The organism is Elusimicrobiota bacterium, from assembly GCA_041660185.1.
Classification (GTDB): Bacteria; Elusimicrobiota; Elusimicrobia; order 2-01-FULL-59-12; family 2-01-FULL-59-12; genus JBAZWU01.
In genome coordinates this window covers 114,426-172,096 of record JBAZWU010000003.1, presented here as the reverse complement: position 1 = coordinate 172,096, position 57,671 = coordinate 114,426, and the positions used below count along the sequence as shown (strand labels likewise).

At 57.8% G+C, this 57,671-nt stretch carries 49 protein-coding genes and 1 tRNA gene (2 of these 50 cut by a window edge); 35 read left to right on the top strand and 15 right to left on the bottom strand.

The window, feature by feature from the left end:
- From WC859_04395 to WC859_04355, 9 genes are all read left to right on the top strand, one after another.
- Window positions 1–2,058, top strand: the 3' portion of a protein-coding gene (locus WC859_04395) for a hypothetical protein (GenBank protein MFA5975387.1). 471 nt of this gene lie to the left of the window's left edge; only the last 2,058 of its 2,529 coding nucleotides appear in the window; the start codon falls outside the window, past its left edge; the stop codon is at window positions 2,056–2,058.
- A 53-nt stretch (window positions 2,059–2,111) separates the two neighbouring features.
- Window positions 2,112–2,552: a hypothetical protein gene (locus WC859_04390; protein MFA5975386.1), complete on the top strand. Its 441-nt coding sequence runs from the start codon at window positions 2,112–2,114 to the stop codon at window positions 2,550–2,552.
- On the top strand, window positions 2,549–3,451 hold the full coding sequence (locus WC859_04385) for a diacylglycerol kinase family protein (protein ID MFA5975385.1): 903 nt from the start codon (window positions 2,549–2,551) through the stop codon (window positions 3,449–3,451). Before WC859_04390 ends, WC859_04385 begins: the two co-directional genes overlap by 4 nt.
- 9 nt (window positions 3,452–3,460) lie before the next feature.
- Window positions 3,461–3,961, top strand: a complete 501-nt coding sequence (locus tag WC859_04380) for a ribonuclease H-like domain-containing protein (GenBank protein MFA5975384.1) — start codon at window positions 3,461–3,463, stop codon at window positions 3,959–3,961.
- Window positions 3,958–4,857: a methylenetetrahydrofolate reductase [NAD(P)H] gene (metF, locus tag WC859_04375; GenBank protein MFA5975383.1), complete on the top strand. Its 900-nt coding sequence runs from the start codon at window positions 3,958–3,960 to the stop codon at window positions 4,855–4,857. The genes WC859_04380 and metF overlap by 4 nt, the downstream gene beginning before the upstream one ends.
- 1 nt (window position 4,858) lies before the next feature.
- Window positions 4,859–5,743, top strand: coding sequence for a bifunctional methylenetetrahydrofolate dehydrogenase/methenyltetrahydrofolate cyclohydrolase FolD (folD, locus tag WC859_04370; GenBank protein ID MFA5975382.1), 885 nt, complete (start codon window positions 4,859–4,861; stop codon window positions 5,741–5,743).
- Window positions 5,743–9,204, top strand: a complete 3,462-nt coding sequence (locus WC859_04365; GenBank protein MFA5975381.1) for a tetratricopeptide repeat protein — start codon at window positions 5,743–5,745, stop codon at window positions 9,202–9,204. The genes folD and WC859_04365 overlap by 1 nt, the downstream gene beginning before the upstream one ends.
- Window positions 9,182–9,922 (top strand): hypothetical protein, encoded by a 741-nt coding sequence (locus tag WC859_04360; GenBank protein MFA5975380.1) that lies wholly within the window; start codon window positions 9,182–9,184, stop codon window positions 9,920–9,922. Before WC859_04365 ends, WC859_04360 begins: the two co-directional genes overlap by 23 nt.
- A gap of 136 nt (window positions 9,923–10,058) precedes the next feature.
- Window positions 10,059–12,188: a transketolase C-terminal domain-containing protein gene (locus WC859_04355; protein ID MFA5975379.1), complete on the top strand. Its 2,130-nt coding sequence runs from the start codon at window positions 10,059–10,061 to the stop codon at window positions 12,186–12,188.
- A gap of 135 nt (window positions 12,189–12,323) precedes the next feature.
- Here WC859_04355 and WC859_04350 read toward each other — a convergent pair whose 3' ends face one another.
- A complete protein-coding gene (locus WC859_04350) occupies window positions 12,324–12,842 on the bottom strand; it encodes a nucleoside-diphosphate kinase (GenBank protein MFA5975378.1) in 519 nt (172 codons plus the stop codon).
- A gap of 49 nt (window positions 12,843–12,891) precedes the next feature.
- Here WC859_04350 and WC859_04345 point away from each other — a divergent pair, with 49 nt between their 5' ends.
- From WC859_04345 to WC859_04295, 11 genes are all read left to right on the top strand, one after another.
- Complete coding sequence (locus WC859_04345) at window positions 12,892–14,187, top strand: HD domain-containing phosphohydrolase (GenBank protein ID MFA5975377.1); 1,296 nt, start codon at window positions 12,892–12,894, stop codon at window positions 14,185–14,187.
- Window positions 14,180–14,911 carry a 16S rRNA (cytidine(1402)-2'-O)-methyltransferase gene (rsmI, locus tag WC859_04340; GenBank protein ID MFA5975376.1) on the top strand — a complete coding sequence of 244 codons (732 nt, stop codon included), beginning with the start codon at window positions 14,180–14,182 and terminating at the stop codon, window positions 14,909–14,911. The genes WC859_04345 and rsmI overlap by 8 nt, the downstream gene beginning before the upstream one ends.
- 148 nt (window positions 14,912–15,059) lie before the next feature.
- Window positions 15,060–16,100 (top strand): N-acetyl-gamma-glutamyl-phosphate reductase, encoded by a 1,041-nt coding sequence (argC, locus tag WC859_04335; protein ID MFA5975375.1) that lies wholly within the window; start codon window positions 15,060–15,062, stop codon window positions 16,098–16,100.
- Window positions 16,097–17,335, top strand: coding sequence for a bifunctional glutamate N-acetyltransferase/amino-acid acetyltransferase ArgJ (argJ, locus tag WC859_04330; GenBank protein MFA5975374.1), 1,239 nt, complete (start codon window positions 16,097–16,099; stop codon window positions 17,333–17,335). The genes argC and argJ overlap by 4 nt, the downstream gene beginning before the upstream one ends.
- Window positions 17,304–18,002 carry an L-threonylcarbamoyladenylate synthase gene (locus WC859_04325; GenBank protein ID MFA5975373.1) on the top strand — a complete coding sequence of 233 codons (699 nt, stop codon included), beginning with the start codon at window positions 17,304–17,306 and terminating at the stop codon, window positions 18,000–18,002. Before argJ ends, WC859_04325 begins: the two co-directional genes overlap by 32 nt.
- 17 nt (window positions 18,003–18,019) lie before the next feature.
- On the top strand, window positions 18,020–19,273 hold the full coding sequence (gene glyA, locus WC859_04320; protein ID MFA5975372.1) for a serine hydroxymethyltransferase: 1,254 nt from the start codon (window positions 18,020–18,022) through the stop codon (window positions 19,271–19,273).
- A gap of 40 nt (window positions 19,274–19,313) precedes the next feature.
- Window positions 19,314–20,360 (top strand): MraY family glycosyltransferase, encoded by a 1,047-nt coding sequence (locus WC859_04315; GenBank protein MFA5975371.1) that lies wholly within the window; start codon window positions 19,314–19,316, stop codon window positions 20,358–20,360.
- A gap of 13 nt (window positions 20,361–20,373) precedes the next feature.
- Window positions 20,374–21,573 (top strand): UDP-N-acetylglucosamine 2-epimerase (non-hydrolyzing), encoded by a 1,200-nt coding sequence (wecB, locus tag WC859_04310; GenBank protein ID MFA5975370.1) that lies wholly within the window; start codon window positions 20,374–20,376, stop codon window positions 21,571–21,573.
- 27 nt (window positions 21,574–21,600) lie between these two features.
- Window positions 21,601–22,098, top strand: a complete 498-nt coding sequence (locus WC859_04305; GenBank protein ID MFA5975369.1) for a YajQ family cyclic di-GMP-binding protein — start codon at window positions 21,601–21,603, stop codon at window positions 22,096–22,098.
- A complete protein-coding gene (locus WC859_04300) occupies window positions 22,095–22,565 on the top strand; it encodes a ribonuclease HI family protein (GenBank protein ID MFA5975368.1) in 471 nt (156 codons plus the stop codon). Before WC859_04305 ends, WC859_04300 begins: the two co-directional genes overlap by 4 nt.
- Window positions 22,565–22,945, top strand: a complete 381-nt coding sequence (locus WC859_04295; GenBank protein ID MFA5975367.1) for a phage holin family protein — start codon at window positions 22,565–22,567, stop codon at window positions 22,943–22,945. Before WC859_04300 ends, WC859_04295 begins: the two co-directional genes overlap by 1 nt.
- Here the strand turns inward: WC859_04295 and WC859_04290 are convergent.
- Window positions 22,914–23,972 carry a radical SAM protein gene (locus tag WC859_04290; GenBank protein ID MFA5975366.1) on the bottom strand — a complete coding sequence of 353 codons (1,059 nt, stop codon included), beginning with the start codon at window positions 23,970–23,972 and terminating at the stop codon, window positions 22,914–22,916. The genes WC859_04295 and WC859_04290 overlap by 32 nt on opposite strands.
- Before the next feature lie 5 nt (window positions 23,973–23,977).
- Entirely contained in the window at window positions 23,978–24,433 is a 456-nt protein-coding gene (locus WC859_04285) for a hypothetical protein (GenBank protein MFA5975365.1), read from the bottom strand.
- Between the two features lie 94 nt (window positions 24,434–24,527).
- On the opposite strand from WC859_04285, the gene WC859_04280 reads away from it, so the two are divergent.
- A complete protein-coding gene (locus WC859_04280) occupies window positions 24,528–26,237 on the top strand; it encodes an NAD-dependent malic enzyme (GenBank protein MFA5975364.1) in 1,710 nt (569 codons plus the stop codon).
- Window positions 26,238–26,246: 9 nt separating this feature from the next.
- On the opposite strand, the gene cydB is transcribed toward WC859_04280, so the two are convergent.
- Together cydB and WC859_04270 are read right to left on the bottom strand one after the other, a co-directional pair.
- A complete protein-coding gene (gene cydB, locus WC859_04275; GenBank protein MFA5975363.1) occupies window positions 26,247–27,260 on the bottom strand; it encodes a cytochrome d ubiquinol oxidase subunit II in 1,014 nt (337 codons plus the stop codon).
- Window positions 27,260–28,588, bottom strand: coding sequence for a cytochrome ubiquinol oxidase subunit I (locus WC859_04270; GenBank protein MFA5975362.1), 1,329 nt, complete (start codon window positions 28,586–28,588; stop codon window positions 27,260–27,262). The genes cydB and WC859_04270 overlap by 1 nt, the downstream gene beginning before the upstream one ends.
- 108 nt (window positions 28,589–28,696) lie before the next feature.
- Between WC859_04270 and WC859_04265 the strand changes: the two genes are divergently transcribed.
- Complete coding sequence (locus WC859_04265; GenBank protein MFA5975361.1) at window positions 28,697–30,478, top strand: phosphoenolpyruvate carboxykinase (GTP); 1,782 nt, start codon at window positions 28,697–28,699, stop codon at window positions 30,476–30,478.
- Window positions 30,456–31,448, top strand: coding sequence for a hypothetical protein (locus WC859_04260; GenBank protein ID MFA5975360.1), 993 nt, complete (start codon window positions 30,456–30,458; stop codon window positions 31,446–31,448). The genes WC859_04265 and WC859_04260 overlap by 23 nt, the downstream gene beginning before the upstream one ends.
- Here the strand turns inward: WC859_04260 and WC859_04255 are convergent.
- From WC859_04255 to WC859_04215, 9 genes are all read right to left on the bottom strand, one after another.
- Window positions 31,445–32,206, bottom strand: coding sequence for a 4Fe-4S dicluster domain-containing protein (locus WC859_04255; GenBank protein ID MFA5975359.1), 762 nt, complete (start codon window positions 32,204–32,206; stop codon window positions 31,445–31,447). The two genes, WC859_04260 and WC859_04255, sit on opposite strands and share 4 nt — an antisense overlap.
- Window positions 32,207–32,221: 15 nt before the next feature.
- Entirely contained in the window at window positions 32,222–33,706 is a 1,485-nt protein-coding gene (locus tag WC859_04250; protein MFA5975358.1) for a hydrogenase, read from the bottom strand.
- The gene (locus WC859_04245) at window positions 33,706–35,178 is read right to left on the bottom strand and encodes a proton-conducting transporter membrane subunit (GenBank protein ID MFA5975357.1); all 1,473 of its coding nucleotides are present in this window, start codon (window positions 35,176–35,178) and stop codon (window positions 33,706–33,708) included. Before WC859_04245 ends, WC859_04250 begins: the two co-directional genes overlap by 1 nt.
- Window positions 35,175–35,819 carry an NADH-quinone oxidoreductase subunit K gene (locus WC859_04240; GenBank protein ID MFA5975356.1) on the bottom strand — a complete coding sequence of 215 codons (645 nt, stop codon included), beginning with the start codon at window positions 35,817–35,819 and terminating at the stop codon, window positions 35,175–35,177. Before WC859_04240 ends, WC859_04245 begins: the two co-directional genes overlap by 4 nt.
- The gene (locus WC859_04235) at window positions 35,816–36,709 is read right to left on the bottom strand and encodes an NADH-quinone oxidoreductase subunit H (protein ID MFA5975355.1); all 894 of its coding nucleotides are present in this window, start codon (window positions 36,707–36,709) and stop codon (window positions 35,816–35,818) included. The genes WC859_04240 and WC859_04235 overlap by 4 nt, the downstream gene beginning before the upstream one ends.
- 136 nt (window positions 36,710–36,845) lie before the next feature.
- Window positions 36,846–38,816, bottom strand: a complete 1,971-nt coding sequence (locus WC859_04230) for a proton-conducting transporter membrane subunit (protein MFA5975354.1) — start codon at window positions 38,814–38,816, stop codon at window positions 36,846–36,848.
- On the bottom strand, window positions 38,813–39,514 hold the full coding sequence (locus WC859_04225; GenBank protein MFA5975353.1) for a PTS sugar transporter subunit IIA: 702 nt from the start codon (window positions 39,512–39,514) through the stop codon (window positions 38,813–38,815). The genes WC859_04230 and WC859_04225 overlap by 4 nt, the downstream gene beginning before the upstream one ends.
- A complete protein-coding gene (locus tag WC859_04220; protein MFA5975352.1) occupies window positions 39,511–39,849 on the bottom strand; it encodes a metalloregulator ArsR/SmtB family transcription factor in 339 nt (112 codons plus the stop codon). Before WC859_04220 ends, WC859_04225 begins: the two co-directional genes overlap by 4 nt.
- A gap of 75 nt (window positions 39,850–39,924) precedes the next feature.
- Window positions 39,925–41,589 (bottom strand): putative transporter, encoded by a 1,665-nt coding sequence (locus tag WC859_04215; protein MFA5975351.1) that lies wholly within the window; start codon window positions 41,587–41,589, stop codon window positions 39,925–39,927.
- A 132-nt stretch (window positions 41,590–41,721) separates the two neighbouring features.
- On the opposite strand from WC859_04215, the gene WC859_04210 reads away from it, so the two are divergent.
- The 11 genes from WC859_04210 to WC859_04160 all read left to right on the top strand — a co-directional run bounded on the left by WC859_04210 (window position 41,722) and on the right by WC859_04160 (window position 55,775).
- Window positions 41,722–44,475 (top strand): bifunctional acetate--CoA ligase family protein/GNAT family N-acetyltransferase, encoded by a 2,754-nt coding sequence (locus WC859_04210; GenBank protein ID MFA5975350.1) that lies wholly within the window; start codon window positions 41,722–41,724, stop codon window positions 44,473–44,475.
- Window positions 44,476–44,649: 174 nt separating this feature from the next.
- Window positions 44,650–45,516 carry a LysM peptidoglycan-binding domain-containing protein gene (locus WC859_04205; GenBank protein ID MFA5975349.1) on the top strand — a complete coding sequence of 289 codons (867 nt, stop codon included), beginning with the start codon at window positions 44,650–44,652 and terminating at the stop codon, window positions 45,514–45,516.
- Window positions 45,416–46,807 carry a glucose-6-phosphate isomerase gene (locus WC859_04200; protein ID MFA5975348.1) on the top strand — a complete coding sequence of 464 codons (1,392 nt, stop codon included), beginning with the start codon at window positions 45,416–45,418 and terminating at the stop codon, window positions 46,805–46,807. The genes WC859_04205 and WC859_04200 overlap by 101 nt, the downstream gene beginning before the upstream one ends.
- A gap of 91 nt (window positions 46,808–46,898) precedes the next feature.
- The gene (locus tag WC859_04195) at window positions 46,899–48,683 is read left to right on the top strand and encodes an N-acetylmuramoyl-L-alanine amidase (GenBank protein MFA5975347.1); all 1,785 of its coding nucleotides are present in this window, start codon (window positions 46,899–46,901) and stop codon (window positions 48,681–48,683) included.
- A gap of 48 nt (window positions 48,684–48,731) precedes the next feature.
- Window positions 48,732–49,802, top strand: a complete 1,071-nt coding sequence (locus WC859_04190; protein MFA5975346.1) for a glycosyltransferase — start codon at window positions 48,732–48,734, stop codon at window positions 49,800–49,802.
- Complete coding sequence (locus WC859_04185) at window positions 49,799–50,530, top strand: polysaccharide deacetylase family protein (GenBank protein MFA5975345.1); 732 nt, start codon at window positions 49,799–49,801, stop codon at window positions 50,528–50,530. The genes WC859_04190 and WC859_04185 overlap by 4 nt, the downstream gene beginning before the upstream one ends.
- Entirely contained in the window at window positions 50,527–50,913 is a 387-nt protein-coding gene (locus tag WC859_04180; GenBank protein ID MFA5975344.1) for a VanZ family protein, read from the top strand. The genes WC859_04185 and WC859_04180 overlap by 4 nt, the downstream gene beginning before the upstream one ends.
- Before the next feature lie 2 nt (window positions 50,914–50,915).
- Window positions 50,916–52,595, top strand: coding sequence for a glycosyltransferase family 39 protein (locus WC859_04175; protein ID MFA5975343.1), 1,680 nt, complete (start codon window positions 50,916–50,918; stop codon window positions 52,593–52,595).
- A 12-nt stretch (window positions 52,596–52,607) separates the two neighbouring features.
- The gene (locus tag WC859_04170) at window positions 52,608–53,702 is read left to right on the top strand and encodes a DNA recombination protein RmuC (protein MFA5975342.1); all 1,095 of its coding nucleotides are present in this window, start codon (window positions 52,608–52,610) and stop codon (window positions 53,700–53,702) included.
- Window positions 53,699–55,642, top strand: a complete 1,944-nt coding sequence (locus WC859_04165; protein ID MFA5975341.1) for a hypothetical protein — start codon at window positions 53,699–53,701, stop codon at window positions 55,640–55,642. Before WC859_04170 ends, WC859_04165 begins: the two co-directional genes overlap by 4 nt.
- 59 nt (window positions 55,643–55,701) lie before the next feature.
- Window positions 55,702–55,775, top strand: a tRNA-Glu gene (locus tag WC859_04160).
- A gap of 166 nt (window positions 55,776–55,941) precedes the next feature.
- Here WC859_04160 and WC859_04155 read toward each other — a convergent pair.
- Entirely contained in the window at window positions 55,942–56,292 is a 351-nt protein-coding gene (locus tag WC859_04155) for a gliding motility-associated C-terminal domain-containing protein (protein MFA5975340.1), read from the bottom strand.
- Window positions 56,293–56,643: 351 nt separating this feature from the next.
- Between WC859_04155 and WC859_04150 the strand changes: the two genes are divergently transcribed.
- On the top strand, window positions 56,644–57,671 hold the 5' portion of the coding sequence (locus WC859_04150; GenBank protein MFA5975339.1) for a PorV/PorQ family protein. 103 nt of this gene lie beyond the right edge of the window; 1,028 of the gene's 1,131 nt are visible here — the first part of the coding sequence; its start codon is at window positions 56,644–56,646; the stop codon falls past the right edge of the window.

Here is a 57,671-nt window from a genome sequence, read left to right as displayed (position 1 = left end):
CAGGAACTCCACGAGTCCCGGAGCAAGGCGGAATCGCAGCTGAAAGAACTGGAGCGGCGGATTGCGGAAGAGCGCGAAACCTGGATGGGCGCGCTCAAAAATCAGCTCAAAGAGCGCGAAACGGTGGAACACGAGGTGGAACAAACCCTGACCCGGCGTCTCCATGATTTTGAGCAGCGCTACCAGGATGAGAAAAATCACTGGGCCCAGGCCCTCCGCCAGAAGGACGAGGAAATGGCGCAGCTCCGGCGGCAGCTGCAGCTGGAGTTGGAAACCATGAAGGGCCATCTAGAGGAGAAAGACGAAGCGATTGAAGAAATAAAAGAATCCTCGCAGGAAGAGCGCCGAGCCCTGGAACAGAAGACCCAAGGCGAAGTCAGGCTCCTGCAGTCGCAGATTGAAAGCCAGATGCGTGAAGCCTCCAGCTGGAAAGCCCAGATTGCTTTGCTTCAAAATCAGCTGCACCAGATGGAAGCGCAGTACCAGGAAGACCGCAACCGGTGGCAGGGCCAGATGGCGGCGCAGAGTGACGAGCTGAAGCGCGAATTTGCCCGGCGGGATCAGGAGCGCGCCCAACACTGGGAGAACGCGATTGCCCAGATCCGGACGGAAAAAGACGGCCTGCGCAACACGCTCCTTCACCGGGAGGAAGAGATCGCCCGGCAGCAGATGGAAATTTCCCAGGCCCGGCGCGACCTGGAAGTGGAACGATCCCACTGGCAGGCGGAAACGGAACGCATCCGGCGCGAAGCCAAGGAAAGCGCCGAACGCGAAATGCCTCTTCTCTACAAAGATCAGATGGAAAGCGAGCTCCGGAAGTGGGAAGACGACTCTCAGCGAACCGTGCGGGATCTCAAAACACAGATCACCCAAGCCCAGGAAGCCAAACAAGCGGCGGAATCCCAACGGGGTTTCGAACAACAGCGCTTGACCCAGGAACTCGCACAGCTGCAGGGGCAGCTCCAACGCGCAGCCGAAGACCGGGGGGCCGCTGAGCGGGACATCACCGGCCTGCAAGCGCAACTTCAGCAGACGGAAGAGGCGCAGAATTCCCTGATCGTCCGGATGGAGGCGAAGGAACGGGAGCTTCAGGAGACCCGGAACACGCTGGACCGGCAGAAAGCGATGTGGGTTGAAGAAATGAAACGGGCGCAGGAGGATCAGCAGCGCACGGAAGAAAGTTCTTCCGACCTGCAGACACAGCTGCAGCAGATGACCGAACAGCATGAGGCGCAGATCGGCAAAATAGCACAGCTGGAACACGATCTGCAGGAAACGCGAAAAACGCTCGACCGGCAGAAGGCGTTCTCGGCTGAAGAAACCAAACGGTCGCAGGGGGAGCGCGAAAGCCAAACCAAGGAATTCCTCCATCGGTTGGCCGAAGCGCAGCTCCGCGAAGCCACGCTCCGGGAGGGCTATGAAAAAGCCACCCAGGCACTCGAAGACAAAACCAACGAAGCCCGCCAAGCGCTGCAGACGCTCACTCCCGTCCAGGAAACGCTCCAGCATCAATCCGCCAGTTTGCTGAAAGCAGGCCGGATGTTGAAAGAATTATTCACCTTTCAGGCGCAAGCCAAGGCAGAGATGGAAGACCTTCGCCGCAACAATGGCCAGCTCCTCGAATTGCAAGTGGAAGTCAAAGCCCGGGAACAGGAGCTCGAGCAGCGGCTGACGATGCTTCAACAGAAGGAAACTGAATGGTCCGAAAAAGAGGACGACTTCAATCAGCAGAGCGCGCAATGGTCCGAGAAAGAAACCGAATGGGCCGCTAAAGAATCCGAGTGGGACCAGATGAAGACGGAATGGGCCGATAAAGGCGGCGCCCTGCTGGAGGAACTGAAATCAAAATTGGCGGAAAAGGAATCCGAGATGGCCGCTTTGTCGAACGAACTTCAACAAGCGAAAACCGTCTCTTCCGATGTGACGATGACGACGGGCGGCCCCCTGTCTCCGCAAACCGTGCAGGCGATAACGGCTATTCGTCAGCAGATGCACGAAATGCAAACCCTGCTTCTTTGGCTGCGTCCGGCCAAGAAGCCGCTGGGGAAAGCCGCCTAAAAACCGATTTCCCTCATAGACTTTGACCGCCGCTCCGATCTACAATAAGAGCCATGAGAATCGTCGCCATGGATGGGGCCCCCCTTCCTTCTTCTACGGTCACTCCCATCGCAGAGGATTTGAACCATCTTCGTGAAACGCTGCAGGATCTTGAATCCCGCGCCGTCAAATGGAACCAGTTTTCCCCGAGTCTGATGACGGACATTAAGCAGTCTCTGGGACCGTCGCTGGAACAACTTGAACAGACCTGGCAGTCCCTGGCACGCGATTGGAACACCCACATCCAGGATTACAACGCCACGCTCCACATGCTCCAGAAAACCCTTCAGGAACGTCAAAAGAAACCCGGCCCGCAGAGCCGATTACGCGCGGGCCGATATCTCCAGTATCCCGTCTCGTCTCATCCGTCGTTCTGGTCCCGCCTCTGGGATTACTTGAATGAACCGGCCATCCAAGCGCCACCGAAATTCAAACGCCCCGAATCGTTTAATTGAAGATTTTCTTTTTATTGAATCCATCCGACCCCCGTCGGCTGGCCAGTCACCAGAAACTGGCCACCCAAATCGCCCGGCGTCATGGATGGGATCACCGGTTTGGGGCCGTCGACCGCCAACACCCCGATACCACGGAACACCTCATCCGCCAGATGATCGAAGACGGATGCTCCCGCTTGGTCGTGCTCGGCGGCGATGGGACCTTGCACCGTGTCCTGAACGAGCTTCAGCGGCTCAATCGTCTCTCTTCCATGGAGATCGCCGTCGTGCCGGGGGGGACCTGCAATGATTTTGCCCGCACGTTAAGACTTCGCCGGAAACGCCCTGCCGCGGCCTTCGAACTGGCCTGCACCGGAAAAACCCGCGCGATGGATCTGGCGTGGGCCAACCACCAGCTGTTTTTCAATAATGCCGGATTTGGCCGGCAACTGGACCTCCCCCCGGCGTCCGCCGGAAATGAGCCTAAAAAAAGGCCCCGCGCCTTGAAAACACTGCGAAGCTTTTGTCCGATTTCACTCCGGGCCCGATGGGACCAGGGGACCGTTATGGGAACTTTTTTCATGGCGCTGGTTTGCAACAATCCCTTTTTCTCGGGCGGCCTATATTTTTCAAAGGCGATTCGCGCCAATGATGGGCTGCTGGATGTCTTTCTGCTCCCCGCGATGCCCAAATGGAAGCTGGTTTCCCTTCTCCTGAAGGGACGGTTGGGGCGGCCCGTTTCCACCCGACAGATGGTCTCCCTGCGCGTCCGCGAGATCGAGTTCGAAGCCCAGAACGATCTGTGGCCGCAAGAAGACGGGGAACCCTGCCGCGGATCCGTCCGTCGGATCCGCTACGCGATCGCATCCGAAAAAGCTATGATCGTTGTTCCGGCCAAATCAAAATCGATCTGTTTTTGAAACTCAAATATGTCTTTTGCCTATCTCGATATCGAAACCGCCTGGGACCGCACCATCACCGTGATTGGTATTTATCGCCGGGAGACAGGAACCACCCAGCTGGTGGCTCCGAGAATTACACGGAAGGCGCTGCAGGAAGCGCTGATCGGGGTCAGTTGCCTGTTCACTTACAATGGGAGCCGCTTTGATCTGCCGGTGATCGAACGGTTTCTGGGACTTGATCTCCGGAAGGTCTGCCGGCATCGGGATCTCATGCACGACTGCCTTCGCGCCAAACTGAAGGGCGGGCTGAAATCCGTCGAACGGCAACTCGGGATACATCGGGATACGGAGGGCGTGGACGGGCTTCAAGCAATGACCCTCTGGGCAACCCATGTACGTCATGAACCGCCCGTTTCGGAGCCGTCCAAAGCGTCCTGCTGTGATGCGCTGGATCTCCTCTTGCGGTACAATCGAGAGGATGTCGAGAACCTTGAAATCGTAACGGAAAAACTGGGGATTCACGCATGAAAATTTCACAGCTTCTGACGGCCGGGCGGCCGCTGTTCTCTTTCGAATTTTTCCCGCCGAAAGATGACCCCTCGGCGGCGGACCTCATGGCCGTGATCCGGGACCTGAAGCAGCTGCAGCCTGATTTCGTCTCCGTCACCTATGGTGCCGGGGGGAGCACGCGCCGCAAAACCCTGGAACTCGTCACCCGGATCAAACGGGACATCGGCATTGAACCGGTCGCGCACCTCACGTGTGTGGGACACTCCAAAACCGAGATCCGGGATATTCTCCAGGAATTTACCGATAACGGGATTGAAAACATCCTGGCCCTGCGCGGGGATCCGCCGCGGGGACAAACGGCTTTTGTGTCCCATCCGGATGGATTCCGGCACGCGAATGAATTGGCTGAAACGGTGGCACGGAAAGGCTTCTGCTTTGGAGTGGCCGGTTACCCGGAAAAACATCCGGAAGCCCCGACCATGGAGGAGGATCTCCGGCACCTGAAAAGAAAAGTCGATACAGGGGCTTCCTTTATTACCACTCAGCTTTTCTTTCACAACACCCGTTATTTCGATTTTGTGTCGAGGGCCCGGGCCATCGGCATTCAGATCCCGATCCTCGCGGGCATTATGCCCATCACCAACTACTCGCAAATCCAGCGCTTCACCCAGCTCTGCGGCGCAACAATGCCAGTCTCACTGACCGAAGAGTTGCAGCCCGTGCAGGAGGATCTGAACGCGGTGAGTCGAATCGGAATTCGCTATGCGGCGCAACAATGCCGGGAGCTTCTTCAAAAGGGCGCCCCGGGCATTCATTTTTACACGTTGAACAAATCCCGCTCGACCCGGGAGATTCTGGGCCATCTGAGAGGGCTGCGCGACCAGGGAACCTCCTCTCTTTTGAGGGATATCTAACATGACGACTCTCCTTCTGGACGGAAAACAAATGGCGGCGACGATCCGGGCCGAGATTAAGGAAGGCGTGGCTCTTTACGTTCGAAGCCACCGCTGCCCGCCAGGGCTGGCGACCATTCTCGTCGGGGATAACCCGGGCTCCCAGACCTACGTGGCCAACAAAATCAAAGCGTGCCAGGACGTCGGCATGACGTCGATCCATGCCCAATTACCGGCCACGGCGACGCCGGAAGAACTCCGGAAGAAAATTCGAGAACTCAATGCGGATTCACGTGTGCACGGGATTCTGCTGCAACTCCCGTTACCGGGGAATGTGGATTCGACCCCTCTTCTGGAAATGATAGACCCCGGGAAAGACGCGGATGGGCTGCATCCCTATAACCTCGGGCAGTTGTTCGAATACAAGAGTTGGACGGACATGGCCTCTGGAAAATCGCCTCTTTCCTGTACACCGCACGGCGTCATCCAGATGCTGTTGCGTTCCAATATCCCGGTGGCCGGACAGCAGGCGGTGGTTTTAGGGCGTTCTAAGCTGGTGGGGAAACCTGTCGCGATGATGTTGCAGGCCCTGGATGCGACCGTAACGATGTGCCACTCCCGTACGCTCAACCTGGAAGCCGTTTGCCGGCAGGCGGATATTCTCGTGGCCGCTATCGGACAACCTCATTTCGTGAAAGCCTCTATGGTCAAAGAAGGCGCGGTGGTCATTGATGTGGGGATCAACCGGGGCCGCTCCGGCAAGCTCTGCGGGGATGTGGACTTTGAAGCGGTTCAGGCCAAAACGTCCGCCATCACCCCCGTGCCGGGAGGGGTGGGCCCCATGACGATCGCGATGCTGCTTCTCAACACGTTGCAATTGGCAAACAAGGTTGGTAAAAAGACATGATGAAATCACGAACATATCTTCTGACCCTTTTTCTTTTCATCCCTTCCCTGACCCGTGGTTTTGACAGCGTTCAACTCAAACAATCCATAACCGCCCCGGCCGGTTTGAAAGCTTTTTCGCCGAAGGCCATCGCCGTCGACAACGTCGGCCGGTTTTGGGTCTGCGACAGCGCCAATCACCAGATTCACGGGTACTCGGCCGCCGGGGAATGGGTGCGGACGCTGGGACGGCAGGGGGTTCTCCCCGGGGAATTTCAGAATCCCCGCGGGGTGGCGGTGGACGCGGAAGGCTTCCTTTATGTGGCGGACGCCGGCAACGCGCGGATCCAGATCTTTACCCCGGAAGGCAAACTGCAAAGCGTCTTCGGACAACGCGGTTCCGACGTTGGCCAGTTCCGATCCCCCTGGCACATCGCGGTCAGCCGCGATGAGGTCATCCTGGTGGCGGACAAAGACGCTTCCCGCGTACAGCTTTTCTCCAAAGACGGCATCTTCTATCACGCTTTTGATGTGGGTGCCCCGATCGACGGCCTGACGGTCGACGTGGCCGGACATCTTTATGTGTCCCATGTCAAAACCAAGGAAGTCGAGCAGTGGTCGAGCGCCGGGCAGCTGCTTCATACCTTTAACAGCCTAGAACCCGGGGTGAAACCTTTTAATAAACCGATGGCTCTGACCACGAACGTCTCCGGCTTGCTGTATGTGGCCGATACCGGCGCTAACCGCGTTCGGGAATTGGATCCAAAAGGCCGCACGATCGGGATGTTTGGCCGGCCGGGATCCGGAGAGGGTCAGTTCCGCGCCATCGAAGGATTGGCCACGGCCAATGATCTTCTTTTTGTCTGCGACAGCAAGAATCGCCGCGTGCTTCTGTTGGCGTTGTCCCGGCAAACATCCCTCCCGGCTTTAACCCCGGTGGCAGCCGCCCGCTTACAGGTCTCCCGGAAACCCAGTTTGCCCATCGACACCGACCGGCTGGCCTGGAACCCGGATGGCGCGCTGCATACGCTCTCTTTTTCCCGCAATGAAATTGTCACCTACGACTTAACTCGCAACACCACCGCTTCCATCAATCTCAAAACGGAGCTGGCGGTAAAAACCCCTTCGGGGTTAACCACGGCTCCGGCCTCCGGGGCGCTCTTTATCAGCGATCGGGGCAACGACCGGGTGATCAAAATCGACCGTCAGGGAAAACTCCTGAAAGAGTTCGGAAAGGAAGAGCTCTCCAATCCGCAGGGACTGGCCTGTTCAACCCAGGGCGTTCTCTTTGTCGCCAATACCGGTAATTCCCGCTTCGATGCCTTTAACCATCAAGGTCTTTTTCAATTCTCAGGGGGGGAAAAAGGATCCGAGCGCAGCCAGATGAAAACCCCGGTCAGCATCGCCTGGGATAAGGACCGTTTGTATGTGGCGGACCCCGGCAATCGCAAGATTGTCGCGTTCAATGCGTCAGGACGGTACCTGTTTGAACTGGGCCTGGCCGGACCGGAAGTGCTGGAGGACCCCCGCCAGGTCGCGGTGGATCGGGAAGGCAACCTTTTTGTGCTCGATGCGGAGCGCGGTCGCCTTCTGGCTTACGACCCCCAGGGGGTTTATCTCGGCGGCTTTGGGAGTCTTGGCAAGGCGGAGGGCTTTTTAAACCATCCCCGCTCCTTCGCCCTGAACGACATCGGCGAACTGTATATCGCCGAAGAGGGCCGTGTTCAGGCTTTTCACATGAGGTTATTACCTCCGGCGCCGGCCGGGTTATCGGCTACGGCCGGTGAAGGCTACGTGTCGCTGAAGTGGGACCCCGTGAAAACCCGTTTTCCGGCCCGCTATATCGTTTATCGCAGCACCCCGCTGGGGGAACCCCAGAAAATCAAAGAAACTGTGGACACGAGCGTGACGGATGATGCCTTGTCCGCTAACACAACCTACACCTATACGATTGCGGCGCAGTCGGTTCAAGGGGCTACGAGCGTCCCGTCCGCTTCCATTGCCGTATCGGCGCGCGCGCTGTCCAGCGGCCCGCGTCTGGAGATTCTCTCGACTCAGATCGAGGATGTTTTCTCCGCTCACTACAAGTACTACAGCCGCGTCCCTCTCGGGACCGTGGTGATCCGCAACAACGGCGAGTCTCCCATGCGAAAAATCAAAGTGAGTTTCGCGATCCAGGGGTATATGGATTATCCTTCGGAAACCGCTATCGCCGAGTTGCGTTCCTTGGAAGAAAAACAGATCCCGCTCCCGGCCACATTCAACAACCGGATCCTGGAGGTCACCGAAACGACCCCCATCCAGGCCCAGGTCAAGGTCACCTACTACAACGGCGATCAGGAGCTTTCAGTCACGCGAAACCTGCCCTTTAAGTTGTATTCACGCAACACGATCCGCTGGGACAAGAAAGACCGTTTCGCGGCTTTTGTCACCCCCAACGATCCCCCGGTGATTGATTTTGCCCGCGCCATCGCCACCTCTTTTGCGGAGGCCCATCGCGGCGCGCCGGTGCCTTCGGCGATCATGACGGCCTGGTCTGTCTTTGAAGGGCTGGGGACTTATGGGATTTCTTATCTGCCTCGGCCCCATAACCCGTACGATCGGGTTTCGCTCGATTCCTCAACCGTCGACTCGATGCAGTTCGCCCGGGAAACGCTGGCCCGCAAGAGTGGCGACTGCTCAGATGTGGTCGCTCTTCTGGCTTCCGCCCTGGAAAGTCTGACGGTCACGACGTGCGCGCTGGATGCCCCCGGGCATTTGTTCCTGATGTTCGATACAGGAGAAAATCAGAAAGAGGCGCTGGGCTTCCCGGAAGGATGGGTAGTCCCCTATGGAGGAACGTACTGGGTGCCGGTTGAGGCGACCATGATCGGTTCGCCGTTCCTCGACGCCTGGAAACAGGGGGCGGAACAGTATCGCCGGTGGTCCCAGCAGGGGAAAGTGACCCCACTGGACATTCATCTGGCCTGGCGCCAGTTCGAGCCGGCCACTCTCCCGGAGATCGCCTCCGGAGTGAAGGCGCCCACGCGGCAAGCGATCGAGGAAAAATTCCTGGCGGACTGGAAATCCTTGATTGATCTTCGCTGGCAGACCAGCCTTTCGGCCGCTAAACAAGCCACAACCGGAACGCCAAACTCCGGCGAACCCTGGCTGCGCCTTGGGTTTCTGGCCACCGAGTTTCGCCACTACCAGGAAGCCAGACAATACTTTCTTAAAGCGCGGGACGATGCCGCGACGGCCGCTTCGTCCTACAACAACCTGGGAAATCTAGCCATGATCCAGGGAGATCTGGTCGCGTCTGAAAATTATTACAAACAGGCGCTGGAAAAAGACGCCGGCGATGCCCAGGTTTCCATCAACTTAGCCCGTCTCTATCTGAAAACCGGTCATCCCAAAAAAGCGAGCACCGCTTTTGAAAAAGCGATGTCTTTGGACCCCGGCCTGCGCGAACAATATCCCGATGTCTCCGTCCTGGCGCCTTAAACTCCTTTTCTTTCTGTTTTTTGGCGCGGCCAGCGTCGTCGCGAAGCCGCCGCCTATGGTGAACGACCTCCCGGCTCCTTTCAATGTTCAAGCGGTCGTCATTAACAAAACGATCACCCTTTCCTGGCAATGGCAATCACCGGAAAGCCTTCCGCAGCTCCGCGATTTTGGTTATGAAGTGCTGAAAAACGATGGAACTTCCTTTCCCGTACCCGCAACGACTTTTTCCGATTTTGATCTGTCCTTCGGGACCTACTCGTACCGGGTCCGTGCCCGTGCCTCCGCCAAGCGGAACGGCAAGAAAACGCTATTGGTCAGTGATTGGTCGGAACCCGCCAACGCCGTCATCCAGGTGGCTTGTCGGCAACCTCCCCGGGTCACCCTGCAGGTGGTCCCCACACAGAAGAGTTACTCGGAAATCCCCGCGTTGCGCATGCATTTAAGCGGGGCCGTTCAGATCCCAGAGGGGTGTTCGCTGACCCACTTGACGTATCACCTTGAAACCGGCGCAGGGATCAACCACAGCGGCCCTTTGACCGCCGACAAGCGCGGACGCTTTGATGAATTTATCGACGCCGTGAGACCGGACGATGAACTGCCCACCGGGGGTGCGGATTTCACGGTGACCGTCACCGCCGAAGATGAAACCGGACCGGCCACCAGCAACGCTTTCACTGTCCACATGGAACTTCAAAACCCTTACGCCCCGAGAAACTGATTGCCTCCCCCCAGCCCCTCTCCCTCAGGAAGAGGGTGGCCGGAGGCCGGGTGAGGCAATTTTCGCCGTTTCGTTGTCACGTCGACTCACCGTTTGATAAAATCAATTGTCTCTAACCTGACTTTCCGGGATTCCCATGACACTTTCGGCCGCTTCGAAAAAACAGACGGTAGATGTGATTGAGATGCTTCGCGTCGAAGCGGAACGTCTCCGCCTGTTGAATTTGAAAGCCCTGAACCGGGCGGGCTCGGGCCATCCGGGAGGAACGCTTTCTCTGGCGGAGGTCATGGCGACTCTCTTTTTTGGAGGGGTTTTGCGCTACGACCCTCAGGACCCGGCCTGGACACACCGCGATCGCCTGGTATTGAGCGAAGGGCACTCGGTTCCCATTCTGTATTCTGCCCTGGTTGAAGCCAACGTCAAAGGCTGGTCGCTGGAAGCCTTAATGGATCTGAGGAAAAACCCGGACGCCATCGCACAGGGGCATGCCACCCGCGGGACTCCTGGCATTGATGTTTCCACCGGCGCCCTGGGCATGGGAGGATCCAAATCCCTGGGTCTGGCGTTGGCGGCCCGGTACAAAGGCCAGGACTATCACACCTTTGCCATTATCGGCGACGGGGAAATGGAAGAAGGCGAAATTTACGAAGCGGCTTCCAACGCCGCGCTGGTCGGGGCCGACAATCTGACTTGGATTCTGAACCGGAACAAGGCCCAGCAAACCGCCGGCATCTGCGACGTCAGCCACATTGATCACGCCCGCTGGTTCGAGTCCATGGGATGGAAGGTTGTTCTTCTCAACGGCGAATCTTCGGAGCCGGCTCAAAATAGAGATTTTATCTCCCAACTGCGCGCGGCCCTCTTACAGGCTAAGAAAGACGCACACCTCGCCGGGCGACCCACCCTTATTCTGATCGACACGATCAAAGGGAAGGGCGTTGATTTCATGGAGTTCCGGGATCATAAACCCGGCGAATACAAATTTCACGGCGTTTCTCCAACGAATGAGCAGCTGGCACGGGCCATTCCCATTATTGAAGCGCGGCTGGGTTCTCCCGACACGCAGGAACTGCCCGCCTTCCTCAAGCAGGGTGCGGTTTCAGCGGAAATCCGGCGGGACGTCGACGAGCGCAATCAGCGCGCCATGGCTGAGCAGCGGCTGAAACACGAGGAGCTTCGTCGAAAAGCCCACGTTGTTTTTCCTTCCTATAAGACAACGGACAAGCCGACGGGGACTCGCGTGGGGTTTGGGGCGGCGTTGGCCTCCCTGGCGGTCCAACACCCCGAGGTGGTCGCGACCTCTCCTGATTTGCAGGACTCGGTCCAGATGTTTGATCTGGAGAAAATGGTTGGACGCCATACCCCGGACAACCCCTTGGGCGCTTACTTCCCGGAAGGGATCTCTGAATCCAATGCCTGCGGCAAATGCGCGGGACTGGGGTACGAAGGGCTGATCCCGTTTATCGGGACCTTTGACAATTTTCTTCTCGAAGGAGCCGATGAATTGCAACATGCCTCGGCCTTCGGCTCCTTCTATGTCGCGGTGGGAACGCACTCCGGCTGCGGCGTAGGTCCGGATGGGAAAAGCCAGATGGGGCTTGGTACTCCGGGGATGATCGATCACTTCTCCGGCGTCGATGGAGAGCTTTTTGAAATGTTTGAACCCTGCGACGCGCAGGAAGCCGCTGAAATCACGCGATTAATCGTTGACCGCTATTTCAAGGAAGGCAACCCGGGCCACCCGATCTATTTACGATGCACCCGGCACAACGTTCCGCACCTGGACCGCAGCGGGTTAACGGATTACCCCCGGAAACTTCTGGAAGGCAGTTATGTAATTCCCTCTTCCGCCGCCGGCAAAAGCGACATTCTCCTGGTCGCGTCCGGAGCCACGGTATCGGAAGCGGTGAAAGCACAAGCTCAGCTGGCCCAGCAGGGAATTAAGGCCACCGTGATCAACGTCGTGAGCCTCAATAAAATTCACCGCCCCAACTCCACTTTTGTGAAAGACTATCTGGAAAACGATGTTCCTCTCTTGACCGTTCACGACGCGGAGCCCAATGCGCTCGGGCATCGCGTGAAAGACGCGGTCAATACCGCCCGTCTCCTCGGCCGCCGGCCGGGGATCGTGATGCGCTGCCTGGGAGCGGATCCCTCGCCGCGTGCCGCCCATATCGGCTCCGGCACCACCGAAGAAAACTACCGCCGCAACCACCTGGACGCGGCCGGCATTGTTGAAACCGTTAAACAAATCCTCAAGAAATAATTGGGCCAAGAGCCTGGGTCCTGACGATCCACATCGTCATTCCCCGCGGTCTTTGGCGGGGAATCCATCATTGTCGTGTGTATTCATAGATCCCCGGCCAGTAACCGCCGGGGATGACGAGTTATGACGCAGTCTTTAGGCCCAGGTTCGTTCCTGGACGTTTTGGCGGGTAATGATCTGGGAAGGGTAAATCTCGACGACCAGCTCATCCGGCTGGAACCACAGTTTGATTTCGCGTTCGGCATCGGCGTCATTCGCGGAAGCGTGGATCACGTTTTCAAAAACACCTTTGGTTGTGATGCGGCCATAGGCCCCTCGAATACTGGTGGAGTCGGCTTCTTCTGGGTTGGTGGCGCCCGCGATGTCGCGAACTTTTTTGATGGCGTCTTCCCCGCGATACACCATGGCCAACACCCGCTGGTAATCCTCCCCGTAGATTTCGCCGCTGATATAGCGCAGCAATTCCGGGAAGAAGGGCTTATCTTTTAAGTGAACGTAATGCGCTTCGGCCAATTCTTTACTGACCCGGGTCACGCGTGCGGCGACGATGGTCAAACGGGTTTCCGCCAGTTTGGTCAGGATGTTTCCAGTGAGCGACTTCTTGAGGCCATCGGGTTTGATCAGGACGAGTGTGTTTTGGATATTTCCGCTCATGGGAATGCACTATACACGAAATTTTCGCGGATTGTCAATTTAAGCTAAAATGACATTCTCCTCAATGTTCTGGCCATGGATTTTATCGACGACATTTCTGGCGGCGTGGCTCTTAAGCCTCTGGCTTCTGCGCCAGGAGCGAAAAAACGTTCAAGACGAACAACACCAGGGACAGGCCAAAAGGGAACGCGTTGAGCGCGAATTGGCTCATCAGCAAGGACTCCTGGATCGATGGGTCGGTTTTTTAAAGCGCCTGCATGAGCATAGCCTTTCGCCTTCCGGACAACTGACGAAGCAGGAACTGGCGGAAAGCGTCCTGGATGCCGTGCGTCTCTTGACCGGCGCCCGGCTCAGTGTTCTTCTGGAAACAACCGCGGACACACAGAACGTTGTTCCCCTGGCTTCCCGGGGCCTGTCTCCACAACAGGTCGCCGCACTTCGGATCCGCTTCGGGGACAACGTGCTGGGCCAGGTGGCAGCCAAGGGGATCCCCGTGATTCGGAACGACGTCTCATTAAACGAGGAGCCGGTCGAAGGATTTTTAAAACCGCCCTATGTCGTGCTCCCGATCCTGATCCCGCTTCGTTTAACGGGAGTGTTGGTCCTGGCGCAGCCGCAACAAACGCTGTTCGATCCGGAGGCGCTGCGACTCGTTGACGCAATGACGCAAGAGGCGGGATTACTTTTTGGATACTTAGGTCTTTTACAAGACGTGTACAACGCCAATGAGGGGATGACATCCGCCTTGGCGCAAGCCTTGTCCGTTCGAGAGGATTACGCGCCGCGTCATTTGAATCGCACGCAGACGCTGATCCGCTCCATGGCGAGGGAACTCCATCTGCCGGAGTTTTGGATTCAGCAAATTGAGCATGGGGCCCTGCTTCACGATGTGGGAAAAATAGGCATTCCGGATGCGATCTTGAAGAAGCCTGGCAAGTTGACACCGGAAGAGTACGATATAATGAAGCACCATTCCAGCATCGGTTACCGGATTCTCGCTCCGATTCCCTTTTTGCGGCCAGCGGCGTCGATCGTCCGCCATCATCAGGAATGGCACAATGGAAAAGGGTACCCCGACGGATTGGCTGGCGAAGAAATCCCCCTCGGCGCCCGTATGGTTTCCATTCTGGACGCCTGGGACGCGATGACGTCGGACCGAGTGCCCCGGAAAGCCCTGATCAAAACGTCTGCCATCACCGAACTGCGGCGACAAGCCGGGACTCAGTTTGATCCGAAACTGGTCGACATTTTTCTGAGGGTCATCGAAGACCTTGAACGAAAAGGCGTGGCCACCACCGAAAACGCAGACGGAGCGGTCCCGGCCGCCCCTGGACCGCATGCCTAGCCACGTGTTGCTTCCGGGTCTCTGTATTGTTCCGACGCCCATCGGGAATCTAGGGGATATCACGCGGCGGGCCATTGAAACCCTGCAGCAGGCGGATCTCATCGCCTGCGAAGACACGCGCCGGACACTCGGCCTTTTGAATTTTCTGGGAATCTCCAAACCGCTCTGGAGCTACCATGCGCACAGCCCGCGCCATAGACCGCGACAGCTTATAGACGCTTTGCAGGCCGGAAAACGCGTGGCGCTGGTCTGTGATGCAGGCACTCCGGGCCTATCCGATCCCGGCACCCATTTGGTGAAAACAGCCATCGAGGCTGGTATCCCGGTTGTTTCATTGCCCGGGCCTTGTGCCGCGATCACAGCCCTGGTGGGGTCCGGATTACCGACTGACCGCTTCTTTTTTATAGGATTTCTCCCGAGGCGCACAGCCCGCGCCAAGCGGGTTTTGGAAAAGGCGTTAGCCAGCGAAGCGACGGTGGTGGTGTATGAATCGCCTTACCGGACCGCAGAAACCGTGCGGCTCATCGCCGAACTGGCGGGGCCGGGAACACCGCTCGTCATCGCGCGGGAACTGAGCAAAGTTCACGAGGAATTTATCCGGGGCCGCGCTCAAGATATTGTCGCGGCGTTGGAAGCTCAACCGCCGATCGGAGAAGTCGTCATTCTCGTGAACGCAGGGGATGTAGGGGCGGACCGCTGTCCCGTCCCCGATGTAACTCAATAGTCGGGACGGCCCCGACAATTGAGAACGTCAACAGGAGGGCGGGGTTGTCCGCCCGATGAAAATATTAACGAATGAGAGGAACCTGAGGGTCCTGTTCATGCAGGGACGGGCGCACAGCTGTGCGCCCCTACAAGACCCAATACCATTTATGATCCGCGTATCTATTGTTGGTGCAACTGGTTATACGGGCGCAGAACTATTGCGCTATCTCATACGTCATCCTCGCGTCAGATTAGCGCATCTCACATCGGAGAGCTTCTCCGGAAAACCGGTTCAGGAGATCCACAAATTTCTGAAAGACCGGTGCTCGCTCGTCCTGAAAAAATTGAACACGGGCACTGTGGCGAAGGCCTCCGATGTGGTTTTTTTGGGACTCCCTCATGGAGCCGCGGCCAAAACCGCGGCGGCGCTGCTGGAAAACGGCGCGCGGGTCATTGATCTTTCGGCAGACTTCCGGCTGGAAGAATCCGCTCTTTACTCCCGGTGGTACGGAACCCACCCGGTTCCCAAACTCTTGAAAGAAGCGGTTTACGGGCTTCCGGAACGCTACCGGGATAAGATCCGGCGGGCGCGGCTTGTCGCCAATCCGGGTTGTTATGCCACAACGTCCATTTTGGCCGGGCTACCGCTGGCCGCCAATGGATTGTTGGGGAAAGGCCCCGTGATTGTTGACGCCAAAAGCGGCATTTCCGGCGCCGGCAAAAAAGTGGACCCCTTGTTTCAATATTGCGAAGCCAACGAGTCTATGCAGGCGTACGGCCTGAAAGGGCATCGCCACCATCCGGAGATTTACCAGGAATGGGGGAAAGCCGCGGCCGAAGCCAAAAAAGGACGAGCGCTCAAGAATGATTTCATTTTTGTGCCGCATCTGGCGCCGATGAACCGCGGCATCCTGGCCACTCTTTACGCGCCTCTGGCGAAAAAGACGACCGCTGAAGCGCTGCGGGATGTTTACGCGGCGTACTACCAGAACGAACCGTTCATCTCCATTCTGGACGCTTTTGTGTCCCCGGAAACCAAATCCGTGGCGTACACCAACTCCTGCCACCTAGGGGTTTCCGTTGATCCGTCCGGGAAACATGCCATCGTTGTGGCCGCGCTCGATAATCTCGTAAAAGGGGCCAGCGGTCAGGCGATTCAAAACATGAATCTCATGTTCGGGCTCGACGAAACCACGGGACTCCTATGAACACGTTGCCTAAAGGTTATCGTGCCGCCGGGTTACCGCGGCATGACCGCCCCAGGCCCAGCCGGCACGGACTGGCGATTTTCTATTCGGAACATCCCGCGGCCGCGGCCGCGTGTTTCACGACCAACATCGTAAAATCCGCTCATATCACGGTGGACCAGAAAAACTTGCGGCGCGGCCGGGCGCAGGCAATTCTAGTGAACTCGGGATGCGCGAACTGCTGCACGGGCCCGCGCGGCATCCGGGACGCGGAGAAAACCATCGGCTGGGCAGCGGACGCACTCGGGATCACGTCCCGCGACGTGCTGACCGCTTCAACCGGTGTCATCGGCGACTTCATGCCCATGGACCTGCTCTCCGAAGAAATCCCCATGATTGCCAAGAAGCTTCTCGGGGCGGACGGCCTGCAGGCCCAATCCTTTCACAAGGCCGCACAAGCCATCATGACAACCGATACGAAAATTAAAATGGCTCACGCGGCCTTTACCGCCGGCGGCCGGGAAGTGCGGCTTTGGGGTTGCGCCAAAGGAGCCGGGATGATCCATCCCGCCATGACGCGCACCGGCTTGCCCAAATCGCTGAAAGGCAAACACGCGACCATGCTGGCTTTTCTCTTAACGGATCTGGAAACCAAACCAGCGGATTTAACAGCCCTGCTGGAACCCGCGGTCGAGAAAAGTTTCAATCGCGTGACGGTGGATGGCGATACCTCGACAAATGACAGTGCGTTTCTTCTCGCCAATGGATGCTCCAAGGTTTCGCTGGCATCGCCTGGCGTGAAAACCCAATTTCAGGCGGCTCTCAACCAGCTGTGCATGGATCTGGCCAAACAAATGGCCAAAGACGGAGAAGGCGCGAGTAAATTTCTTGAAATCCGGGTGGAAGGGGCCCGCACCGAAGCCGAAGCCCAGCAGATGGCCATGACCGTCGCGACCTCCCCGCTGGTGAAAACCGCTGCCTACGGAGAAGATTCGAACTGGGGGCGCATCCTGGCCGCGATGGGGCGTTCCGGGGTCCGCTTTGATCCCGCTCAAGCGGAAATCGGCTTTGGGCCGCTGTGTGTGTTTCGACAGGGTGCGCCGACCGCGGTATCCGCAGAAGCCGCCCGCGAGCCCCTGCGCGCCAAGGAAGTCACGATCTTCATCCGTCTCCATCAGGGCAAAGCCCAGGGAGTGTACTGGACCTGTGACTTCACGGGTCAGTATGTCGACATTAACGCGCGCTATCGTTCATAAGCCCCGGCGGCTCCGTCTTCTCACGGGACGATGGCCGGCCCACACCTTGTCGGAACTCGTAGCGGATCTGCGCGCCGGAGCCCTGGCCATTTTCCCAACGGAAACGGTTTACGGAATCGGCACGAGCATCTTCGCCCCTCAGGGGATCCGGCGGATTTATCAGCTGAAGGGGCGTCACGAGCGCAAACCGTTGGCGATATTGACCCACTCGCTGGAAGCCGCGCGTCCGATGGTGGATTACATCCCGCCGGAGGCTCTGCGGCTGGCGAAGCGGTTCTGCCCCGGGCCTTTGACGATGATCTTTAAAGCTTCTCCTCTGGGACGATTGGCCATGGGAGGATTGCCCACGATTGGCGTGCGAATCCCGGATCATCCGCTCGTTTTGGCGCTCCTGAAGCGGATGGAAGTCCCATTGGCCACGACCAGCGTCAACCGTTCCGGAAAAGCACCGGCCACCTCCGGATCATCTGCCGCCAGGATTTTGGGCCGGCACGTCGACTGGCTGATTGATGGGGGCCGGTGCCGCGTCCGGCGTGCGTCTTCGGTGATCGACCTCTCCGGCTATCCCTTCACCGTGATCCGCGAAGGGGCGATTCCGAAGAAAACCCTGGAAAAGGTCCTCCTCCGTTCGGTGGGTCGCGAAGTGATTACGAGCAATGTAGAATAGAAAGGAAAGGATGCATCGTGAAAAGCATTTTAAAGAAAAAGGACCCGGCCGTTTATAAAGCCATTCTGGGCGAGACCCAGCGCCAAGCCTGGACGCTCGAGCTGATCGCCTCTGAAAACATGGTGTCCGAAGCCGTGCTGGAGGCCCAGGGAAGCGTGCTGACCAATAAATACGCCGAGGGCTATCCGGGAAAGCGTTATTACGGAGGCTGCGAGATGGTGGATATCGCGGAGCGCCTGGCCATTGAACGCGCGCAAAAGCTTTTCGGCGCTGAACATGTCAACGTGCAGCCGCACTCCGGCAGTTCGGCGAATCTCGCTGTTTACCTGTCTGTTCTCCAGATCGGCGACACGATTATGGGGCTGAATCTGGCCCACGGCGGGCACCTCACGCACGGCCACCCCCTCAATTTTTCCGGCAAATACTATAAAGTGATCGGCTTTAACGTCCGGCAGGACACCGAACAGATCGATTACGATGAAGCGGAACGGCTGGCCGTCGAGAATAAACCCAAGCTGATCTGCATCGGCGCTTCGGCTTACGCCCGCGTCTTCGACTGGAAACGCTTCCGGCAGATCTGCGACAAGGTGGGCGCCATCATGATGTGTGATATCGCACACTATGCTGGGCTGATCGTGGCCGGGCTTTATCCTTCACCGGTCCCTGTCTCTGATTTTGTGACCACGACCACCCATAAAACCTTGCGTGGGCCGCGCGGCGGGATGATCCTGTGCAAAAACACCTACGCCCCGGCGCTCGACAAGTTGATCTTCCCCGGTGCTCAGGGCGGGCCGTTGATGCATGTTATCGCCGCCAAAGCGGTGTCCTTCGGAGAAGCCCTGAAACCAGGCTTCAAGACGTATCAACGGCAAATTCTTTTCAATGCCCGGGAACTGGCCAAACAGTTAACCGCGCGCGGCTTCCGGATTGTTTCCGGAGGCACAGACTGCCACATGTTCCTGCTGGACCTGCGCCCCAAAGGGGTCACCGGCAAAGAGGCCGAAGAAACGCTCGACAAAGCCGGCATTACCGTCAACAAGAATGCGATTCCTTTCGACCCCGAAAAACCGTTCATCGCCAGCGGCATCCGCATCGGGACCCCGGCGGTGACGACCCGCGGCCTGAAAGAAAAAGACATGGCCAGCATCGCGAAATGGATTGACCGGGCGATCGCCAACCGCCAGAATCCGAAGGAATTGGAGACGATCCGGAAGGAAGTCAAAACACTCTGTCTGAAGCATCCGATGTACGCGGAACGGTTGCGTTCATGATCCCTGACCGGGCGCACAGCGGTGCGCCCCTACAAATCTAATGGGAACAATTTACCTGACCGTTTTTATCGTCGCTTGCGCCACGAGCGCCATGGCCACGCCGCTGTCCATCTGGCTGGCGAAGCGCTACGGGGTGATGGACCAGCCGGATCCGCGCAAAGTCCATAGCTCTCCCATCCCCCGGTGGGGCGGCTTGGCGATTTATCTGGGGATTCTAGTTGGCCTGTTCAGTACCTATCTGGGCTTCCCCCGTTTCCGCGCGCTGCTCGCTTTCCGGCATTCGCTTTACGACCAAGGGCGGCTGATCGAAATCGTCTGCCTGAACAAACAGTTCGCGGGGATCCTCGTCGGACTGACGATTGTTGTTGCTCTCGGCATGATGGATGACCGCAAGCCGGTCCTGCCGGTCTACAAGCTGCTTTCACAGATCATCGCTTCCCTGGTCGTGTTGAACTATGGCGTTCAGATCTCCGGCTTGCGCTTGCCGTTTTTGGACTATTTTCAATTCCCGATTTTTCTCTCCCAGGTCATCACGGTCTTCTGGATCATCGGCTTTATGAATGCGGTTAATCTGGCGGATGGCCTCGATGGATTGGCGGCGGGGCTGGCGGCCATCGCCTCGGCCACCTTCCTGGCGGTGGCCATCATCCAGGGGAATACGGATACCGTCTTCATCGCCAAACAGCTCAAACTCGCGGCGGTGCTGTCGGCGGCGCTCGCGGGAAGCTGCCTGGGTTTTCTGCCGCATAATTTCAGCCCGGCCAAGGTGTTCATGGGGGACGGCGGGGCGCTGGGAATCGGCTTTCTGCTGGGGGCCATCACCGTGATCGGCACGCTGAAAACCACCGCGGTTTTGTCCGTCATGATTCCCATCATCGTGGTGGCGCTGCCGGTGCTGGATGTCGGCCTGGCCATGATCCGGCGTTATAAGAAGAAATCCCGGATCATGGAGCCCGACCGGGAGCACCTTCACCACAAGCTGATGGCCAAAGGCTGGACCGCCCGGGAAGTGGTGCTGTTGGTGTATGTGGTCACCATGATTTTGTCCGTCGCGGCGATTTTTATCGCCATCGTTCCGATCCGTTAGCCAGGGAGCCTGTATGTCCGCACCTTTAAAAGTGATCTGCGTCTTCGGGACCCGGCCGGAAGCCATCAAGATGGCTCCGGTCGTGCAGGCCTTGCGCAAATGTCCCGATGATTTCAAAACCATCGTGGCCGTTACCGCGCAGCACCGGAGCATGCTGGACCAGGTGCTGGATCTTTTCCATATCGCCTCTGACTACGATCTCAACGTCATGCAGCAGAACCAGAGCCTGGATTACATCGTGACGGAAGTCATCGCCCAGCTGGGCCCCATCCTGGACAAGGAAAAGCCGGATCTGATCCTCGTCCACGGCGATACTGTGACCACCTTCGCGGCGGCGTTGACGGCCTTTTACCATAAAATCCCCACGGGACACGTGGAAGCGGGCCTGCGTTCTTATGACATGGAAAATCCTTTTCCTGAAGAATCGAGCCGGGTCCTGGCGGACCACCTCTGCGCGCTGCACTTTGCGCCCACGCACCGGGCCAAAGAAAACCTGCTCCGGGAAAACATCTGTCCTGAGGGACTTTTTGTGACGGGGAACACCGTGACGGATGCGCTTTCCATCGCCATCCAAGAGCCGCACCAATGGACGGACCCCACGCTGAAGAATCTTTTTGCTACGGGGAAAAAAGCTGCCGATTCATCAACCTCCCGCTTGATTCTCGTAACCGCGCACCGGCGCGAGAATCACGGCCAGCCCCTGGAAAATGTTTTCCGCGCCCTGCGCCGTGTGGTAGACCATCACCCGGACGTTTCGATCATTTATCCCGTTCATCTCAACCCCAATGTTCAAAAACCGGCTCGCGAAATTCTGGGGGGCCACAACCGGATTCATCTGATTCCACCAGTCGATTACCTGGATCTTGTGAACCTCATGAAGGCGTCTACTCTGGTGGTGACGGACTCCGGCGGTATTCAGGAAGAAGCTCCCGCGCTGGGGAAACCGGTTCTGGTTCTGCGCAAAGTGACGGAACGGCCGGAGGCCGCCGAAGCAGGGACCGCCAAAGTGATCGGGGTGGACGAATCGGATGTTTTCCGCGATGTGTCCGGCCTCTTGTCGGACCCGCGCGCCTATGCGCGCATGGCCAACGCGGTGAATCCCTACGGAGACGGCCAGGCGTCTCCCCGCATACTGGAAGCGATCCGGTTTTATTTCAAAAAAGGGGCCGAGCGACCGGCCGAATTTCTCGGCGACCGGAAACCGCGCGGATGAGCGCGTTAAGAACAGGGGGGTAGACTTATGCCGCAGGATTTTTCATTCGATGTCGTCTCCAAGCTGGATCTGCAGGAAGTTGAAAATGCCGTCCACCAGGCCAACAAGGAAATCCAGACCCGTTTTGATTTCAAGGGAAGCGTTTCCCGGATTGATTGGGATAAAAAAGAGGGAAAACTGACGCTTTGTTCCGACGATGAACACAAGTTGAAAAGCGTTGTGGATGTCCTTCAGAGCAAACTAGCCAAGCGCGGCGTGTCGCTGAAGGCGCTTGAGTTCCAGCCGACCGAGCCGGCGGAAGGCGGCACGGTGCGGCAGGGGGTCAAACTCACGCAAGGGATTGCCTCGGAAAAGGCCAAAGAGATTGTTCGCGTCATCAAGGACAGCAAGATCAAGGCACAGGCCAGTATCCAGGGCGATCAGCTGCGCGTCACCAGCAAGTCAAAAGACGACCTTCAATCGGTGATCACACTTTTGCGCGGCCAGGACTTTGGCCTTCCGCTCCAGTTCACGAATTACCGGTGACTACTCTTCTGCATACGTACTCGGATGGAGGGGCCCGGGGCAACCCGGGGCCGGCCGCCATCGGAGTGGTTCTCTGTGACGATCAGGACCGGGTCTTGGAAGAGACCGCCCGCTGCATCGGTGAAGCCACAAACAACCAGGCGGAGTATCGCGCGATGCTGGCCGCGCTTGAAACCGCCAAGAAACACAGGGCAAAACGGGTGATCTGTTATGGGGACAGCGAACTGATCATTTTTCAGCTGCAGGGGGTTTATCGCATCAAGGATTTAACGCTGAAAAGCCTGGCAGAAAAAGTAAAATCCGTGGCAGCAGGGTTCGAGTCTGTCACGTTCCGGCAGGTGCCGCGCGAACATCCTCTCATTTCGCGGGCCGACCGGCTACTGAACCAGGCACTCGACCGCGCGCGTGTTCAGGCGTCGATTCGTCAACCCAAAGCTCCTGAACCAGGCCAACAGGAACTCTTGTAATGAAAGTTTTCTTACTTCGCTGGCTCAGCAGCACGGTGGCGTTTATCGTGACCGTCAAGTTGCTGCCGGGGATTTGGGTAACCAACTGGCATGCCTACTGGCTGGGGGCGCTCGTGCTGGGGTTGTTGAACGCGTTCGTCCGTCCGGTTCTCCTGTTTCTCACCCTTCCTTTGAACATCCTCACGCTCGGCCTTTTTACGATCCTGTTGAATGCGGCAATCTTCTTCAGCCTGGGTTATATCATCCCGCCAATCATGATCAAGAATTACACCTGGGCGATCCTGGGCTCGCTCCTTTTTTCAGCCTTCAGCACACTTCTCAGCTGGCTTTTTCAGGAACGCCCTGAAATCAAAGCCCGTTTCCACCTCTGGCGTTACTAGAACTGGGTTCGTAAACACAGTACGGCTCTTCCGACTGAAAATCGCCGGTGGCAAAGAACCCCCGGGCGCGGCAGCCGCCGCAAATGACCTTGAACTCGCACGCCCCGCAGCGTCCGGTCAGGCGGTCCGGATCCCGCAACGCCGACAGCACGGCGGAATCGGTCCAAATCTCAGGGAAGGAGCTCTTCTTCACATTCCCGGCTTCCACCGGCAAATAGCCGCAGGGAAACACCTCCCCTTTATGGGAGACAAAACACATGTGAAGACCGGCCAGACAGCCTTTTCGCTCGTTGGCCGTCTCCGGCGGAAACGAATCGTTTGAAAGCTGGCGCTCGACGCGGTAATAATGCGGCGCGCAGATCGCCCTCAAAGGAAGAGCCCCCTGGTGATTCGTTTCATTCACCCAGCGCAGCCACGCTTCCACTTCCTGTGCATTCAGCATCTGTGCGTCTGCGATCTGGGCACCACATCCGACCGGAACCAGCAAAAACAGATAAAGAGCGGTGGCTCCCTGGCGCTTGGCTAACGTGACCACCGAGGGAAGCTCGCTCACATTTTTGCGCGTAACCGTGAAATTAATCTGAACTTTAATCCCGGCCTTCTGTAAAAAAACCATCCCGGTGAGAGCTTTTTCAAACGCTCCTGTCCCCCGGAAATAGTCGTGCATCCCGGGGGTTGCTCCATCCAAAGAAATAGAGGCGTAATAAATTCCGGTTTGGTGAAGGCGTTCGGCCAGCGGAGCGGTGACCAACGTGCCGTTGGTGGCCAGGGCGATGGGTAAACCTTGTTCGTTCGCATAGGCCGCGAGTTCAAAGAAATCGTTCCGGACGAGCGGCTCCCCGCCGGAAAAGATGAACACCGGGCGGCCGACCTGTCGGATGTTATGAATGAGATTTTTCGCTTCCCGGGTGGAAAGCTCTTCAGGAGAAGGATGGTCCAACGCGTCCAGGCGCCGACAATGGATGCAGCGCAGGTTACAGCTGGCGGTTGTCTCCCAGTAAACGCGTTTCAGGGGAGACCGGAACACTCGCGCTAACGCAGGCTGAACGCGCGGACGATCCCGAGCCAAATCAAAACGGTCGCTGCCTGCAACACGAACCAGACCGCAAAACCAGCGACCAGACGCCCCTGAGTTGTTCGCTTTTTCGCGAGAACGGATTCCGATTCACTGACCCAATTCAGGTACAGCCCGACGAGCGCAAAGGGGAGCGCCACAACCAGCGATCCCGGCATAAAAATAACCGGGATGTGCGAGCCGGAATAACACAGGGCCCCCAAAACGAACGCGATCATGATCGCATAGGCAATCAACGTGACGCGCGCCAGGAACTTTGGTGTTGCATAGATGCCCCAGCCCTCCGGTTGAGGCTCGTCGTCTTCATCATGGACCAACGATTCCTCCAGGTGTTTCAGATCGTCATCGTCGATGGGCATCGTCCCCTCCCGTTCGCTATTCCTCTTCGACGGGACCTGCGGCGATGAACTCATCCGCCGCGGGTCCTTGCTTTCATTGCTACTATTTGGATAATAGCTTTATTTGAAGGTTCAAGAAAGCTCCGCAGGGCCTCAGGGAGGAACCGATATGACGAGTCATTTCTCCAAAACGAACGGAACTCCGATTTCAACGTCTCTCTATGGCCGTTCCCTGTTGGCCGACTCCTTTTTCAACAAAGGGACCGCTTTCACCGAAGACGAGCGAAAAGAATTTGAGCTGACCGGCTTGCTTCCGGCCCATGTTTCCACCCTGGAAGAACAACTGCAGCAGACGTACGAGAATTTCAAAAAGAAAGAAACGCCCCTCGAGAAGTACCTTTACCTGGCCGCTTTGCAGGACTGCAACGAGACGCTTTTTTATCGCCTGGTGCAAACGCATATTGCCGAGATGGTCCCGATTATTTACACGCCGACCGTTGGCGAAGCCTGCCAGAAGTTCAGCCACATTTTCAGCCGGGCGCTGGGCCTTTATCTTTCCTATCCCAATCCGCGCCCGATCCTTGACCTCTTAAAAGCGAATGCGCCGGAGGATATGGAGGTCATTGTCGTGACCGATGGCGAGCGCATCCTGGGTCTGGGAGATTTAGGGGTCGGCGGAATGGGGATCCCGATCGGCAAGCTCGCGCTTTATTCGCTTTGCGCCGGACTTCATCCGCGTAAAACGTTGCCGATTCTCTTAGATGTCGGCACCAATAACACCGATCTCCTGAACGATCCCCTGTACCTGGGTTGGCGGCATCAACGGCTTCAAGGGGAAGACTACGACCGCTACATCGATTCGTTTGTCCAAGCCGTGAAAACCCGATGGCCGCATGTCATTCTGCAGTGGGAGGATTTCTCCAAAAACAACGCCTGGCGGCTCCTGCAGCACTACCGCTCCCAATTGGCCACATTTAACGACGATATCCAAGGAACCGCCGCGGTGACGTTGGCCGGTCTTTTACGCGCTGTCCAAAAAACCGGCCGGGACCTGGCGGAAGAACGAATTGTGATTGCCGGTGCCGGATCGGCGGCGACCGGAATAGCCGATTTGATCTGTGCCGCCTTGCAGGAACGAGGGAAGCGGCGAGATCAAACGCTGCGCCAACTCTGGCTGGTGGACTCCCGGGGGCTGGTGCACATCGCGCGATCCGATCTCAGCGTAGAAAAACGCGGCTTTGCCCAAACGCTGGACCATTTGAAACAGGTGGGATTGGATGCCGCACGCCCGCTTTCTTTAGAAACAGTCGTCCGCCAAGTCAAACCCACGGCGCTGATCGGCGTCTCCGGACAGCCGGGGATGTTTACGGAACCGCTCATTCGTTTGATGACCGCGGCGGTTCCCCAGCCTATCATCTTTCCCTTGTCGAACCCCACGTCAAAGGCCGAGGCGACTCCTCAACAGCTGACGGAATGGACAAACGGTCAAGCCCTGGTCGCCACCGGCAGTCCGTTTCCTCCGATGACGTGGCAAGACCGCCAGACCCCGGTGGGCCAATGCAACAACGCCTTTATTTTCCCGGGCATCGGCCTGGGACTCGTCGCCTCGCAAGCGGCTTCCGTTCCGGAGGAGGTGTTCCTGGCTTCCGCCAAAACCCTCGCCGCTTTTAACGAACGGCTTCCCGGTTATGCAGACTCGCTTTTCCCCAACCTGGAGCATGTCAAAACCGTTTCCTGCCAGATTGCGCTGGCGGTCGGGCAAGAGATTATTCGAAAAGGATTGTCCTACGGTCACCTGAAGGAAGAACAGCTTCCGGAACGGCTGCAGCAATGCTTCTGGGAACCGGGATACCGGCCGCTCCGCCGGCTTCCCCGTTAACACATCTTTCTAATAACTGGCGGGTCCGAGACGGACTTTGCCGCGGAAAACCCAGTGGACAATGGCGGTATAGGCCAGAACCATCGGCAGGCCAATCCCCGCGATGACCAGCATAAAACTCAACGTTCTCTGGGAAGAAGCCGCATTGACGATCGTCAGGCTGTTCTCCGATTGAGGGTTGGAGATCACGAGATTTGGAAAAACACTGCTCCCAAAGAGCATCAACAAAGACGCAACCGCTATCGAGGATGACGCAAACGCCCGGCCGGCCTGACGGAGACGCAACTCTCTCACGATATTGACAATCGCAATCAGCGGGAGGAGAACGACCCCCAGAAGAACGGGATTTTCTCTCATGGGGAACATCATCCGGGGGTTGACGGCCAGCGTGGCCCCGGTGGCCACCACATAGCAAGCCACAAAGAAAAGAACGCTCCACATGATCCATCCCCAAAGCCGATCATGGACGTCCCCCTCGGTTTTTACAAGCAAATAAATACCCCCGTGCATCGAAAAGAGCGCCAGCGTGGTCAACCCAATCAGCAGGGCATAGGGATTCAGAAGCCCCCAAAAGGCTCCCGCGAATTCATGGTCCGGCCCCAGCGGAATTCCCCGCGTCAGATTTCCCAACGCCACCCCGAGCAGAACAGCCGCTATCACGCTGCTGAGACTAAACCCCACATCCCACAGCTGTCGCCACCAGCGTCCAGGCTGCCGGCTGCGGAATTCGATCGACACCGCCCGGAAAATCAGCGCCGCCAGCAGCACCATGAAGGCCGGGTAAAACCCGGAGAACACGGTGGCATACGCCTCCGGGAAAGCGGCGAACAGGGCCCCTCCTCCGGCGATCAGCCAGACTTCATTCCCGTCCCAAACCGGTCCGATGGCATTAAGAAGCAGCCGTCGTTCCTCGTCCTTCTTCACAAAAAGATGCCAGGCCCCGGTACCCAGGTCAAACCCGTCAAGAATGGCATATCCAATGAAAAGAATACCGATCAGGCAAAACCAAATAACATTTAGCATCAGACGCTCCCTTCTTCCGCTGGACCTAGTTTTATTTTCTGGTAGAACAGGACTAAAAAAACAGCCAGCAACAACAGATAAATCAGAGTGAACATCACGATGGAGACTCGGATCATATTCGCCGGCACAACCTTGGACAACCCCTCCGAGGTTCGCAACAAATGATACACAATCCAGGGCTGCCGTCCCATCTCGGCCGCAAACCAGCCTGTTTGGTTAGCGATCTGCGGCCCCAGCACCGCTATTACAAAGAGATTCAAAAGCCACCGTTGATCCCAAAGCGACCCGCGCATCCCATAGAAGACACCGAGTGCCGCCAGGGCGATCAGAGCAAAACCGATCCCGACCATGACATGGTAGGTTTGAAACGTGGCGTTGACCGGTGGCCAATTTTCACGAGGAAAGGCCCGGAGGCCGGGGACCGCCTTGGCGGGATTCCCGTGAACCATCCAGCTTAAAAGTCCCGGAATCTTCAGGCCACTGACACGCTCGTCTTTTTCATGAACCCAGCCGAACACATAGGCGCTTGCCGGGGCATTGGCTTCGTACACGCCTTCAAAAGCCGCCAACTTTTCCGGCTGCGTACGGCTCACGATGATCGCGCTGTGATGCCCGGACACCAGTTGCCCCAGCGAAGCAACGATCGCCACCCCCAGCCCGATTTTCACGAAGGCTTTCGCGAATTCCAGATGACGCTTCTTGAGAAGGTAATACGCCCCAACGCTGATGACCAGCCAGGCTCCAGCCTGCCAGGCCCCGAGGAAGACATGCGCGACGCGATCCAGCGCGCTCGGGTTCAACACCATCTCCCAAAAACGGGTAATTTCAGCGCGAGCGCCCGGCCCCTCCCCGACGATGTGATACCCCGCAGGGGTCTGCATCCAGGAATTGGCGACGACGATCCAGACGGCGCTCAAGTGGGCTCCGACCGCCACCAAAACAGTGGAAAGAAAATGAATCCGTGGAGAAACTTTATCCCACCCGAACAACAATAAGCCCAAAAACACGGATTCCAGGAAAAAAGCGAAAATGCCTTCGGCCGCCAGAGGACTGCCGAAAACATCACCGACATAGCGCGAATAAGAAGCCCAATTGGTCCCAAATTCGAACTCCATCACCACCCCGGTGGCCACGCCGAGGGCGAACACCAGCCCGAAAACCCGAGCCCAAAAGCGAGTCATCTGCCGGTAAAGCGGCAGGCGGGTCTTCAACCAGAGCCCCTCCATCACCACCAGAATAACGCTGAGCCCGATACTCAAAGGCGGGAAGAGATAATGAAAAGCAATGGTGAGAGCGAATTGGAAGCGCGCAAGGGCGAGTGTCGACATGGCTTGAGTGAAATAATATAATAAATGTCGATAAGGCGGTTTTCGAAACCTCACGCCCCAATCAACTGTCCAATAATTATCCTGTGAAAGAGCGGCTGTGACTTTTTTATGAAAGCAAACTCTACCCTAACTGCACCTTCTTCCCACAAAGAGGCGCTCGCCTGGGTTGATGAAATGGCCCGGCTCTGTCAACCCGATACGGTTTACTGGTGCGACGGTTCGCTCGAAGAAAAAGACCGGTTGTTCCGGGAGTGTCTAACCGACGGCGAATTTGAGCAGCTCAATCAGGAGAAATGGCCGGGGGGTTACCTGCACCGCTCCAACGTCAACGACGTCGCCCGCACCGAAGAACTCACCTTTATCTGCACACGGAAACAAGAGGATGCCGGCATTACGAACAACTGGATGGCGCCGCCGGAAGCCTACCGGAAACTGGGGGAGCTCTTCCAGGGTTCGATGAAGGGCCGGACGATGTACGTCATCCCCTTTATCATGGGGCCGGCCAACTCCCCCTTCGGCAAAATCGGGATCGAAATCACGGACAGCCGCTACGTCGTTTTGAGCATGCGCATCATGACGCGCATGGGGACGGCGGCTTTGCTCGAACTGGGAAGCAGCGGGTCCTTCACCAAGTGCCTCCACGGAAAAGCGGATCTGGATCCCAAGCGGCGATTCATCTGCCACTTCCCGGAGGACAACACGATCTGGAGCGTGGGTTCCGCTTACGGCGGGAACGCGCTGCTCGGGAAAAAATGCCTGGCGCTCCGCATCGGCAGTTACCTAGGCCAGCAACAGGGCTGGATGGCCGAACACATGCTGATTCTGGGGATTGAATATCCCCAGGGTGAAACGCGCTACATCGCCGCGGCTTTCCCGAGTCAATGCGGCAAGACGAACCTGGCCATGCTGATTCCGCCCAAGAGCCTGCCGGGGTACAAGGTCTGGACCGTGGGCGATGATATCGCCTGGCTGCACATCGGCCCGGATGGACGGCTGTGGGCGTCGAATCCGGAAGCCGGGTTTTTTGGCGTCGCGCCGGGAACCAACGCGCAAACCAATCCAAACGCCGTCGAGACGATCAAGCAAAATACCCTCTTTACCAACGTCCTGAAGACGGATGATAACGGCGTCTGGTGGGAAGACATGGGACCGCCGCCGGCTCACGGGATCAACTGGATGGGACATGAGTGGACGCCTGCTTCCGCGGAGAAGGGCGCCCATCCTAATTCCCGCTTTACCACCCCGGCCGCGCAATGCCCTTCCATTTCTCCGCACTGGGAAGATCCGCAAGGGGTGCCGCTCAGCGCCATTTTCTTTGGTGCACGGCGGGCGCGAGTGGCACCGCTCATCTGTGAAAGCCGCAACTGGCAGCACGGCGTTTATCTGGGAGCCACCATGGCCTCGGAAACAACCGCGGCAGCGACCGGCAAAACCGGCGTGGTCCGGCGCGACCCCATGGCGATGCTGCCGTTCCTTGGCTACAACGTAGGCGATTACTTTGCGCACTGGTTGGCGATCGGACAGCGCCTGGGCGCCAAAGCCCCGAAGATTTTCCATGTGAACTGGTTCCGGCGGGATCCGGAGACCAATAAGTTCCTCTGGCCTGGATTTGGAGAAAATCTGCGGGCGCTCTTGTGGGCGCTGGACCGGGCCGATGGAAAAGGCCGGGTCGTTGAAACAGCGATGGGGTATGTCCCCACCCCGGACTCTCTTAATCTAACCGGGCTCGACCTCTCCGCCGACGTATTGAAAAAGCTGCTGGAGGTTGATCCGAAGGACTGGACCGAGGATTTACAGGATCAACAGGCCTTTTTCAATAAGATCGGAGACCGGCTGCCGGCGGCGCTCCGCGAAGAGCAGGAAGCCTTTGCTAAACGCCTGGCTCTTTAGACGATTCTCTTTTTATCTGATCCTGCCCCTGGTTGGGCTGACGCTGGTGAGCCATGCCGAAGACGGCGGCCCATCCTCCTTCATCGGCGGCCCTCAACAAACGTCCATCGATTACACCTTCCATCACTCGCCGGGATCCCGGGCCCCGCAATCCGGCGCCGCGCCGATTCTGACAGGACACCGGGCACATGGTAACTTTGTCGTTTCCAAGAGTTCCGCCAGCACCTGGTCCGTGCAACAATCCGTTGACCACCTTAATCTGACGGAATCCCCAGTGGTGCCGGACACCGGGATGACGGTCCCTGATTCGCTGTGGCAGGTCGAAACCGGCGCGGCTTACAACCATCGCCTCGGAGACCGCCGGGAGTGGGGGATCCGCGGCAGCGTGGGATCAGCCAGCGACAAACCATTCAACAGTCTGAATGAACCAACCGGCCGGCTGACCGCTCATTACCAGATTCCTTCCAGGGCCCATAATGCCTGGATTTTCGCCCTGGCCTATTCAAACAACCGCCACTTCCTGAACAATATCCCGATGCCCATGGTGGCCTACTCGTGGCAGAATCCCTCCGCTGGATTTCGCGCGATCATAGGGTTTCCGTTCGTCGCCCTTTCTTACGCACCGAATGATGCCTGGAGCAGCCGGTTGGCCGTTTTTGGACCCCGCAATCTTTCACTGGAAGTCGCCCGGCGCATCAAAGGTCCGGTCAAAGGCTATGCGGGATTGGATTGGAAACAAATGGAATGGCTGCGGGCCGGGCGGGATGACCACTCGAATCGTCTATTCCTGGATCAGAAAAAAATCGCTTTGGGCCTCCGTTATCCGCTGGGCCGCGCCTATCTCGTCGATCTCAGCGGCGGCCAGGAGTTTGACCGGCGCTTCTTCGAAGGCCATTCCGCTTCCGACAACACGCCTCGCGCGGTCATGGCGAACTCGTGGTTCCTGCAGATCATCCTGCGCTGGCGCTAGCCCAACTTCCCAAGCAACCGGAGAAGGCCGTCCAAGATCGTGAGGGGATGGGGGGGACATCCGGGGATATAGAGATCCACCGGCCAGCGGCCTTCCACTCCATTGCCAACTTCCGAATGGTCTCTGAAAGGACCGCCGGAAATAGCGCAGGCGCCGACGGCGATAACGATTTTCGGAGAAGGAACCGCTTTATACGTATCCTGCAGGGCTTGCTTCATATTTTCTGAAACAGCCCCCGTGATCAGAATCCCGTCCGCATGACGCGGCGAAGCAACGAATTGAATGCCAAAACGGCCGAGATCAAACGTGATGGTGTTCAACACATTGACGTCCGCTTCACAGCCGTTGCAGCCGCCGGCGCTCACCTGCCGCAACTTCAGAGATCTTCCGAAAAGCTTCCGTATTTTCTCATCCAGCAGCCGGGCTTGTTTTTGAAGCGCCCCATCGATCCAGAGATCTTCCCGGCGGCGGGCGGCCATGCGAAAATCCCGCGAGAATTGAAGCGCGCCGTGCGGACAGGCGTCCTGGCATTCCGGACAGAGAAGACACCGCCCCAGATCCAGACGAGGACGGCCCTCGGAACCGAGCTGAAGCGCTTGCGTCGGGCATTGGTCGACGCACAAGCGGCATCCGGACGGACAGCGCTCCGGCTGCAGGACCGGAAGCCCGCGGTAGCGCTCCGGAAGTTCGGGCGATGGCAGGGGGAACGGAATCGTTCTCTTCCCTTGCTTCCATCGTGCGAGTAGCATGCTTAACATAACGACGGCCCCTTCCTAAAGATCATGCCCGGCATAGGACAGATTGAAACTTTTGTTGATCAGCGGAAAATCGGAAATCTGCCCTCCGCGCATCGCCAGGGCCAGTCCTTTCCAGTTATGGAAGGAAGGATCGACGATCTTATAGCGGGCCAACCGACCCTGGCCATCCGTCAGGGCCACATGGGCGATCTCCCCGCGCCATCCTTCGACCAGCGCGATCACCAGGCGGTTCGGATGCAGCGGTTTTACCTCAACGCGCACCGGACCGTCCGGCAGCGTTCCCAGGCGCTCCCTTACGAATATCACGGAACGCTCAATTTCCAACCAGCGCAGATAGGCGCGGGAAAACACATCGCCGGTGTGCCAGGTGGAAACAGGGATCTGTCCGAACCGGAAAAACCCGCCGGGAAATTCAAACCGGGCATCGCGCTCAAGTCCGCAGGCGCGCGCCGCCGGACCGACCAGACCCAGCTCTACGGCCAGGGGGCGCGAAAGACCGCCGACGCCTTCAAATCGGGCCAGAACCGACGGGGTTTTCCAGAGAAGACCGGCGGCCTCAGCCAAATCCCTGAAAGAAGCTTCCAGTTTCGCCAAGAGCGCTTCTGCCAAACGCTCATCCACATCAAATCCAACACCCCCCGGACGGATGAGCCCTCTTCCAAACCGGTTCCCGCACAAAAGCGCCGTCATATTCAGAAAGTCACCGCGCAAGCGCCCGCAGAAAGAAGCGGTCGGCTGGTAGCCCACATCCCCGGCCAAAGCGCCCAGATCTCCCGCATGGTTAGCCAGGCGCTCCAACTCCAGCGCGATCGCCCGCAGGCTTTCGGCTCGCGGCGGGACCCGGCTGTCCGAAAGTGCCTCCACGATTTGAGCGTAAGCGGTGGCGTGGCCGATGGACGTGTCGCCGGCCAGTGTTTCCATCTGGTACAAGGTTCGCGGATGCGGCCCTCCTGGAAGAGCCTGCTCAATGCCGCGGTGCTGATAGCCGAGAGCGATTTCCAGATGCAGCACGTCCTCGCCGTAGCATTGAAACCGGAAATGGCCGGGTTCGATGATGCCGGCATGCACAGGACCGACGGCCACCTCGTGCACTTCGGAGCCGCTCACCCGATAGTAATCCATGGCCCCCGGCAAAGGTCTGGGAGAGGAATTGAAGCGCACGGGCTTCAGCCACGGATGGCCTTCCGGATTGATCCTCCACTGCTCGAATAGCTCCCGTTCAAAAAGCTCCGCTTGCGGGCACTCGCAAGCGAGCGATGGATAACGGCCCTCGACATCAGCGGATAGAACAACCAGGCTCCCCGCGGATCCGTCAGCCAGAACAGCATACAGCCGGACGCGCTTTCCATCCGCGGGATGGCCGAACAGCGCCGAGAGCCGGGAACCTTTCCCCACCAGGGAGAGGACAGCGTTCCGGAACTCCGGAAGGCCGAGAACCGGCACGGTCTCGAGATCCACGGCCTGGCCGTTTGAAACAGATAAAAGCGACGCAGGCGCCATCAAGGAACTCCCAGAGAACGCGCGATCACATGCAGGTGATCGCTGAGGACCGGCGGGACATAAAGCCCGAGCGCGAGAACCCCCATCCCTAAAAACACCGGCGGGAGCACGGTGATCCAGATATCGCGCCGGGGCTTCTCAATACCCGCCGGCGCTTCACCCTGGGCCATGCGCAGCATCACCGTGGCCATGCCGATGAATATCAACGCCAACAGGAGCAGGTAAGTCGCGGCCGCGGCAATCCGTCCGGTATCCAGCGCGGCTTTCAGGATGGTAAATTCACTGATAAAGAGTCCGAAGGGGGGCGATCCGGTTATCGCCAGAAAACCCGCGATCCACAGAGCCCCTGAAATGGGAAGCACCCGGCACGCCCCGCGGACATCCTGGACCGCTTTGCTTTTATAAACCCTCAGGAGATTGCCCGCCACCAGGAACAACATGGCTTTCGCGCAGGAGTGATTGATCGTATGGAGCATCGCCCCGAAAACACCCGCGCCGCCCAACCCGACCCCCAGCGCCAGAATCCCCATGTGTTCCACGCTCGAGTAAGCCAGAAGCCGCTTGTAATCCGTCTGCCCGAGAATGAAAACCACCGCTATCCCCATGGAAAAAAGTCCGAAGTTGATCAGCAGACTTTGCGCGAACGGGCCTTCTCCAGCGGCGGCCAGCACTTGGAAAGCTCTCAGGATCCCGAGAAAAGCACAGTTGAGCAGCGCCCCCGACAAAAGCGCAGAGACCACGGAGGGCGACTCGCTGTGGGCGTCGGGCAGCCAGGTGTGCAGAGGAGCCAGCCCCATCTTCGTGCCATAGCCGACCAGATAGAAAAGGAAAGCGGCCTTCAACCATGGGACCTGAAGGCGGGACGCGTGGGGAATCAGGTCGGGGATGACCAGAGTCAGAACGGACCCGGTCCGGCTGGAGGCGGCGACGGCCAGGAAGAAATTACCCAACAAGGCCAGCGCGATCCCGACCGAACAGATCAGAAGATATTTCCAGGCCGCTTCCAGAGAGCGATGGTGGCGATGAAAATAAATCAGAGGCGCGCTGGAGAGCGTGGTCGCCTCCACCGCCACCCAGAGAAGCCCGACATGCTGCGAAACCGTTACCAGCGTCATGGTCGCCAGAAAAAGCAGGAGACAGCCGGTGAAAACGGCTTCGGGGGCATTGATATAAAAAATATGCTCTTCATAATCCTGGATTTGCCCGTGATGTTCCCGGCGCAGGTAGCCGACGCCATACACCGCGGCCGCAAGGAATAGCAAACTCGTGATCGACAGGAAATAAAGCCCCAGCGGGTCCAGGGCCATCCAACCATGGAGGATGGGGCTGGGCAAGCGGCGCCAGGCCAAGGCCGTCAGAAGAGTATGCAAGACCGCACAGGCCAACAGGAGCGCCCGGCGGACGCGGTCGTGACGGAGCCACAACGACACCAGCCCCCCGCCCAAGGGAATGGCCAGAAGCGCCAGAATCATAGATCCACGTCCCTCAGCGTGTCCATCCGGTCCGTATCGATATGATCAAACTCCCGGTTGATATGAAAAATCATAATTCCCATGACAAAAACCGCGACGAAGACGTCCAGCAGCACCCCCAGTTCGACCAGCAATGGCTGCTCATGAACCAGAGAAATCCCGAAGATATAAATCCCGTTTTCAAGAACCAGATACCCCAGCACCTGGGAAACCGCGATGCGGCGACTTACGAGCAGAAAGAGTCCGACCAGAATCATGAAGAACCCTCCGGGCAGCACCAGCGGGCTGCCCGGTGACAGCGGGAACGGCAGACGGGAACTCAGCCAGAACGCGGCTGCCAGCGCCAGAGCTCCCAGCACAAGAGAAAGCGTGAATCCGACGAAAGGCTCCACCTCCCGGCGTACATGCGCTTCCCGCACCGCGCGGGACAGGAGAAAAGGGAACATAATGCCTTTCAATACGATGATCCCAGCCGATAATAGGAAGACGTGAAACGTCAACTCTCCGCTCACAAAAAACGGCAATACCCCAAGGGCCACCCCCTGGATGGCCACCATGCGGATACATTCGGCCAGACGGCTGGTCCCAAGAAGCATCAGGTTCGTCAGGATGATCGCGACCATCAATACATCGGCGTTCATCGCATCACCAGAAGCAGCGCCAGAAGCGAGCAGACGCCGGCTCCCACCAGAAGCGGCGCGATCCGCGAAAGGCGCAGGCGGGCCATCGCGGATTCGACCACCCCGATAACGACAGCCAACCCCGCCATGCCGCCGATCCAAAAAAGAATGTTTCCCTGACCCGTACCAGACGACAAAACTCCGACGAGAAGCGCTTCGAAGAGCCAGAGCTTCAGCGCCGAGCCATAAAAAATAAACGCCAGGTCCGGTCCGCTGTGATCCAGCACCATGACTTCATGGATCATGGTGAGTTCCAGATGCGTGTTGGGGTCATCCACCGGGATGCGCGCGTTTTCCGCCAGACAGACGACAAAAAGAGCGGCGGCAACCAGTGCCAGCGCCGCGACCGCATTCGTCCAGACCCCCGCCGGTAAGTCGGCGAAAATATCGGACAAGGAAAGAGCCTGGCTTTGCCGGGCCAACGCGGCCAGGCACAGAAGAAGCGCGGGTTCAGCCAGCGCGGAGAAGGTGACCTCCCGGCTGGCTCCCATGCCCTCAAAACTCGATCCGGTATCCAGAGCGGCGATCACTGTCAAAAAGCGCAGAAGACCCAGCAGGCAGACCATCATCACAAAATCACCCGGGAAGGACACCGCGCTCCGCGCGCCTCCCCACGGCACGATCATCAGCGCGGCCAGGACAGCGGCCAGCCCGACGACCGGTCCGGCACGAAAGACTCCGCCCGTGGTCCGGCTGTACACCGCGCCTTTGCGCAGCAACTTGAACATATCATGATAGGGTTGCAGCAGGGGCGGGCCGCGTCGCCCCGCAAAAACCGCTTTGACGCGGTTGATGATGCCGGAAAGCAGCGGGGCGAAAAGAAGAGCGGCAAAAAATGGAATGCCATTCATCGGTGTTTCACCCGAAATACCTTGTCACTGCTTATGTCGTCATTCCCCGCGGGTTCTGGCGGGGAATCTATGTCTAAGACAGGATAGATCCCCTGCCAGTGACCGCAGGGGATGACGACAAGTGAAAAATCCCGGTTCATCCTAATCTCCAGATCAAAAGAATCAGCAAAGTAACCATGATGTAAAGAATATAGAGCTGCACGCGGCCATGCTGGAGCCAGCGGAACTTCGACAGCACGGCTTCAATACCGTCAAACGCTGTCCGGTAAAGTCCGGATTGAAAGAGGTCTGGCGTTTCCGTCGACAAGGCCGTTTCTTTCGGGAAGAGTCCCTCGGGTCGAACGAAGGTCCGGCGGGTACGCAAGGTCGACCGGAAGAGACTGATCAGGGGTTGGGCGAAAGACGAGGCCGTATATTGCATCCGGGCCGACGGCTGCGAATACCCGCAGCCCCAGGTCCTGGCCTGCGCCACAGGACGTCCCCGAAGCAGAAACCGGCGCAGCCCGGCCAGGAGGAACGCCCCGACCAAGAGTCCAAACGCCACGGAAACGACTCCCTGCAAGGGGATCCTGGCCATCGACAAACCCTTGTGAACTTCCTCAGGCGGGAGACGAGTGACGCAGGCCAACACCCCCCTGAGCGCGCCATCCAGACCGAGCGGCGCAAAAATCCCGATGGCTAAACAGGCGATGGCCAGGGCCGCCATGGGCAGGCGCATCTCATAGCCGGCTTCGTGCGCCTGCGCCCCGTACGGACTGCGTGTCTCCCCCAGAAAGATCACGCCAAAAGCCTTCGTGAAACAGGCCGCGGCCAGCCCTCCGATGAGCCCCAGGGCAATGAGCGCGGCGATAAAAGGGACACTGGCGACGGCAGTGGCGGAGGTGATGCCCTTCAAGGCCCCCAGATAAATGAGAAACTCGCTCACAAATCCGTTGAAAGGTGGAAGGCCAGAGATGGCCACGGACCCGACGAGAAAAGACACGCCGGTCCAGGGCATGCGCTTCCAAAGCCCTCCCAGATGATCGATCTCGCCGGTGCCTGTCGCGTGCAGGACGGATCCCGCCCCGAGAAAGAGCAATCCCTTGAACACCGCGTGATTGAGAACGTGCAGCAGGCCTCCGCCGAACCCCAGCACCGCCAGAGGGGTTGAACCGTAATGGACTCCGAGCAGGCCAACCCCAAGGCCCAGAGCGATAATCCCTATATTCTCGACGCTGTGGTAAGCCAGGAGACGCTTGAGGTCATGCTGAGCCAGAGCATAGAGTACACCGAGAATGCCAGAGACTGAGCCGATCCCGACGAGAAGCCATCCCCACCAGGCCGGCGGCGGTCCCAGAAAGGTGAGCACGCGCAAAATGCCGTAGATCCCAGTCTTGATCATGACGCCCGACATGAGAGCGGAGACATAACTGGGCGCGGCCGGGTGGGCCTCGGGCAGCCAGACATGAAAGGGAACGAACCCTGCCTTGGTGCCAAAACCGACGATCGCCAAACAGAAAAGAATGGAGACCAGACCGGGAGTCAACGTCTGAGGTGATCCAAAGCGGTCAAAATCGAGGCCTCCGGCCCCCCGGCCCAAGAGGATAAAGAGGACCAGGAGAAAGGCGGTGCCTATATGCATCGCCACCAAGTACGTCCATCCGGCCTCGCGGACGCTTTCCTTTTCGTGCTCAAGAGTGACCAGAAAGAAGGACGACAAAGACATTGCTTCCCAGGCCACCAGAAAAAGCACACCGTTACGCGCGGCCAAAACCAGCGCGATGCTGGCCACGAGCCCATTAAAAAATGGTGAAAGATTGTCCGAACCATAAACAGCGGTGAGCGCTGAAAGCAGAAAAAGAGGGACCAGGAAAAAAGCCGAAAGCGGATCCAGCGCCATCGAAAACGAACCGTTGGGAACAGCCCACGGGAGTTGCACGGAAACGGTGGCGCCGTTCCAGAGAATCCACAAGGCCGGCACCAGCCCTATAAGAGAACCGATGACCACTCCGGGGACCGCTGTTCCCAAGCGGAGGCCGGCCATCCTGCGCAGAAAAGGATCAAGTATCCCGCTGACCAGAATCAACACCAGGGAAAACAGAAACGTTGAAAGGATCCAGGAATTCAATGCGAAGGTCTTTCAGTGGTGGGTAGATGAAAACCGGCTTCGACCTGCCGGACCGCCTCCAGGATCTGGGGGGCCGGAGCGCGCTGGGCGATGAGTACGCCGAAGGACGGCTGGCGAAGCGCAAAGGACAACTGGGACAGCAGATAAAGATGCGCGCGGACGGTGTGGCTGACCAGGGTGAACACCGCATAGACCGGCCGGCCATCCAATGCGCCGAAATCCACCGGCGTGCGCAGAAAACAGAGCGTTATCGAAGCTTGCGATATTGGAAGGATAATCGGGTTTCGTACGTGAGGGACGGCGATGCCGTCGCCGATCCCGGTGGAACCTAACGCTTCCCGGGCCATGAGAACGCGCAGCAGATCGTCGCGATGAAACCCCTCCGGAAGAGGCATCAGGCGAACGACCTCCTGCAAAACCGTGGATTGACTGTCTCCGGCGGCGTCATAAAAAATCCCGCCCAGGGTGAGCGCTCCGGAAAGCGTGGGCTGGAATGACGCCGCGGGGCCCTTCTTCTGAATCAGATCAGTTGGAACCGGGATCTGCCGGGTCGATGCCCATTCGAAGAGTTCGGCCCGGTTCATCCGGTATTGCCCTTGGACTTGAGACGCAGGGAGTTCATCCTCATAAATCCAATGGTAAACGGTCTTCTCCGACACCTTGAATAATTTCATGACATCGCGCACGGTTAATTTCATGGTTTGCGGCGTCCCAGATGAGCCAGGATGCGTTCGCTTTCCTTCAGTTTTTTGCCAAGAATATCGATAATCGGATTCAGCACTTTAAAAATATCCTGGTCCCGGATCGTGTAATAAACCGTCACCTTTTCCTGCCGGGAATGAAGAATGCCCGCCTGCTTGAGGATGGCCAGATGCTTGGAGATGCTCGATTGCTCGACCTCCAGCGCACTGACCAACTGCCCCACGGACATTTCACCGTTTTTCAGCCGTTCAATGAGGGCCAGTCTTAACGGGTGGGCTAATGCCTTGAAGAAATCCGCTTTTAATTTAAAAACAATGCTTTCGCCATCCACGGCTTATGGGGTCCTATATGCTTATATTCCCTTGTTGGCATATTATGGGTTCGCCCAGACGGGTTGTCAAATGGCCTAGCGCAAGACCCAGAGCGCGAGGAGCTGAGCGGTGAGAACCCGCAACAGCATGACGAGCGGATAAACTGTGGCAAAGGCAATCGCCGGGGCATCCGAGGGAGCCATGGCATTAGCGAAGGCGAGGGCCGGGGAGTTCATGCTCCCGGCGAGGAAGCCGCAGAGTGAGAGATAATTCGTCTTATAAACCAGGCGTACAAAGAGGGCTCCGATCATCAGCGGCACCAGCGTAATCAGCGACGCACAGGCCATCCAGTACCAGCCTGACCCATTGAGCAGCGCCCGGAAAAACGGCTCTCCAGCCCGCAGGCCCACGCAAGCCAAAAAGAGAACCAGGCCAAACTCCCGGATCATGAAATTGGCGCCGATCGGCATATACCAGATCACCGGACCGATCCGGTTGATCCGCGCTAGAATCATCGCCACAATCAATGGCCCACCCGCCAGTCCTAATTTCACAGGGGCCGGCAGACCTGGTACATGAAACGGGATCGACCCCATAATGACCCCCAGTCCCATCCCGATAAACATGGGGATCAGATGCGGGACATTCAGCTGGTGGGGGGAATTGCCCAGCGCTTGGCTGGCTTTCTGGATGGCTTCCTCTTCGCCAACCACCAGAACCGTATCTCCGAACTGGAGGCACAACGAAGGCGCAGCGGCCAGCTCAATGCTTCCCCGCATGACGCGTGTCAGCGTCACGCCATAGCGGTTTAACAGGTTCAGCTCCTGAAGGGATCGGCCCACCGCGGATTTCGCCGTTACCATGACCCGCTGCGTCGTGATCAGGCTGGGAAGGGTGTACAGATCGAGATCGGTTGGTTTCCCGACGATAATCTGAAACGCCTCCAGCCGGTCCCGCGGGCCGACCGCCAGGAGAACATCCCCGAGGTGCAAGACGCTTCCCGGCGCCGCCACGCTCAACCGATGATCCTGCCAGAGCCGGGAGACCACCACCCCCGCTTGTTCCCAGCCGGGGATATCCTTCAATGCTTTTCCCTGGAGATTGGAATTTTGAACTTCGATGTTCATCGTCTGAAGCGGCGCCGCATGGGGTTGTTCCAGCAAAACCTGCTCGGCTTCTTTTTGAACATTCACACGGAAGCTCAGGCGGACAAGAATCATCGCCAGGATAGTCCCCAGGATGCCGAACGGATAGGCCAGCGCCAGACCCAGTGCCGGTCCATCCGACACCCCGGTCGGCAGAAGAGGGACATCTTTCAGCACCTGTTGAACCGCGCCGAGGCTGGGGGAGATGGTCACGCCCCCCGAATAAAGGCCCACCGCCACGAGCCCGGGCACATGACCGACCCGGACGATCAGCACCGTCATCAGAACACCGGCCAAGACAATGAGGAGCGAAGCGAAATTGAGCGAGAGGCCGTTGCGGCGAAACGTCGAGAAGAAACCCGGGCCGACCTGCAGGCCAATGGCATAGACAAAAAGGATCAGGCCGAAATCCCGGCAAAAATCAAGTACCGTATCGTTGGGCGTCAGGTGGAAATATCCGAAAACAAGGCCGGCAAAAAGCACCCCGGCAATCCCTAGATTAATTCGGAAGACGCGAAACTGCCCCAACGCCAGCCCCCCGAGGGAAACCAGGCTGAGAACGAGCACCGCATGAGCGACAGAGTCGGCGTGGAATAGTGTGATCAAGAAATCCATATTCTCCCCGTCAGGCTTGCATCTGCTAGGAGACTCATTCTAACATGACTTCCAGATGGCTGGCTTATGACAGCGCTCATAGGTTAACCTGTATTTCAATTTATTCCGAAGCGAAAGGAAATCTCGTCTCCCATGGAAAATACTCGTCCATCCGCTGTCTCCGAATCGATCCACGACATTATGAGCCACAAGAATTCGGCTCTGGATATTTTCTTCACCCCGAAAACAGTGGCGGTCGTCGGCGCCACGGAAACACAAGGGAGCGTCGGTCGCACCGTTCTGAAAAACCTGATCAGCAACCCTTTTGGCGGCACCGTTTACCCCGTTAACCCGAAGCGCTCCAACGTCCTGGGGGTCAAAGCGTATCCCCGTGTAGCGGACATCCCGGAAAAAGTCGATTTAGCGGTTGTAGTGACTCCCGCTCCCGCTGTCCCGGGCGTGATCCGGGACTGTGTGCAGGTCGGCATTAAAGGAAGCATCATTATTTCCGCTGGATTCAAAGAGACAGGTCCGGAAGGCGCGGCCCTGGAAAAACAGGTGCTCGAAGAAGCGCGAAAAGGCTCCCTGCGGATCGTCGGCCCGAATTGTCTGGGAGTGATGAACCCCCTGAATGGCTTTAACGCGACATTCGCCGCCACCATGGCGCGACCGGGGAATGTTGGTTTCATCAGTCAAAGCGGCGCGCTGATGACCGCCATTCTGGACTGGAGCCTTCAGGAACTCGTCGGTTTCAGCGCTTTTCTTTCCATTGGCTCCATGCTCGATGTGGGCTGGGGAGATCTCATCGATTATCTGGGAGATGATCCCAATACGCACAGCATCGTGCTTTACATGGAAACTATCGGCGACGCACGGGCTTTCCTTTCCGCCGCCCGCGAAGTCGCTCTCAACAAACCCATCATTGTGATTAAAGCGGGACGAACTGAAGGCGCGGCCAAAGCCGCCGCCTCCCATACCGGCTCTTTGGCCGGCAGCGACGAAGTATTGGAAGCCGCTTTCCGACGGGCAGGGGTCCTGCGCGTGAATCGGATTTCAGACCTCTTTCATATGGCCGAAGTTCTCGGCAAACAACCGCAGGCCGCCGGGCACCGCTTGACGATCATCACCAACGCCGGAGGCCCGGGGGTTTTGGCAACCGACGCCTTGATCAGCACCGGGGGGGAACTCGCCACCATCACCAAAGAAACGACCGAAACACTGAACAAGTTCCTGCCGGCAGCCTGGAGCCACAACAACCCGATCGATGTCCTGGGCGATGCCTCGCCCGAACGCTATGCCAAAACGCTGGAAATCGCGGCTCAGGACCCGGCGAGTGACGGACTCCTGGTGATCCTCACGCCGCAGGCGATGACCGACGCCACGATGACCGCTGAAGCGCTCAAGCCCCTCGGGCAAAATCTGGGAAAACCCGTGCTCGCCAGCTGGATGGGGGGAGCCAGCGTAACCACCGGGACCGACATTCTCCGGCGCGCCAACATCCCGGTTTTTGCTTATCCGGACACCGCGGCCCGCGCCTTCACGTATATCGCACGCTACAGCGAAAACCTGCGGGCGCTTTACGAAACTCCTTCGCCCGCGGCTCTGACCGAAGAAAGCCGGGAAGCGGCCACCCGCGCCCAATCGTTGCTGCAGAAAGTGCGCGACGCGGGACGAACTCTTCTGACCGAAGCCGAAGCTAAAGAGCTTCTGGCGATTTATGGCATTCCCGTTGTTGAAACATTGATCGCGAAAACCGAGTCGGACGCAATGCAGCAGGCCGAGAAGGTGGGGTATCCCGTCGTTCTGAAACTGTACTCCGAAACCATCACCCACAAGACCGATGTCGGCGGCGTACAACTGAATATTCGCAATGCCGAGGCGGTCCGGACGGCCTTCCAGTCGATCGAAAGATCCGTGAAAGAAAAAGCCGGCGCCAATGCTTTCTCGGGCGTGACGGTCCAGAAAATGATCGCCTGGAAAGACGGGTACGAACTGATCATCGGCAGCAGTATCGACCCGCAAGTAGGCCCGGTCCTTCTGTTCGGCAGCGGCGGACAGCTGGTGGAAGTGTTTAAAGACCGCGCGCTGGGGCTTCCTCCCCTCAACACGACTCTGGCGCGCCGGATGATGGAGCGGACCAAGATCTATCAGGCGCTCAAAGGTGTCCGCGGCCGCAAACCCATTGACCTGAAGGCCCTTGAAACCTTGATGGTCCGCTTCAGCCAGCTGGTGGCTGAACAACGCTGGGTGAAAGAACTCGACATCAACCCCCTCCTGGCTTCGCCCGAAGGACTGGTGGCCCTAGATGCACGCGTCGTTCTGCACGATCTGGCATTAAAAGATGATCAACTGCCGCGCCTGGCGATCCGTCCTTACCCGAACCAGTATGTGTTCCAAAGCAAACTAAAGGACGATCTCAAGGTCACCATCCGCCCGATCCGGCAGCAGGATGAGCCGTTGATGGTCAAATTCCATGAGACGCTTTCGGAACGCAGCGTCTACCTCCGCTATCATCAAGCCCTGCCCCTGCCCCAGCGCACCAGCCACGAACGGTTACTGCGGCGCTGTTTCATTGATTACGACCGCGAGATCACTCTCGTCGCTGAAACAACCCACACCAAGGACCAGGAACCCCAATTGCTCGGCATGGCCCGGTTGATCAAACTTCACGGAAGCAACGACGCCAAATTCGCGATCCTGGTCAGCGATCAGGTGCAGCGCCATGGCCTGGGGTCGGAGCTGCTCCGCCGGTTGATTCAGGTGGCCCGGGATGAAAAGGTGTGCCGCCTGGAGGCGGACGTTCTTCGAGAAAACAACGGCATGCAGACCCTGCTTCAAGAATTGAGCTTCAAGATCGAGGGAACGTCCGACCCGGCCATGATGACGGCCTCGCTCACGCTCGGGTAAGCGACCCCGAAACCCTCACCCCAACCCTCTCCCTCATCAGGGAGAGGGAGAACAGATGGCACGGGAGCTGCACCTTCCCCCTGCTGAGGGGGAAGGTGGGTCGCCAACATCTGGCGACCCGGATGAGGGTTCAATAAAATCGACAATCCTCCACGGAAATGGTTCAATTATTCCGTGCGGATCACGCGGCTTCAACTCTTGATTGTCCTTGTTTTAGTAGGCGGGATTGGGATCAGCGGCTTATTGTGGTGGCGCGGTCGCATCACAACGACGGCTCGAAAATCATCTCCGGTAACCCCCGTTTCCTCAGCGGTACCTATCGCGAAGAATCAGCTTCCTTCGATTTCTCTACAAGCGTCTGCGAAAACGATCGCCATTGTCGGAGAGGCTTATCGCAAGCTCGCGAAAGAATCCGGCGATATCCCATCCGTTTCCGTCCCGTTGCGGACCGCGAAGGCGGCCCAGGCGGCCGGCGATTACCCCAAAGCCATGGATTTCGCCAAAGAGGCCTGGCTGGCGCTGAAGATACAGCAAAAAACGGCCGACCGCGGCGTTTATACCGTCGCCAAAGGGGATACGCTGTGGGGAATCGCTGAAAAACATTCCCCGGTTCGTCAGGGGCCCGGCTGGGTGGCGATCTGGAAGGCCAACAAGCGTTTGATTAAAGATTTTGACTGGATTGAAGTCGGCTGGGCCCTGCACATCCCGATGAAACGTTCCGCTTATGTCATGGCGTACTGGAAACCCCGCCCCCCTGCCGAAAGCCAAAACGTTTTCACCGTTGGCCCTGGGGGAACCGAAGAAATCGAAAACCCCGGTTCGTGTCCAGCAGCCCGCGCCGCTGACGCAAACCCCCGACTCTCTGGCGGTGGTTTCATTGAAATTTCCGTCGTCATCCGTTTTACCACCTGTTCAATACCACTAGAAGAAGGAGAAACCGATGTTGTCATTAAACTATTCACACTGCTTATCCGATGCCATTGGCATTCAACACGGCCTGATGGAACCGGAAATCTCCGGCTTACAGCCGCGCCTGAATGACGCGCACCGTTCGGTGACTCAGATGGGGGCCTCCGGCAAACTGGGCTTCATCGACTTGCCCAACCAGATCGAAGAAGCCAAACGGATCATGCGCTGGGCGCGCCGCGCGCGCAAGCCCTTTGACACGCTCGTGGTGCTGGGCATCGGCGGCAGCGCGTTGGGAAACAACTCGCTGCAACAGGCGCTTCGACCGTTCTACTGGAACCTGATGGACCGGAAGGACCGCAAAGGATGGCTGCGGCTTTTTGTGCTCGACAACGTGGACCCGCGCTGGACCGCCGAACTATTGGAAACTCTGGATCTCAAAAAGACCCTCTTCAATGTCATCTCTAAATCCGGAACAACCGCGGAGTGCCTGGCCAATTATTTCTTTTTCCGCAAAGCCGTGGAGAAAACCGTCGGCGCGAAACGGGCCCCGCAGCACTTTGTGCTGACCACGGACGCCAAAAAAGGTTACCTGCGCGAGCTGGCCGCCCGGGAAAAAATGATGACGTTTGAGGTGCCGGGCAATGTGGGGGGACGGTTTTCCGTCTTCACTCCGGTCGGGTTGGTCTCGGCCGCGCTGACCGGGATTGATCTCGTTGAGCTCCTGGGAGGCGCGAAAGCCATGGCCAAGCGCTGCCAGAGTGCGTCCCTGAAAGACAATCCCGCCGCGGTTTATGCCGCCCTTCAATACCTTTACTACCAGAAGGGGGTCAAGCTCTCGGTGCTGATGCCGTATTCGCAAAATCTCTGGTGCGTGGCCGATTGGTACCGCCAACTCTGGGCGGAAAGCCTGGGCAAGAAGCTGGACCGTTCCGGCAAAACCGTCCATCTGGGTCCGACTCCGATCAAAGCGCTAGGCGTTACGGATCAACACTCCCAGGCCCAGCTTTACATGGAGGGGCCTTTTGACAAGATTATTTCTTTCTTGTCGGTGAAGGATTTCGGGCGCAAGACCGTTATCCCTTCCGTGGATGCGAGCCATTACCTGAGCGGACGCACGCTGAATGAATTACTGAAGGCCGAAGAACAGGGGACCCGCTCCGCGCTGACCAAAGCGCAGCGCCCGAATATGACGATTTCCATTTCAGAGATCTCGCCCGCCACGATTGGCGAGCTATTGTTCTTCTTTGAGATGGCAGTCGCTTATATGGGAGAGCTGCTGGACGTCAATGCCTTTGACCAGCCGGGCGTGGAGCTGGCGAAGGTTTATACCTACGCTCTCATGGGCCGCGAAGGCTATGACCCCCAGCGCGCGGAACTGGCCGAGATGGACAAGAAGGATAATGAAAAGCCTCATGTTGTCTGACAGGGGATGTGTAGGGGCGCACCGCTGTGCGCCCGCCAATAAACAACGCCACATAAACCATCATGTCGGCATCAAATGGCATGCAAATGGTATGCGGCATAATGTTCGGGCGCACAGCGGTGCGCCCCTACAGTTCCTATGGACCTTATGTTTGTTGCCTTCCCTGGCCGTCTCCGCCGTTATCCCCTCCACCCCCACGATCACTCCCGCAACGCTCACTATCGTTCATCCCACCGAAGGTCAGCGCCTCCCGTTGTTGTCGCAGATTTTCGCCTTCGGCGCGGTGGTCCCCGGCTCCACCCTGACGATCAATGGCAGCACCATCAATGTCCATTCCAGCGGAGGATATCTGGCCATGGTTCCGGTCAGTACGGGAGATTTCGTTTTAAGCGCGGAAGTCAAAAGTCCTGCCGGAGACAGCGCCAAACTGGACCGGCGCATTTATGTGGCGCCGGGATTTATCGCCAGCCCCTTAAGCCCTCTCACGATTGAAAAAGGATCGGTCTCCCCGTTTGACGACGCCTGGCTGATGGCCGGAGACAGCGTGCGGGTGAGTTTCCAGGGATCCTCCGGCGCCAGCGCCGAGTTTTCCATCGAAGGCGTCGCCCGTAAGATCCCGATGATGGAGGTCGGCGTCTCCTCCGCAGGCCGACGGGGAATCTACGAAGGCCTTTACACGATTCAGCCGGAAGATAAAGTCCACCGCGCCTCCATCGAGGTGACGCTGAAGAGGCGCCGCATCACGGAAAAAGAAAAAGCCGCTGGCCGCCTGACGATCGACAACACGCCGGCGCCCCGGGTCGGGCTGCTCCTGGAGGATGTGGCGGCGCGCACAGGCCCCGACGGGGGCTATGATCTTTTTCTCGCCAAAGGCATGCGGGTCCGCTTGACGGGGAAAGTGGGGGGCCAGTGGCGGGTTCGTTTGTCGGCGATGCAAAGCGGCTGGGTGAGGGAAAATGCCGTTCAAGAACTTCCTCCGGGGACGCAACCGGCGCAAAGTCCATTGGGAAACTTTATCGTGACTCGTCAGGACGAGAACACGCTGATCCGCGTTCCATTAGGGGATGTGCTGCCCTATCGCGCGGAGCAGAACCTGAATCCGGCGCAGCTGGTGGTGACGCTCTATGGGGCCGTCGCTAAAACCGACCTCATCCGTTACGATCCTTTTGACACGCTGATCCAGCAAGTCCGCTGGCGGCAGACGGCCCCGGACACGGTTCAGCTCGTCATCGAGCCGGCTTTCCAGAAATGGTGGGGCTACGACATCCGGTACGAAGGAACAACTTTGCTGATCGAAATCCGGAAACCCTGGTTGAAAGATGGTCTCGCGGGGATGGCCATCGCTGTCGACGCGGGTCACGGCGGCTCGGATTCCGGCGCCATCGGCCCTCACGGGACGCTGGAAAAAGACGCCAATCTTGCTATTGCAAACGTCGTCCGGGACGCTCTTGCACGTGCCGGAGCCAACCCCTTTCTCATCCGCGAGACGGACAGCGATATTCCGCTTTATGACCGTCCGCGCATCGCCTGGAAAGGCGGCGCGCGTCTCTTCATTAGCATTCACTGCAACGCCGCTGGAAACAGCGAAAACCCTGTCTGGAATAACGGGTTCAGTATTTATTGGTATCACCCTCAAAGCCTGACCCTCGCTAAGGTTATTCACTCAGACTATCGAAAGCGTTTGCCGCTTCCCGATCACGGTCTTTTCTATGCGGATTTCGCGGTTTGCCGCATGACCCAGATGCCCTCCTTCCTCGCGGAGCAGGCGTTTATCATCGTGCCCGAACAGGAACAGATGATTTTTGACCCCAAATTTCAGAAACAGGTGGCCGCCTCCATCGTCAACGGCATTAAAGCGTTTTTGGCTAAACCGTAATGACGATCCGTTGGTTACCCTCACCCCCGTCTGCTGCTCGCTGATGTTATGAGGATTCTCTTTCTGCTGTCCTGCCTGGAGCCGGCGGGCTCCGAAACCTATTGCCTCTCACTGGCCGAAGCCTGGCAAGGGAAGCATGAGGTCTTCTGGATTTCTGACCGGCTGCATTACGGCCAGACCTATACCTCCTGGCCGATCCACCAAAAAGCGTTCCCCGCCGGCGTCCTGAATACCTGGCGCGTGGCCCGCTTTATCCGGCGCCATCAGATCCAGCTGATTCATTCGCATTCCCGCCGGTCTCACTGGGTGGCGGCACAGGCAGCGGCCCTTACTGGGATTCCGCATGTGACGACGATTCATCAACCTCCGCCGGTTCATCTTTTTTCGCGGGCCTTCCCCTGCTTCGGAGACGCCGCGCTCGCCATTGATGAAGCGGTGGTGGATCACCTGACCCAACGGTTTCATTATCCCTTGAAACAAATCCATCTGATTCGTAATGGCGTTGATCTGAACCGCTTCCAGCCGGCGGCCAATCCGGGGTCCGCTGTGAAGCAACTCCTGTTATTGGGACGCCTGAGCGGGGGCCGATGGAAAGCCTTTGAGTTCTTTTTAGAGGTGCTGAGATCGATAGCCTTCTCGCTGCCTCCAACGGTATTCCGGATTGCCGGGAAAGTTCCGGAGGATCGCGCCGCGGCGTTTGTCGAACAACTGCGCGTGGTCAACACCGCCGTTGCTCCCTCGCGCGTGGAGTCCATCGGCTTCATCCAAGACCTGCCGGCCTTTTTGCATGACGTGGATATGGTCATCGCCGGGGGACGCTCGGCGCTGGAAAGCCTGGCCAGCGCCAAACCAGTGATCATTATGGGAGAAGGGGGCGTTTTGGGAATCTGCGGCCCTGAAACCTGGCCGCAGGCTTTACGAACCAATTTCGGGGATCATCTCGTGCCAAAAACATTTGCTCCGGAAACGCTGGCGCTGGCTTTGCGCGACCTGTTGTTGGCGCCGGAACGCGCGGAAGAGCTGGGCCGCTGGGGCCGCGGCCAGGTTGAAAAGTATTACGATATCCGGAAGACAGCCGAAGCGGTCGACGCTGTTTATCAGTCCCTCATTCGCACATGACTTATCTACCCATCCTGACCTATCATCGGCTGCTCGCCCAGGAGCCGTCCCGGGCCGTTGATCCCAATCGCATCGCAGTCAGCCAGACACAGTTTCGTCGCCACCTGGCCTGGTTCAAACGCCTAGGGTACCGGAGCGTCCCCCTGTCAGACTATGTTCGCCTATTGCTTGAGAAACGTCCTCTTCCAACCCGTGGGCTGGCCATTACGTTTGATGACGGCTATGAGGAAGTTCTCACATTAGGGCTGCCGGTTCTGCAGGAGTTTGGTTTTTCCTCTACCGTTTTTGCCATCACAGGGGAAGAACGCAACGCATGGGACAACGGTTCCGCGCGGATTCTCTCCGGCGACCAGCTTCGTCATTGGCGAAAAGCTGGCATGGACGTCGGCGGTCACACCTGTCACCATGTCCATCTGCCCCAGCTGACCCCCGATGCCGCCCGGCGGGAAATCCGTGAATCCAAAAAACAATTGGAGGACCTTCTCGGCGAAACGATTCCCATTTTTGCCTACCCCTATGGGGAAAGCACTCCGGCCGTTGAGCAGATGGTCCGTGACGCCGGCTATGAAGTGGCCTTTGCCACGGATCGCGCTCCCAGAGATCATGCCGCGAACCTTTACCGCTTACGCCGCACGGTGATTTTTCCCCGGAACACGGCTTGGGAAGTCCTCTGGAAAGCGCAACGATGGTATCCGGCTTATCAGGATTGGAAAAGGGGAACTCTTTGAAACCGGAACATCCCGGCAGGCCCCGTTTGTCGGTTATGGAGGTTGGATCGCTCTGGCTGCCGGTCATCGTTTGGGCCGCTTTTATCTTTTACTTTTCCAGCCTCCCCTACTTGCGATTCGTGCAACCGTGGTGGGATTACCCGCTTCGAAAAGCCGGGCATATGATGATCTTCGGGATCCTGGCACGCTTGATCGCGCGCGCGCTTACCGGCAGCACCTTCTGGCCGTGGAAAAAAATCTTCGCGTGGAGCCTGCTCCTGGCCCTTCTTTATGCCGCCACCGACGAATACCACCAAAGCTTCACGCCGGGCCGGGGCGCCACCGTCCAGGATGTCGTCATCGACGGGACCGGCGCCTGGATCGCGCTCGGGATGATTCCTTAGCCATGACGCGGCGCATGGGCTGGGGGATCGCTTCGCTGCTGCTGACGGCTCATCTGCTCTTTTCTCTTCACGCCGCCCGCCATTTATCCCCCGCATGGGATGAAATCGTTTATCCATCCGCCGGCGTCGCCCAGTGGCAGACCCGTTCCATCACCCGCAACCGCGAACATCCTTTTCTGGCCAAGCTGATTTCGTCCTTTCCCCTGCTCCCGCTTCGGCCAGCGCGGCTGGAATTTTCCCCAACGGGGAATACCCAGGATGATTACCGGGCTGGTTTCTCCTTTACGTTTCATAACCGGCTGAACCCGAAAACACTGATCTTCTGGAGCCGCGTCCCGGCGGTTGTTTGCTCCGTGCTGGCTGGGGCTCTTTTGTTCGGCTGGATGAGCGCCAGTTGGGGGGTGGGCGGCGGACTGATCAGCCTTCTCTGCTATTTGGCTACGCCGATCTTCCTTTCGCGGGCCAGTCTCGCGCTCCTGGAAGCGCCGATGTATCTTTTTATTCTATTGGCGCTCTGGTGCCATAGCCGATGGATGGAAAACCGGGAGGACCGTTTTTTATACGCCAGCGGGGCCTCAACAGGTCTGGCGCTTCTGTGCAAACTGTCAGCGTTACCGCTTGTATTTACTTTCCTGGCTCTGCAACTTCTAAACCGTCGGCAAACGAAGACAACGCCGATATATTCCCCAGTGATTGATCTGCTTAAATTACTGGGTTCAACCGCATTGGTGGTTTTTCTGGCGTATCTTCCGTGGTCAGGGGCCTGGGAAGCTTTTCGGGCGTCCTTTGTAAATGTTTTTGTGCTGTTTAATCGACCCTTGCCTTACTATTGGCATGGTCAAACTTACAAAATCGCTCCTGCCTATCTTTCGTGGGCAGCCTGGCTGATTAAAGCGCCGCTGTGCGTGATCGCGCTCGGCCTCTGGGGGGCTTTCGCCCGGATTCAGAATCCGGGACAACGCGCGGCCCGCCAATATTTCATGATTTTCGCAGGCGCGTGTTTGATCCCGGCCTTTTTCTTTGGATCCGCTGTGTCATCGGTTCATTTCTCGCCGGTGTATCTGGCGATCGCGGGCTTGGCCGCCGGGGTGGCGAGCCGACTTCAGGGCCTTCCGAGCCGTGCGGCGCTGGGGGTTCTGCTGGTTCTGGCCTGGGTGGATGTGTATCGGGTTCATCCGAATTATCTTTCCTATTTCAACGAAATGGCCGGAGGACCTCGTCAGGGATATCGTTGGATGGAAGATTCCGATCAGGATTGGGGACAGTCGCTCCCGGCTTTGGCGCATTACTGGGAAAAGGAAGGCCGGCCTGGACTGATCCTTTGCTACTCCGGAGCGGGAGATCCGCGCGCCGAGGGGTTGGTTTATCAGGACCTGTATTCTCCCGCGCTGGTCAGCCGGGAGTATCAAGGCGAGCTGATCGCGGAGACAAGCCGACCGGTTTACCTGGCGATCGCCACCAAAGTGATGCAGTCCGCTCCGGAAGGATTCGCCTGGCCGCAGGCGCATCTCCAGCCCAAAGCGCTGGTGAGCAATTGTTTTTTCATTTACGACATTACCCGGCAACCGGAAGCTTTCCGCTGGATGGGGACTCTCTACTACGTCACCCAGCGCGGCGCCCGGGCGCAATGGGCCTTTGACCAGGCCGCCCGAATGGACCGGATGCGGCCCAGCCCGCCGTGATAGAATAGCGTTATGCTCCTTTCCCTCGTCGCCCTGACCACTCTTCTTGTGATCGTTGTCGTGGGACTCCTTCTGCGGATGCGTCGCCCGTCCCCGGACGCGGGGCTATCGCTCATGCAGCAGCAAATCGATTCCCTGCGCAAGCAAGTATCAGAGAACCTCTCACAAAACGCGACGCTCCTGCAGAAACAGCTCGAAGCGGTCTCTCACAACCTGCGCGATTCCTCCGGCGAGATCAACCAGCGCCTGGACAATGCCGCGAAAATCTACGGCGACTTGCGCAATCAGCTGGGACAGCTTTCACAAGCCAACATCCAAATCCAGTCGATGGTGAAAGACATCACCTCCCTGCAGGATATCCTGCGGCCGCCCAAGCTCCGGGGCGGGATGGGGGAGGTCCTGCTGGAAAACCTTCTTCGGGAGATCCTGCCTCCCGAGCATCTCGCCCTGCAGCATCGTTTCCAGACCGGGAACGTGGTCGATGCCATCATCCGCCTGAAAGACGGGATCGTCCCGGTCGACGCCAAATTCCCGCTGGAGAATTTCCGGCGGATGCTCGAAGCTAAAACGGACGAGGAGCGCCGGGCCGCCCGCAAGGAGTTTGTTCGCAACGTGAAGAAACACATCGATGATATCCGCGAAAAATATGTCCTGCCGGATGAAGGGACCTTTCCCTTTGCCCTGATGTACATTCCGGCGGAGAACGTGTATTACGAAACCATCATCAAGGGGGAGGAAGAGGACGGCGAAAAGGCGCTCTACGCCTATGCCACGTCGCGGCAGGTGATGCCGGTCTCTCCCAATTCTTTTTATGTGTATCTGATGACGCTGGCCCAGGGGTTTCGCGGCATGCGCGTGGAAGAGCGCGCCAAAGAAATTATCCAGCAGCTGAACCGTCTCCGGGATGAACTCATGCGCTTTACGGAGGATTTTCGGAAAGTCGGCATGCACATTTCAAACGCCCAGACGCGCTTCTCTGAAGCCGAGCGGCGGTTGACGCGCTTTGAGGAAAAACTCATCTCCGCCGGAGACCGCCCGATGGAAGGAGAACCGGCGGCGGCGAGCATCGGCGAAGGCTCCGACCGCCTGAATCTGCCTGGTTCGTGATCGATTCAGCCGGCAACCGGTGGCGTTCGGCCTGGTTCGCCATCAGTGGTTTTGCCGTATCACTCGTTCTGGCCCGCCTCATCAGTCTCGGCTTCTTCGGTAATGCCAGCCACACGCTCCGTCAAACTTGGTTTTTCCTCGGAAACAATAAAGATCAGCAAGTTCTTTTTCAGCTTTTATTTCTTACTTTTATCCCGGCTTTTACGCTGGCGTGGCATACCGCTAACCGAAAAGCGTGGCGGCATCGCAGCCGACCGCTCGTCCTGTTCGGGTTAATCCTCCTCCAGTTCGTTGCTGTAGGAGCAATGATTTCTATCCTCTGCGCGATCGGTCGGCTGGCCCTATTCGCCGTTTCCCTCGGTGCTTTCGGGGTTGCCCTGTCAGGCTATATCAATCAAGGGGAAGAGCCTTCCGAGAAGATTTCTTTGTGGGTCTTTATCCCAAGTCTCGTTCTTCTGTACGTGTGGGTTTTCCCGGGCTGGAACCCACCCTTTGCGGTGGATACTTACCATGAAGCCGATCAATTGGGCCCTGCCATGGATTTTTTGCATGGCAAAGTTCTTTTCCGCGACATTTTCATTGCTCAGGGAGTCCTTCACAACGTTCTTAAGCCTGCGGCAGCGTTCGCCTGGTTCGGGATCTCCGTTGCCTCCAAAAAACTGATCGATGCGCTGACTTTTCCCCTGGGATATGTTGCGCTGGCCTTCCTTTTACGTGCGATCCTGAGGAATCGTCTGCTCTGGATTGTGGCGACCGTAGGGTTTCCGCTTATCTGCCCCTATTTTCCAGACCGGCATTTTTTCGGCCTGCTGGCTCTGACTGTTTTTGTTTATTCATTCGAGGAGAAAGACAAAATCCGCTGGATCCGAACGGGAGTCGCGGGGATTCTGGCGGGTCTTCAATTCTGGCACAGCATGGAACTAGGGGTTTTTGTTACGGCGGCGATTGGCTTGACGCTGCTTTACTCTTCGCTTTTTGGGGAAGACAGGGGGTCCCGGTGGCGGTTGTTTATCGTTTTCGTCGGTGCCGAATTAGCCATTGGGGCTCTCCTTTTAGCCGTCTGGGGCGATCTGAGCGCATGCAAAGCCATGCTGAACCAGCTTTACCTTCGCCTGGGGCTGCACCAGCGCATGGAAGGCATCGCCTACCATGCCTTTCAGAAGGGGCCGACCGCATCGGCTCTTTTCCTTTGGTACCTGCCGTTGGCCATTCAGTACGCGGGGGGATCCTGGCTGTGCCTTTCCTGGACGTTTTTAGATGCAAAAGAAAAAATGCGGGGAATTCTGCTGATCAGCGCCTCTGTTTTCTACTTTTTCCCAGCGCTGACCCACTGTGATTTTGAACATCTTTCTTTTTCCTCTCCCTACAGCCTCCTGCTGGGTCTATGGTTATTGGACCAAACCTGGAGGGCCAAACCTTTGAAAGCGATGGCGGCTTTAGGAACAGCCCTGGGGATAGGCTTCTATCTCAATGGACAGATGGCGCTGCTCTCCCGTTTCCGCCTGCAGACAACGGCATCGGTGGAGCGGTGGTCCGCGTTACGCTGGCAACATTCCCCGGACCCGCTCAGCCAGACAATCATTGATCCGGAGATTCGGGAACTATGCCAGGCAGCGGATCGACTGGCCACGCGGGACGTCCCCCTGTTAACGCTCACCCGGGCAGGAGCCATTGGGTTTATCTGCGGGCGTTCGAACCCAACACCTTATTACCTTCCCGACTACTTGTACGACCCAGCAACAGAACAAGAAGTCACTTCCAACCTGGATGGCACCAATAATTTAGTGGTGACTCCCTCCCGACTTGCTGACATAACAAATCGCGAACAACACCAACTTAAAATCGTCCGCGCTTATCTGGAATCCCGCTACCATCCTGTCTGGAAAGGGAAGACTCTTTCGCTCTGGGGAAAGAACGGCCCCTCTCGAGCAGGAAACTAGATCGTGATGTTATAATGCTTTCCGTCAGCGCTCGGAATGCCATCTAGGAAGCCCCGCGTGCCCTCATCGTCTAGCGGTTTAGGACGCTGCCCTCTCAAGGCAGAGATCACGGGTTCAAATCCCGTTGGGGGCACGGGGGGCTTTCCCTTTCGAGCGGGTTCACCCGCCAGACGTCCGGCGGGTGAGCGCCCGTCGTGTGGCGCTCAAATCCCCCGCCACACCGCTCGGGGGGGCCCGCCTGTCTTGTGGCGGGCCGTTGGGGGCACCACCGGCATATTTATTTTCAGGTTTTTAAGGGATCAGCGGGCGACGGCGACGACGCCGTTGAAGAGGGAAGAATTCTGCACAATCTGCACGAGGTAGACCCCGGACTCAACCACCCGCCCGGTTTCATCGCGGCCATTCCATTGATACCGGCCGGAGGCTTCCGGTAACAATGTGACAACGCGCCGGCCTTGGACATTGATCACGGTGGCCTGGGCAGATGATTCCTGATCGGACTGGATGTTAAACGTCACGGCATCATTGATACCGTCCCCGTTCGGAGTCAGGACTCGTCCCGACATTTGAACCGACAGCCGGGAAGCGGCTGACAAAGTCGAAGCCGCAAAGACAACCGCCGCAAAAGTTCGCGCCCATCCAATCCGCATTTATTTCACCTGGATCTGCCCGATTGTTCTGGCCCTACTCCAAATTTCTTACTAAGGGGAGTTTAACATTGGTTACTCTGTCCTTCAAGACTCTTCAAGCAATTTGCATCATATTTTGTAGGTCTTTCTTCCCTTTTTGTTGATCAGCCGGAGTTGTATCAACCTCTCGAAATATCTCTATATTTGAAATAGATTCCCCGTTTTTCGTCAACATTGTTCAGTTTTATCGTCGTAGATTTATGCCCGCTGATCATGTATGCTGTTGCCTGCCTCTCAACCGCCACACACCATTACATGTAATTTCAAATGAATAAATTCTCAGGAAGAACCTCTAATGGAACAGAGGCTCTTGTGAAATGGTTTTCCTGTATCGCGGCGGCATTCCTTAATCTGGCGAGTGTTTATGCCGCGGATTCGGGAACGACTTCAGCTAATTTCTTGAAACTCGGCGTTGGCCCGCGCGCCATCGCCATGGGCGAAGCGCAGGTCGGCCTAGCTGATGATGTGTTTGCGATGTATTGGAATCCCGCCGGGCTGGCTCAACTCCAGGTTCAGGAAGCCGGTTTTACTCACACCCAGCATTTTCAGGATGTCACTGAGCAGTATGCCGCCTATGCTTATCCGCATCAAACATTGGGTGCGTTTGCTGCCAGCGCAACTTTTTTAAATGTCAGTAAATTTGATGGTTATGACGCTGCCGGTCAACCAACGAACGCCGTTGGTGCGAGTGATACCTCTCTTTCTCTCGGCTACGCCAGGCCCCTTTGGAAGAATCGGCGGATGGGATCCGAACTCCTGATCGGGGCTTCCGCCAAATACATACAAGAAAAACTCGCCTCTGTTACGGCAAGCGCCTACGCTGTGGATGGGGGCCTGCTAGTCGTGCCGGGCAAAGCCTGGGGGGAATACCTGGAGGGTTGGCGTGCGGGCTTCTGCCTCCGCAATCTTGGAACCCCCATGCAGTTTGACTCCGAATCTTTTCCTTTACCCCGCAGTTTGAATGCCGGGCTATCCTGGACAGGGGAAGTCCTCGGCGAGTCAATCATCTTCACTATGGACGGGCAGCAACCGAATGACGGTAAACGCACTTTTGGCACTGGGGTGGAGGTCTGGACGCTCAAGACATTTGTTATCCGCGGTGGTTATACGAGCCGGGGAGATCTTGGCAATGGCCTGCGGCTTGGAGCGGGGATCCGTTTTCGTACTTTGGAAATCGGATACGCCTACCTGGCGGCTGGAGATTTGGGCCAAGCGCACCGGATCGGCTTGACGCTTCGTTTTGGCAAACCGGCGCGCGATCCTCAATCCATCGCCGAGGAATGGTATTTGAAGGGCTTAAAAGAATATAAGAAACAGCGCTACACCGAAGCGTTAGTGGA

Coding starts and splice junctions, on each gene's coding strand:
- WC859_04365 (MFA5975381.1), top strand. CDS start 5,743: ATGAAATCACGAACATATCTTCTGACCCTTTTTCTTTTCATCCCTTCC.
- WC859_04175 (MFA5975343.1), top strand. CDS start 50,916: ATGACGCGGCGCATGGGCTGGGGGATCGCTTCGCTGCTGCTGACGGCT.
- WC859_04255 (MFA5975359.1), bottom strand. CDS start 32,206: ATGTTAAGCATGCTACTCGCACGATGGAAGCAAGGGAAGAGAACGATT.
- WC859_04345 (MFA5975377.1), top strand. CDS start 12,892: ATGACATTCTCCTCAATGTTCTGGCCATGGATTTTATCGACGACATTT.
- WC859_04170 (MFA5975342.1), top strand. CDS start 52,608: ATGCTCCTTTCCCTCGTCGCCCTGACCACTCTTCTTGTGATCGTTGTC.
- WC859_04215 (MFA5975351.1), bottom strand. CDS start 41,589: ATGGATTTCTTGATCACACTATTCCACGCCGACTCTGTCGCTCATGCG.
- rsmI (MFA5975376.1), top strand. CDS start 14,180: ATGCCTAGCCACGTGTTGCTTCCGGGTCTCTGTATTGTTCCGACGCCC.
- WC859_04195 (MFA5975347.1), top strand. CDS start 46,899: ATGCGGCATAATGTTCGGGCGCACAGCGGTGCGCCCCTACAGTTCCTA.
- WC859_04305 (MFA5975369.1), top strand. CDS start 21,601: ATGCCGCAGGATTTTTCATTCGATGTCGTCTCCAAGCTGGATCTGCAG.
- WC859_04390 (MFA5975386.1), top strand. CDS start 2,112: ATGAGAATCGTCGCCATGGATGGGGCCCCCCTTCCTTCTTCTACGGTC.
- WC859_04360 (MFA5975380.1), top strand. CDS start 9,182: ATGTCTCCGTCCTGGCGCCTTAAACTCCTTTTCTTTCTGTTTTTTGGC.
- WC859_04240 (MFA5975356.1), bottom strand. CDS start 35,819: ATGAACGCCGATGTATTGATGGTCGCGATCATCCTGACGAACCTGATG.
- WC859_04325 (MFA5975373.1), top strand. CDS start 17,304: ATGTCGACATTAACGCGCGCTATCGTTCATAAGCCCCGGCGGCTCCGT.
- folD (MFA5975382.1), top strand. CDS start 4,859: ATGACGACTCTCCTTCTGGACGGAAAACAAATGGCGGCGACGATCCGG.
- WC859_04315 (MFA5975371.1), top strand. CDS start 19,314: ATGGGAACAATTTACCTGACCGTTTTTATCGTCGCTTGCGCCACGAGC.
- WC859_04155 (MFA5975340.1), bottom strand. CDS start 56,292: ATGCGGATTGGATGGGCGCGAACTTTTGCGGCGGTTGTCTTTGCGGCT.
- WC859_04210 (MFA5975350.1), top strand. CDS start 41,722: ATGGAAAATACTCGTCCATCCGCTGTCTCCGAATCGATCCACGACATT.
- WC859_04225 (MFA5975353.1), bottom strand. CDS start 39,514: ATGAAATTAACCGTGCGCGATGTCATGAAATTATTCAAGGTGTCGGAG.
- WC859_04380 (MFA5975384.1), top strand. CDS start 3,461: ATGTCTTTTGCCTATCTCGATATCGAAACCGCCTGGGACCGCACCATC.
- WC859_04350 (MFA5975378.1), bottom strand. CDS start 12,842: ATGAGCGGAAATATCCAAAACACACTCGTCCTGATCAAACCCGATGGC.
- WC859_04285 (MFA5975365.1), bottom strand. CDS start 24,433: ATGAGTTCATCGCCGCAGGTCCCGTCGAAGAGGAATAGCGAACGGGAG.
- WC859_04265 (MFA5975361.1), top strand. CDS start 28,697: ATGAAAGCAAACTCTACCCTAACTGCACCTTCTTCCCACAAAGAGGCG.
- argC (MFA5975375.1), top strand. CDS start 15,060: ATGATCCGCGTATCTATTGTTGGTGCAACTGGTTATACGGGCGCAGAA.
- metF (MFA5975383.1), top strand. CDS start 3,958: ATGAAAATTTCACAGCTTCTGACGGCCGGGCGGCCGCTGTTCTCTTTC.
- WC859_04250 (MFA5975358.1), bottom strand. CDS start 33,706: ATGGCGCCTGCGTCGCTTTTATCTGTTTCAAACGGCCAGGCCGTGGAT.
- wecB (MFA5975370.1), top strand. CDS start 20,374: ATGTCCGCACCTTTAAAAGTGATCTGCGTCTTCGGGACCCGGCCGGAA.
- WC859_04280 (MFA5975364.1), top strand. CDS start 24,528: ATGACGAGTCATTTCTCCAAAACGAACGGAACTCCGATTTCAACGTCT.
- WC859_04185 (MFA5975345.1), top strand. CDS start 49,799: ATGACTTATCTACCCATCCTGACCTATCATCGGCTGCTCGCCCAGGAG.
- WC859_04270 (MFA5975362.1), bottom strand. CDS start 28,588: ATGTCGACACTCGCCCTTGCGCGCTTCCAATTCGCTCTCACCATTGCT.
- WC859_04235 (MFA5975355.1), bottom strand. CDS start 36,709: ATGAATGGCATTCCATTTTTTGCCGCTCTTCTTTTCGCCCCGCTGCTT.
- WC859_04355 (MFA5975379.1), top strand. CDS start 10,059: ATGACACTTTCGGCCGCTTCGAAAAAACAGACGGTAGATGTGATTGAG.
- WC859_04190 (MFA5975346.1), top strand. CDS start 48,732: ATGAGGATTCTCTTTCTGCTGTCCTGCCTGGAGCCGGCGGGCTCCGAA.
- cydB (MFA5975363.1), bottom strand. CDS start 27,260: ATGCTAAATGTTATTTGGTTTTGCCTGATCGGTATTCTTTTCATTGGA.
- WC859_04200 (MFA5975348.1), top strand. CDS start 45,416: ATGTTGTCATTAAACTATTCACACTGCTTATCCGATGCCATTGGCATT.
- WC859_04245 (MFA5975357.1), bottom strand. CDS start 35,178: ATGATTCTGGCGCTTCTGGCCATTCCCTTGGGCGGGGGGCTGGTGTCG.
- argJ (MFA5975374.1), top strand. CDS start 16,097: ATGAACACGTTGCCTAAAGGTTATCGTGCCGCCGGGTTACCGCGGCAT.
- WC859_04295 (MFA5975367.1), top strand. CDS start 22,565: ATGAAAGTTTTCTTACTTCGCTGGCTCAGCAGCACGGTGGCGTTTATC.